Origin of the sequence: Azospirillum brasilense (assembly GCF_007827815.1) — a bacterium.
GTDB classification, from domain to species: domain Bacteria; phylum Pseudomonadota; class Alphaproteobacteria; order Azospirillales; family Azospirillaceae; genus Azospirillum; species Azospirillum brasilense_C.
Genome location: NZ_VITH01000015.1, coordinates 115,344 through 165,425 on the forward strand (window position 1 = coordinate 115,344; position 50,082 = coordinate 165,425).

Here is a 50,082-nt window from a genome sequence, read left to right on the forward strand (position 1 = left end):
GACCTGCATGTGCTGAACCACATGGCCAAGCAGGACGGGCGGCTGAAGGACGTGCGCGTCCTGCCCAAGCCGCTCGGCCTGATCCCCCGCTACATCGCCATGCCCAAGGCGCGCAAGGAGAAGGCGGAGCGGCTGCAGGCCGCCTTCGTCAAGCTGCGCGACAACGGCACGATCACCCGCATCCTCGACTCCTGGCTGGCGGAGTGAGGCGGACCGATGAGCAAGAGCAAGACAAGCAAGCGCGTCGCCCCCAGCCGGCCCGTCTCGGCCCTGCTTCCCCTGATCGGGCTGGCCGACCGTGAGATCCTGACCCGGCTGGTGGTGACCGGCTGCGTCGCCGCCACCGCCAACCTCATCAGCCTGATGAGCCTCAGCGCCGAGCTGAACGGCTGGATGCGCGGCGAGGTGCTGGACACGCCCTTCCTGATCTTCTGCCTGGCGCTGCTGGTCTCCTACGCCTTCAGCAAGCGCTTCGTCGGGCTGGTGCTGACCACCGGCTTCAGCGCGCTGGCCGGGGTGCGGCGGCGCTTCCTGCAGACCGTCACGCTCGGCAACCACGCCGACATCCTCGACATGCAGGCGCGGCGCTCCTTCGACTTCGGCAACCACCATCTGGAGCGCATCGCGGCGCTGCTGCCCAACCTGTCGATCGCCGCCAACATGATGCTGGTGGCGGTCGTGGCCTACCTCTACCTGTGGACGCTGACCACGGTGGGCGCCACGCTGCTCCTGGTGGCCGGCGCGATGATCGGCGGCTGGTACGTGCGCGAGGCGCAGCGGACCCGCGCCCTGCTGGGTCAAGCCAAGGAGTCCGAGGTGCGGATGCTCCAGGGCTTCTCCGAGATCGTCGGCGGCAACGCCGAGATCAAGCTGGGCAAGGCGCGGCGCGACGAGCTGGCCCAGGCGGTCGAGGCCGACGTCGCCCAATGGGAGGACCTGAAGCGGCGCCACGGCCGCAATCTGGGCGAGCTGTTCTCCTGGATCGCCACCATCGTCATCGGCTTCTCCGCGGTCTTCGTCTTCATCTTCCCGCGCATGGGCGCGCTGTCGGCGGCGGAGCTTCCGCTGGTGACCTCGGTCATCCTGTTCCTCGCCCGGCCGCTGTCGAAGTTCCTCAACGCCGTGCCCGACTACATCGCGGCGGAGGACGCGGCGAACCAGCTCACCACCCTGCTCGCCGCCATGCCGGCGGCGGAATACGCGCCGTCGAAGCTGGCCCGCGCGCCGCGCCGCTTCTCCGCCATCGAACTGCGCGGCGTGCGCTTCGCCTACCGCGCCGGGCTGCGGCCCGAGCCCTTCGTGATCGGTCCCATCGACATGACCATCCCGGCGGGCAGCGTCGTCGGCATCGTCGGCGCCAACGGGTCGGGCAAGTCCACCCTGCTGCGCGTCATCCCGCTGCTGTTCCGCCCGGACGAGGGGCAGGTGCTGCTCGACGGGCAGGCGGTGGAGGGCGACCGGCTGGAGAGCTACCGCGACCTGTTCTGCGCGGTGTTCCAGGACCACCATCTGTTCACCCGCCTGCCGCAGGGGCCGACCTTCGACGCGGAGCTGTTCCGCGAGATGCTGGCCTATCTGAAGATCGACCATCTGGTGCCGGAGACCGGCGACGGCCTGCTGAACCGCGACCTCTCCAAGGGCCAGCGCCGCCGCGTCGCTCTGGCCGTCGCGGTCGCGGAGGGGCGTCCGATCATCATCCTCGACGAATGGACGTCCGACCAGGACGCCGAGTTCCGCACCCGCTTCACCAACGAGATCATCGGCAAGCTGCGGGCGCTCGGCCGCACCGTGATCTTCGTGTCGCACGACGGCAACGCCTCGTCGGTCTGCGACGTCACCATTCACATGACAAACGGGCAGATGGACCTGCCGGCCGACAAGGCCGCGCCCCGCCCCGCCACGGCTTTGCTCCAGGAGACCGCGTGACATGGCTGACCAGGCCTTCACCTACGACGACGCCGACGCGACGCCGCAGCCGAAGTCGCGCCTGCGCGCGCTGCTCGGCAACTGGTACGAGGAGCACCGCCGGTCGCTGCTGTGCACGCTGCTGGTCGGTATTCTGATCTTCCTCTACTTCGCGCCGTCGATCGTCGTCTTCATCCCGGCCGGCCACGGCGGCGTGCTGTGGAAGCGTTTCCACCAGGGCACCCAGATGGCTCCGGCCCTGGCCGAGGGCGTGCACGTCATCTTCCCCTGGGACAAGATCGAGGTCTACGACCTGCGCCTGCAGGAGGACACCCGCTCCTACTCGGCCATCGCCAATGACGGCCTGAACGTCAGCATCGAGATCACGGTGCGCTACCGCCCCTACGCGGAGATGCTGGCCGCCCTGCACAAGAACGTCGGGCCGAACTATCTGGAAGTGCTGCTGGTGCCGGAGGTCGGGTCGGTCTCGCGCGAGATCGTGTCGCGCTTCAAGGCCGACGAACTTTACGCCCACCGCCGCCTGCGCGTTCAGACCGAGACTTTCGAGCAGGTCGCCGACCGCGTGATGTACGCCCAGATCATCGGGGCCGAGGACACGCCGAAGCCGGACGGGCGGACCAAGACCGGCTATCTGCTGATCCAGGACATCCTGATCCGCAACGTCTCGCTGCCCGAGGCGATCATGGTGTCGATCGAGCGCAAGATCCAGCAGGACCAGGCCGCCCAGGAATACCAGTTCCGCCTGCAGCGCGAGCTGTTCGAGAGCCAGCGCAAGCAGCTGGAAGGCCAGGGCATCCGCGCCTTCCAGGAGACGGTCCAGGCCAACCTGACCGAGAACTACCTGCGCTGGCGCGGCATTGAGGCGACGCTGGAGCTGGCCCATTCGCCCAACGCCAAGATCGTCGTCATCGGCAACGCCGCCAGCGGCGGGCTGCCGCTGATCCTCGACGCCGCTTCGGGCGGGGGCGCCACCCTCCCGATGCCCGGAACCCCCGCCCCCGGCGCGCCGCAGGCGGGGGCCGCGACGGTCACCATGCCGAGCGGCCTGCCGGTCCCGCCCGCCGCGCAGCTCCCCTCGCTGAGCGGCGAGGGCACCCCCGGACAGGTGCCGGTCGCCCAGATGCCCAGCCTGAACCAAGCGGGCGCCGAACCCGCGCCGGCCACGGCGGGCCACGCGCCGGCGGCGCCGGTCCCCGGCGTCAAGCCCCAGGCCGCAAGTGGCGCAGCGGGTGCTGCAAAGGACGGCAAGGCCGCGTCGGCCCCCATCCTGTCGACCATGTCGCCGTCCCGTCTGCTCGACCTCATTCAGCCCAAGTGAGCCGGCGATGGATCTCTGGCGCATCCTGAGACGCGACGCCCTGCGCAACATGCAGCCGCTGATGCTGCTGGCGGTGCTGGCGGCGGCCCTCAACCTCGCTCTGCTGACCTCGCTGAACAGCGCGCTGGTCATCATGGACGATCCGGAGGGGTTGCAGCGTCTGCTGTTCATCTTCCTGCTGTCCGCCTTCTCCTGGCGGTTCGCGCAGGGCTGGATGATGAGCGCGGCGTCCAAGCGGATGCAGGCGGCGCTGGCTGTCCTGCGCGTCGACCTGCTGCGCCGGGCGGTGGCCGCCGACCTGCCCGACGCCATGGCGGTCGGCTCCACCCGCCTCGCCCAGGTGGCCGGGCCGGAGCTGCAGCTTCTCGCCCAGGCGGTCCCGACCCTGGTCATCAGCTTCCAGTCGGTCGCGGCGATCGTCCTCTGCCTGCTCTACCTCGCCACCCTGTCGAACGCCGCGGTGCTGATCGTGCTGGGCTTCCTGACGGTCGGCGGCGTCCTGATCGCGCGCTCCGTCCTGCGGCTGGAGCGGTTGTCGGAGACGATCCATGAGGCCGAGGGCGCGCTGTCGGAACGGTCGGACCACATCCTGCAGACGCTGCGCGAGTGCAAGCTGAACCGCCGCCGCGCCGCCAACGCGCTGTCCGACGCCACCGCCTGCGCCGAGGCTTTGCGGACGGAGCGCCACCGCTTCGGCGCCGAGTACAGCCACTACTTCACGCTGAGCGAACTGACCTATTACGCGGCGCTGGCCGGGATCATCTTCCTGCTGCCGGCGGTGACCAGCACCGACATCGCGACCGTCGTGCTGGCCGGCCACGCCGCCGCCTTCATCGCCTATCCGGTCATCACCATCGTCGCCTCCTACCCCTCCTACATCAGCGCCGAGACCGCCGCCCGCTCCTATCTGGCGGTGGAGGCGGAGCTGAAGGCGCCCCCCCGCCCCGCCACACCCCGTCCGGCACAGCGCCGGGCCAAGGACGCGCCGCCGACCGGCTTCGCCGACTTCGCCACCCTCGCGCTCGACGGAGCGTCCTACCGCCACCCCGGGCGCGACGGCACCGGCTCCTTCACGGTCGGTCCCATCGACCTGTCGGTGCAGCGCGGCGACGTCGTCTTCGTCACCGGCCACAACGGCGCCGGCAAGAGCACGCTGATCCACCTGCTGCTCGGCCTCTACCCGGCGCAGCGCGGCAGCCTGACGGTGGACGGCGCGGTGGTGACGGCGGACACGCTGCGCTCCTACCGCGACCTGTTCTCCGTCGTCTTCTCCGACAACCACGTCACCCGCCAGCTCTACGGCGCTGTGTCGCTGGAGGACGGCTTCGCCGACGAGCTGCTCGACCTGCTGGAGATGTCCGACAAGGTGGCGGTCGAGGACCGCGCCTTCACGACGGTGGACCTGTCGCAAGGGCAGAAGAAGCGCCTCGCGCTGGCCGCCGCCCTGCTGGAGCGCAAGCCCGTGCTGGTGCTCGACGAATGGGCCGCCGACCAGTCCCCCTACTTCCGGCGGAAATTCTACCGCGAAATCATTCCCTGGATGAAGGCGCGCGGCATCACCGTGATCGCCGTGACCCACGACGACGCGTATTTCGACGCCGCCGACGTGCAGATCCAGGTGGAGCAGGGCGGTATCCGCCGGCTCGACACCCCCGCCCTTCCGGCCCCCGACCTGCTGCCCGCCTGATCCAGACCAGCGGATCGGGGCCAGCGGATCGGAGCCACCAACCGAACCCTCCCCTCCCCCAGACGCGAGACCGAGGCACACCATGATCCTTCTCACCGGCGGCACCGGCTTTCTCGGTGGTTCCTTCTACCTCGACGCCGTCAAGAACGGGACCGCGGCGGACTGCCTGCTGCTGATCCGCGGCGCCGACGAGGCCGCCTGCCGCGCCCGTCTCGCCACCAACCTGTCCCGCTGCGTCGACCGCGCCACGGCCCAGGCCTACGCCGATCTCTGCCAGATCATTCCGGGCGACCTGCAATCGCTGGCGACCAGCGCCGACCCGCGGCTGGACGCGGTGACCCACATCGTCCACGTCGCCGCCGACACCTCCTTCGACAGCCGCCATTCGGTCTGGCAGATCAACGTCGACGGCACGCTGGCGCTGGCCGCCCGCGCCCGCCGCATGAAGCACCTCCAGCGCTTCCTGCACATCGGCACCGCCTTCTGCTGCGGCGAGACGCCGTGGCTGGAGATGGTCGAGGAGGCCCCCGCCCCCGGCCACGACACGCCGCACATCGTCGAATACACCCGCAGCAAGGCGGCGGCGGAGCGCGCGCTCGCCGCCGGATTCCCCGACCTGCCCATCGTCGTCTGCCGCCCGTCCATCGTCGTCGGCCACACCGCCATGGGCGTCCGCCCGAGCGCCAGCATCTTCTGGTTCTTCCGGCTGGTCGACCGCACCGGCGTTCTGCCCTGCTCGCCGGACGGCTTCATCGACATCGTTCCGGTGGACTGGGCCTCGGCCCGGCTGCACGACCTGCTGCGCAAGCCCGACCTGAAGCACAACCTCTACCACATCTCCGCCGGCCTCGGCAGCCGCACCATGTGGAGCGACTTCCAGGCCGCCTTCGCCGCGCACGGCCATGAGGGCACCCGCCCCTACAGCTTCTTCGATCCGAAGGGTCCGGAAGGCTGGAAGCCCTTCGACCGCGCCTTCCGGCTGGCCTTCCCGCAGCGCGACATTCTGCACCGGACGATGATGGCGGGCGGGCGCAAGTACCACCGCTTCACCGCGCAGGACATCGCCTTCGACAACAGCCGCCTGCTCGCCGAGGGCTTCGCCCCGCCGCCGCGCTTCGCCGACTACATCGGCGTCTGCCTGACCAACCCCGGCACGACCATCGCCGAGCAGTTCGTCGACGACGCCGCCAGCTTCGAGTTCGACGAGTCGCTGGCGCCGGCCACCGCCGCCGCCTGACGTTACTCCTGGAGAAGGACGCCATGCCGCTCCTCATCGCCACCCGCCTCGCCTCCAGCCCGATCCACGGGCTGGGGCTCTTCGCCGAGGAGGCGGTCGCCGCCGGCACGCCGGTGTGGGCGTTCGACGCCCGCATCGACCGCCTGCTGGCGCCCGACGACGCCGTGCTGGCCGAGTTTCCGCAGGTCGCCCGGCTGATCGACTTCCACGGCTGCGTGATCGAGGGGGTCGGCGTCCTTCTGCCGGGGGACGACGCCCGGTTCCTCAACCACGCGGACGGTCCGTCCATCGGGCGGGCCGATCCCGGCGACTGGCGGCGCTTCGTCGCCCGCCGCGCCATCGCCGCCGGGGAGGAGATCACCTGCAACTATGAGGACATCTGCGCCGACGTGCGCGAGGCCGGGGCGGCGCTCTACCTGACCGGAGCCGGGGCCGGGGCCGGAGCAGGGGAATGACCACGCCCGCGGCACGTCCTCCCCTGCGAACCAGCTTCGTCGAGCCGACAGCTTTGACGCCGGAGCGCCGGGCGGCGATGTTCGCCCTGCTCAGCGTCTGGTTCGAAGGCTACGGCGAGGACTATTTCAACGAGGAGCTGGAAGACCTCGACCACTGCGTGCTGCAGGAGGATGCCGCGACCGGGGAACTGGTCGGCTTCGCCACCGTCTACCGGCAGGCGGTGGAGATCGGCGGCACCGCCGTCGGCGCCTTCCACACCGCCCATTGCATCCTGGAGCGCCGCTTCTGGGGGTCGAACGAACTGGTGCGCTCGATGGTCGCCGAGATGGTCGCCCGCGCCCGCGCCGACCGTTCGGGACGGCTGTGGTACTGGAGCTACAGCGCGGTCGGCTACCGCTCCTACCGCTACATGCCGATGCTGTTCGTCCGCCACACGCCGCATCCGGACCAGCCTCCGGACGACCTCGACCGGGCCTTCCGCGACCACATCGGGCGGGAATGCTTCGCCCACTACTACGACGCCGAAACCGGCACCGTGGACTGGCAGTGGCAGGGCTACGGCCTGACCGAGGAGGCCCGCGCCATCAGCGAGGCCAAGCTGGACAGCCCGGCCGTCGCCCAGTTCCGCCGCGTCAACCCGCGCTGGGCCGACAGCGTGGAGATCCTCTGCCTCGCTCGGCTGGAGGACGACAACCTCACCGCCTTCGGCCGCCGCTGGTTTTGTACTAACCCTCTCCCCAGAGGGGAGAGGGTGGCCCGAAGGGCCGGTGAGGGGGTTGCGCTTTTGCCGAACGGTCTGACACGCGCAACCCCCTCACCCTAACCCTCTCCCCAGAGGGGAGAGGGGATTTCAAAACATCACCCCGCAAGCCTCGACCCTGGAATGACGACGCCCATGAACGCCTTCTCCCTTCGCGCCGCCGCTCTCGCCGGCACCGCCTTCGCCGCCCTGACGTCGGCCCCGGCCCTGGCCGAGCCGAGCTTCGACCTGATCCTCGGCGGCGACGCCTATTTCCAGGGCGCCTACATCCGCCAGCAGCAGGACGAGGGCCTGCGCCCGCGCGAGTTCGCCAACCGCTACCGTCTGGTCGTCACCCCGACGGCCACCGCCGACAACGGCCTGACCTACGGCGCGCGGCTGCGCATCGTGGCGGGCAACGGTGATCCCACCGTCTCGACCCGCAACATCGAGAACGACCGCGCCTTCCTGTTCGCCAACGGCGCCTTCGGCACGATCCAGGCCGGCGTCATCAACGGCCTGTCGGACGAATACGGGATGATCGGCCCGAACGTCGAGGGCGTGGCCGGCAGCCCGGACAGCAACGGCATCCTGTTCCTGAACGGCTCCTCGACCTTCGGCGCCCTGCCGCTGGCCGCCACCAGCCTGCGCACGCTGATCGCCTACGACACCGGGACCAAGTTCGTCTACATCACGCCGAGCTTCGGCGGCCTGTCGGCGGCGGTGTCCTACATGCCGCGCAGCGGCGACTCCAACACGTCGGTCAACCGCCGCACCACCGACGCGCTGGGTGACCTGCTGTCCTTCCGCGACGTGGTCGAGGTCGGCGGCGCCTTCCAGACCGCGGTCGGCGATTTCAGCGTCGAGGGCAGCGCCTTCTACGCGACCGGCAAGGCGGTGCGCCAGACCGACGGCGTCGTCAGCCAGTCCTTCGAGGACCTGAACTCCGTCCATGTCGGGGCTAACGTCGGCTACGGCCCGGTGAAGGTCGGCGCCAGCTACGCCTACAGCGGCGACAGCGGCTACGCCGAGGGCCTCGCCCAGACGCGGGCGCAGCAGAACTGGATCTTCGGCGCGCAGTACAGCGCCGGGCCGCTGCTGTTCGCCGCCAACTACCTGCGGGCGCTGGGCAACGACAGCGCGACCATGTCCACGCCGAGCAAGGCGGACATCTGGCAGGGCGGCGTCACCTGGACCGTCGCCCCCGGCTTCACCGCCGGGCTGGAGTACGACTACGTGCAGTCCGCCCTGCAGGCGGCCCGCCCCGACGGCGGCGACCTGAAGGACCGCGCGCACATCGTGATGCTCGACACCCGTCTGGCCTTCTGAGCACGCTGACCGTTGCGGCCCCCGGAAAACTCCAGGGGCCGCAGCGTTATCGCGAGGTTGACCCCCGCTGAATTCGTTTGTTGGCACCACGGAGCGCGGTCTACCCTGGCCACCCGAACCAACGTCAAAAGGGTGCGCCGGTGTTCGCGTTCCATCTCGCCTTTCCCATCCGGGACATCGAGGAAACCCGCCGTTTCTACGTCGATGTCCTGGGCTGCCGCGAAGGGCGCTCCACCGAGCGGTGGATCGATTTCGACTTCTTCGGCAACCAGATCTCCGCCCACCGCTCGTCCGAGCCGCGCTCGACCGAGACCAGCATGGTCGACGGCAAGGCGGTGCCGCTGCATCATTTCGGGGCGGTGCTGCCGCGCCCGGAGTGGGACGCGCTGAGAGAGCGGCTGGAGGCCGCCGGGGCGACCTTCCTGCTGGAGCCGCAGATCCGCTACCCCGGCAAGCCGTCGGAACAGGGGACTTTCTTCATCCTCGACCCCTCGGGCAACGGGCTGGAGTTCAAGAGCTTCACCGACGACTCCGGCATGTTCGCCCAGGTCGAGGCGACCTGAATAAGAAAGGTCGAGGCGACCTGACGCGCCGAGGGACGGTCTACACCGGCGGCGCGGCGTCCGGGGCTGGCGGTGCGGCGCTCTCGACCGGCGGGGCCGGCGGCGCCGCCGGTACGTCGTCGCTGCCCTCGCTGCGGTCGCGGTAGAGGGCGGCGCGGGCGAGCAGCATCAGCGTGATCGGCGTGGTCACCACCATGAAGATCGCGATTAGAATTTCGTGCAGCACCAGCCGCGACTGCAGCACGGTGAAGCACAGCATCGAGGCCAGCAGCACGGAGCCGATGCCCATGGTGGTGCCCAGCGTCGGGGCGTGGACGCGCTCGTAGAAGCTGCGCAGACGCACGAACCCGATCGACCCGATCAGCGCCAGCGAGGCGCCGAGCAGGAGGAGAAGCGCCACCGGGATCGCCGCCCAGACCGGCAGGTCGGCCAGATGCGTCATTCGATCACCTCTCCGCGCATGAGGAACTTCGCCAGCGCCGCCGTCGCGACGAAGCCGAGCAGCGCGATGATCAGCGCCGCCTCGAAATAGAGCGTGCTGCCGGTGCGGATGCCGAAGGTCAGCAGCAGCATCGTGGCGTTGACGTAGAGCGTGTCGAGCCCGAGCACCCGGTCCTGCGCCCGCGGCCCGCGCAGCACGCGGTACGTCGCGCAGGCCATGGCGGCGACCAGCAGGATCTGCGCCAGGAAGATCGACCAGAGCAGCAGCGTGGCGGTCATTCGAAGATCTCCATCAGGCGCTTCTCGTACCGTCCCTTGATGGTGTCGATCCAGGTCTTCTCGTCGACCAGATCGAGGATGTGGAGAAGGATGCTGTTGTTCGCGGAGTTGTATTCCACCCAGATCGTCCCCGGCGTTCCGGTGATGATGCAGGCCAGAGTCGCCAGACCGTAGGGCGCCCGCATGTCGAGCGGGATGCGCAGGAAGCCGGACACCCGCTCCGTCTTGCGCGGGTTCAGGATGATCTTGGCGACCGCGAGGTTGGAGCGCGCGACGTCGGCCATCACCAGCCCGGCCAGCGCGAACGCGGCACGCGGCCGCTTCAGCCGTCCGCCCGGCGGGTCGAGGGCCCGGAAGCCCCAGAGCGCGACGGTCGCCAGGATGGTCCCCATCAGGATCGAGCCCAGCGCCACGCTCTCGGTCAGCAGCAGCCACATCGCCACGAGCGCGGCGGTCAGCAGCGGGTATGGCCACCAGCGCTTCATGGCGCGACTCCCTTGCCGGTTCCGGGCGCGGCGGTGGTCATCACCCCCTGGACGTAGCGTTCCGGCCCATGAAGGGAGCGGGCGGTGTCCTCCATGTAGCGCATCACCGGCCCGGCCTGGACGGTCAAAGCCACGCAGAGCGCCAGCAGCATCATGACCGGCGCGAGTTCGACGAGGCGCACGCGCGGCAGGTCGCCAGCGGGCGACGCCCAGAAGACGTCGATGCCGGTGCGGCTCATCGCGACCACCGTCGCCAGACCGGACAGGATCAGCGCCACCATCAGCGCCCAAGTGGTGAAGGGCAGTCCCTCCGCCCCCTGCGCCAGCATCGGCGCCAGGATGGCGAATTTGGCGAGGAAGCCGGACAGCGGCGGCAAGCCGGCGAGCAGCAGCGCGCAGGCCATGAAGGCGATGCCGAGGATCGCCATGATCGCCGGGATCGACACGCCGATGGCGTCGTCGTCGTCCGACTCCTCGTCCTCGCCCTCGCCGAAGGCCTCGCGGGTCACCGCCAGCACGTCGGCGCCGACCATGCGGCCGCGCTCGACCAGCTCGATCAGCAGGAACAGCCCGGCGATCGCCAGGACGGAACTGGTCATGTAGAACAGGGCGCCGCCGGTCACCGCCGCCTGCCCGGCGCCAATGGCGGCCAGCAGCGTGCCGGAGGAGACCAGCACGCTGGCCCCGGCCAGCCGCGCCAGATTCTGCGTCGCCAGCACCGCGATGGAGCCGAAGGCGATGGTCAGCACCCCGCCGATCAGCAGCCAGTGCCCGCCGAACCCAGCCGAGGTCCCGGCGCTGTCGCCGAAGACCAGAAGCCAGATCCGGATGATGGCGTAGATGCCGACCTTGCTGAGGATCGAGATGATCGCCGCCGACGGCGCGCCGACCGTGGTGTAGGTGTTCGGCAGCCAGAAGCCGAGCGGCCACATGCCGGCCTTGATCAGGAAGGCGACGCCGAGGATCGCCGCCCCGGCCTCCAGCAGCCCGCGGTCCTCCGGCGCCACCGCGGCGATGCGGACGGCCAGCTCCGCCATGTTCAGCGTGCCGGACACGCCGTAGATCATGCTCACCCCGATCAGGAAGAGCAGGGACGCCGCCAGATTGATGGCGATGTAATGCAGCCCGGCGCGGACACGGGCGAGGCCGGAGCCGTGCAACGCCAGCCCGTAGGAGGCGGCCAGCATGATCTCGAAGAAGACAAAGAGGTTGAACAGGTCGCCGGTCAGGAACGCGCCGTTCAGCCCCATCATCTGGAACTGGAACAGCGAATGGAAATGGGCGCCCGCCCGCTGCCAGCGCGCCAGCGCGAAGACCAGGGCGGACAGCCCCAGGATGCCGGTCAGCACCAGCATCATCGCCGACAGCCGGTCGAGCACCAGGACGATGCCGAACAGCGACGGCCAGTCGCCCAGCCGGTAGACGCGCACCGTGGCGTCCGCCCCGGTGGCGGTGTGGTCCGTCAGATAGAGCAGCAGCACAGCCAGCGCCAGCAGCACCGAGGCCGACACCACCCCGAGCGTGGCCTTCAGAGCCCGCCGCCGCTCGTCGATCAGCATCAGCAGCGCGCCGACCAGCAACGGGATGATGATCGGCGCGATCACCAGATGATTCATCCAAGCGCTCATTGGCCACCCGTTCACCGGGACTTCTCCTTACCGTCCACATGGTCGGTTCCCGTCAGGCCTCGCGCGGCGAGGAGCAGGACGAGGAACAGCGCCGTCGTCGCGAAGCTGATGACGATGGCCGTGAGGACCAGGGCCTGGGGCACCGGGTCGGCGTGGCTGGCGAGGCTGCCGGCCATGCCGCGCTCCAGCACCGGCGCCGCCCCCGTCCGCAGGCCGCCGGTCGAGAAAATGAAGAGGTTGACGGCGTAGGAGAGCAGCGACAGGCCGATGATGACCTGGAAGGTGCGGGGACGCAGCAGCAGCCAGACGCCGGAGCCCGTCAGCACCCCGATCCCGAGGGCGAGGATAAGTTCCATCAGTCGTCTCCGGTTGCGGCGGTCGGGGCGCCAGTCGGGGCAGCGGTCGCGACCGGAGCGGGCGCCGCGGGGGCGCTCGCCGCCGGAGCGCGGGGTGCGGCGGCGCGATGGCCGCGGACCGACTGGCGGGCCAGCGCGATCAGGGTCAGCATGGTCGCGCCGATGACCAGGGCGAACACGCCGATGTCGAACAGCAGCGCGCTCGCCGTCGGAATCTCGCCGATGAGCGGCAGGTGCGCGTAGGCGAAATAGGTGGTCAGGAAGGGCCGGCCGAACAGCAGGGCGCCCAGGCCCGTGCCGGCGGCCAGCAGAAGCCCGAGGCCCATCCAGCGCAGCGGCAGCACGCGCAGCCGTGCCTCCACCCACTGCGTGCCGCCCAGCATGTATTGCAGGATCATGGCGATCGAGCCCATCAGCCCCGCGGCGAAGCCGCCGCCGGGCAGGTCGTGGCCGCGCAGCAGCAGGAACAGCGCGACCATGCCGACCACCGGGAACAGCAGACGCGCGATCACCGACGGGATCAGCAGCCAATCGGCCACCGTGTCGCCCTCCCGCCGCTCCGGCCGGGCGATGTCGTAGGCGCTCTGGTCGCGCTGCTGCTCCGGCACGTCCACGCTGTCGGGGGCCGGGCGGAAGCGGCGCAGCAGCGCGTAGGCGGTCAGCGCCACCACCCCCAGCACGGCGATCTCGCCCAGCGTGTCGAAGCCGCGGAAGTCGACCAGGATCACGTTGACGACGTTGGTGCCGCCGCCCTCGGTGTAGGCGCGCTCCAGGAAATGCTGCGCCAGGATCTCCGGCGGGAAGCGGGTCATCACGCCGAAGGCCAGCCCGGCCATGCCGAGGCCGGCGGTGATGGCGATGGCGAGGTCGCGCAGGCGGCGCCCCGTCCGCATCACCTCCGACGTGCCAGTGCCGGGCAGCCGCTTGGGCAGCCAGCGCAGGCCGAGCAGCAGCAGGATCGTGGTGACGATCTCGACCAGCAGCTGGGTCAGCGCGAGGTCGGGGGCGGAGAACCAGACGAAGGTGACGCAGGTGACCAGACCGGTGCCGCCGAGCAGGATCAGCGCGGCGAGGCGGTGGAACTTGGCCTGCCACGCGGCGCCGAGCGCGCAGGCCGCACCGATCGCCCAGATCAGGGCGAGCACCGGATCGATGCCCTGCGGCACCAGATTGCCCGGACCGAGGCCGCGCCGGTAAACCGCCCAGCCCGCGGCCAGGATGGCGACGCAGACGACCAGCCGGAGCTGCGGCTGCAGCCGCCGGGTGCCGAGCAGCCCCTCCAGCGTCCGGGCGAGGCGCCAGGACAGGAAGACCATGCTGCGCTCGAACATGCGGCGGCCTTCCAGCCGGCTGATGAAGGGCGGGCCCTCGATGTTGCGGCGGAACAGCGGCTGCAGCAGGAAGTAGAGCGTCACGCCGGCCGCCAGGGCGAGCAGGCTCATCACCAGCGGCGTGTTGAAGCCGTGCCAAACCGCCAGGCTGTATTCCGGCGTCGCGGCGCCGAGCGCGGCGTGGGCCGCCATGTTCAGGTACGGCCCCACGGTGGCCGCGGGCAGCAGCCCGATGATGATGCAGGCCAGCGCCAGGATTTCGACCGGAAGGCGCATCCAGGCCGGTGGCTCGTGCGGCAGGTGCGGCAGGTCGACCGGGTCGGGGCCGAAGAAGGCGCCGTGGATGAAGCGCAGCGAATAGGCCACGGCGAAGGCGCTCGCCACCATCGCGGCGAAGGGCAGGATATCGAGCAGGAAGGTCACGGACCCCTGGGCCGTCAGCGTCTCGGCGAAGAACATCTCTTTCGAGATGAAGCCGTTCATCAGCGGCACGCCGGCCATGGCCGCCGCCGCCACCATCGCCAGCCGCGTCGTGAAGGGCATGAAGCGGTTCAGGCCGGACAGGCGCCGGAGGTCGCGGGTGCCCGTCTCATGGTCGATGATGCCGGCGGCCATGAACAGCGACGCCTTGAAGGCGGCGTGGTTGATGATGTGGAAGATCGCCGCGACCATGGCGAGTTCGCTGTTGAGGCCGAGCAGCAGCGTGATCAGCCCGAGATGGCTGATGGTCGAATAGGCCAGAAGTCCTTTCAAGTCGTTCTGGAAGATCGCCACATAGGCGCCGATCAGCAGGGTGGCCAGACCGGCGCTGCCGACGATCCAGAACCACGCGTCCGTCCCCGCCAGCACCGGCCACAGCCGGGCCATCAGGAAGACGCCGGCCTTCACCAGCGTCGCCGAATGCAGGTAGGCCGAAACGGGGGTGGGCGCCGCCATGGCGTGCGGCAGCCAGAAATGGAACGGGAACTGCGCGCTCTTGGTCAGCGCGCCCATCAGGATGAGGACCAGCGCCGGCAGGTAGAGCGCGTGCTCGCGGATCTTGTCGCCCGAGGCCAGGACGACGTCGAGGTTGTAGCTGCCAACGATGTGGCCGAGCAGCAGCACCCCCGCGAACAGGCACAGCCCGCCTGTCGCGGTGATGGTCAGCGCCATGCGCGCGCCGTCGCGCGCCGCCGCCGTGTGGTGCCAATAACCGATCAGCAGGAAGGAGAAGAGGCTGGTCAGTTCCCAGAAGAAGGCGATCTGGATCAGGTTGCCGGAGAGCACCACCCCCGTCATCGACCCCATGAAGGCCAGCAGGAACGCGAAGAAGCGGGGGACCGGATCGTCCGCCGACATGTAATAGCGCGCGTAGAGCACAACGAGCGCGCCGACCCCGAACACCAGCCCGGCGAACAGCCACGCGAAGCCGTCCATCCGCAGCGTGAGGTCGAGGCCGAGCGACGGCATCCAGGCCATCGAATGGCGGATCACCCCGCCCGCCGCCACCGTCGGATAGGCGGCCCACACCAGACCCAGCCCGATGATCGCGATCGCACCGGCCAGCCACGCCGCGGTGTTGCGCGCGTGCGTCGGCAGCATCCCGGCGACGATCGCGCCGACGAACGGAAGGCCGGTGGCGGCCAGGAGCAACAGGGCGTCGGACATGGTCTGTGACAATGGGGTCTCGGGCAATCGGAGGGGCCAAAATGCTGAGAACTGTCGGCTTTACGAATATAGGAAGGATGGGGGTCCCTCGCCGCGCCGGCCAGAAATCGCTCGGTCAGAAATCGTCGTCGTCAAGCTCCCGTTCGGCGTTGGGGGGAAGCGCCTGCCGGACGAGCTGCACCACCGTGTCGGGCGTCTCCGCCTGACGCAGCTTGCGCAGGGATTGCGGGTCGCGCAGGGCCTTGCAGATCTCGCCCATGACGGGGAGCAGGCCCTTGCGGGTCGCGGTCGGCCAGAGGACGAGGAAGAACAGGTCCACCGGCTCGTCGTCGCGGGCCTCGAAATCGATGGGTTTGCGGAGCCGGGCGAACAGCACCAGCGGGTTTTCGGCCCCGCGCAGCTCCGTGTGGGGAAGCGCCACGCCCTTGCCCAGCGCCGTGGAGCCGATGTGCTCCCGCGCCTGCAGGGCCTTGAGGATCTCCTCCTTGGGGGCTCCGATGCGGCTGGACGCCTCGGTGGCAAGAAGGTCGAGCAGGGTTTCCTTGTTGGCCGGCCCTGCATCGAGAATGACGTTGTGTGCGGACAAGAGGTCCGAGATGTTCATTCCTGTCTCCATGGGTGGCAAACCTTCCGTCTCCTGTCCCGACCGTCCGCGGTCCGTGCCGGGATGGCCGTGAACCAACAGACTTCCAATCAAATTCGGCACGCCTTGTCCACAATGGCAACACGCACAGCGCCAATCGTCGCCGGGACCGGTGGCCGCCCCACCCCACGGACACGCAACCCCAGCAGGGCCTGCGCCACGCAACGAAACTCGTTCCTCTCCCGCCCCCGCCGCAGGTTCCACACCCATTTTGGGAATGGAATCGCGCCCCGCAAGTGGCGGGGTGGCCATCCATCTACGTCTTGGCCGCGGCTGTAATCCCACAATCCGTGCTGCGGGGGCGAAAAAAGCGGGCGGGCGGGACGGAACGCGGCGCCTGGAGGGCTGATCCGGGAAAGACACGGAAGCCTGAAAATTATCAAGGGCTTGCGCCCATGCGAGACGCCCCGCCCTTTCCCGCGCCATGGGGAAAGGGCGGGGTGGTGCGTCCCGTCCTTACGCGAGCATCCGCACCGGCTCGCCGGCGTGCCAGGCGAGGATGTCGTCCAGCGCGTCGCGGTAGAAGACCTCGTAGTTCTCGCGGGTGACATAGCCCAGATGCGGCGTCAGCACCGTGTTCGGCGCCTCCAGCCAGGGACTGTCCGCCGCAAGCGGCTCCACGGGGAAGACGTCCAAGCCGGCGCCCGCGATGCGGTGCTCGTGCAGGGCCGCCAGCAGGGCGTCCCCGTCCACCAGACCGGCACGCGACGTGTTCACGAAGAAGGCCGAGGGCTTCATCGCGTCGATGTCGTCCACCCCGACCACGCCGCGCGTCCGCTCGCTCAGCACCAGATGGACGCTGACGATGTCGGAGGTGGCGAACAGGTCGCGCTTGTCCAGCCGGGAAACGCCGGCCGCCGCGGCCCGCTCGTCGGTCAGGTTGGGACTCCAGGCCGCGACCTCCATCCCGAAGGCCTGTCCGACCCGCGCCACCTGGGTGCCCAGCTTGCCCAGCCCGACGAGGCCGAGGCGCTTGCCGGCCAGCCCCTGCGTCAGGCCGGCCTGCCAACGCCCGGCGCGCAGGCCGCGCTCCTCCTGCGGGATGCGCTTGACCAGCGCCAGGATCAGGCCCCAGGTCAGCTCCGCCGTCGGGGTGCCGACCATGCCGGTGCCGCAGACGGTGATGCCGCGGGCCTTGCAGGCCTCCAGGTCGATGGCGTTGTTGCGCCCGCCCGTGGTGACGAGAAGCCGCAGGTTCGGCAGCGCGTCGATCAGCGACGCGGGGAACGGCGTGCGCTCCCGCATGATGACCAGGACGCTGTAGGGGGAGAGCGTGCCCGCCAGTTCCGCCGCCGGGATCGGCCGTTCGAAGACCGTCAGCGCGCTGCCGTTGGGCAGGCGATGCCACTCCGCCAGATCGCGCGCGACGTTCTGGTAGTCGTCGAGGATGGCGATCTTCATCACGGCTTCGCGAAATAGGGCGCCAGATTGGCCCGGATGCGCTCCACCGCCGGCGTGACCTCCGTCGGAACCTGGAAGGTCTGGCCGGTGATCGTCTCGAAGGCCTCGATGTAGATGCGGGCGGCCTCCAGCACGACCTCCGCCGGGATTTCCGGGATGGCGTCCTTGTAGGGGTCGCAGCGCTGGGTCACCCAGCTGCGCACGAAGTCCTTGTCGAAGCTCTCCGGACGCTGCCCGGCCTCGTACCGCTCGGGATAGCTGGCGGCGAACCAGTAGCGGCTGCTGTCCGGCGTGTGGATCTCGTCGGCCAGAATGATGTTGCCGGCCTCGTCGAAGCCGAACTCGTACTTGGTGTCGACCAGGATCAGGCCACGCGCGGCCGCGATCTCGCGCCCGCGGGCAAACAGGGTCAGCGCCTTCGCCGTCACCTCGTCCCACTGGACCTGGGTCAGCAGCCCGCGCTCCACGATCTGGGCGGCGGTCAGCTCCTCGTCATGGCCGGCGTCGAAGGCCTTGGTGGTCGGGGTGATGATCGTTTCCGGCAGCTTCTGGTTCTCGCGCAGCCCGTCGGGGAAGACATGGCCGTACATCGCGCGCCGGCCCTTCTTGTACATCGTCCACAGCGAGGTGCCGGTGGTGCCGGCCAGATAGTCGCGGACCACGATCTCCACCGGCATGATGGTCAGCCGCTTGGCGACCACGACGTTGGGGTCCGGGTATTCCAGGACATGGTTCGGGCAGAGGTCCTTGGTCGCCTCGAACCAATAGCGGGCGATCTGGGTCAGCACCTGCCCCTTGAAGGGGATGGCGGTCAGGATGATGTCGAAGGCCGACAGCCGGTCGGTGGCGATGATGACGCGCCGCCCATCGGGAAGGTCGTAATTCTCGCGCACCTTGCCCCGGTAGTGGTTGGGCAGCTCGGGAATGGCGGCGTCCTTGACGACGTTGGACAGATGCGGAGCAAGCTGAGCGGTATCGACCATGATTCCAGATCCGGCAAAAGGGAGGCGCATGATAGCGCAATCGCCGCGCGGGGCCAGCGCGGTTATAGTCCCGAATCCGGGGAATGGGGACATCCGATGTGGGGAACGGGAGAAATTCAACTCTGTTATGCCGACCTGCGCGGGCTGGCGCACCGGCTGGAGGCGTTCCGCGCCCTGCTCTCTCCCGACGAGGCGGCGCGGGCCGCCCGTTTCGCGACGGAGGAGCTGCGCGCGCGCTGCGTTCTGCGGCGCGGGCTGCTGCGCCATCGGCTCGGCCAAGTGCTGGAGCGCGACCCGGCCGCCCTGTCCTTCGCCTACGGTCCGATGGGCAAGCCCTTTCTCCCCGGCGGCCCGGCCTTCAACCTCGCCGACTGCAAGGATCACGTTCTGATCGCCATCGCCCCTGGCGCAACGGTGGAGCTGGGCGTGGACGTCGAACGGCTGCGGTCCGTGCCGGACGCCGAGGGAATCGCCGAGCGATTCTTCGCGCCGGAGGAGCGGGCCGCCTTCGCCGCCCTGCCCGAGGCGCTGCGGGACGAAGCGTTCCTCAACGGCTGGACCCGCAAGGAGGCCTTCATCAAGGCGACCGGCCAGGGGCTGTCCACGCCGCTCGACCGCTTCGCGGTGGAGTTGGTGCCGGGCCGCCCCGCCCGGCTGCTCGGCCTGGACGGCGCGCTGGAGGCCGGGACCGCTGCGGACTGGTCGCTGTTCGACCTGCGCCCGGCGCCGGGGCTGGTCGGCGCGCTGGCGGTGCGCGGCGACGGCTGGCGCCCCGTGTTCCGCCCGCTGGACGACGCGTTCAGCGCTTGACGATTTCCCAGGCGATGCGCGCCGGCTCCTCGCCCAGCTCCGCTGAGCCGATGACGATCTCGCCGCGCGGCGGCAGCGGCAGCGGTTCACCGGCCTTCAGCCGCCGCGGCTCGGCCACCCCCGGAACGGCGATCTGGGTGCCGTTGCGGCTGAGATCCTCCACCACGAAGACGCCGTCCTGCCGCGACACCGCCGCGTGCCGGCGCGAGGCCGAGGCAATGTCGAGGACGAACTGGCACTGGGACGACCGCCCGATGACGAGCTGGGTCCCGTCCTCCGGGATCGCCCGGGTCTGGCCGCGCCAGAACAGCACCAGCCGCTCCGCCGCCACCTTCGCGACGTCGATCAGGACCGTCTCCTCGGTCGCCCGCGTCACGACGTCTCCAACAGGAGAGGCCAGCAAGGGGATGCTGAGCGACCGTTCGGCGTCCGGAATTGCCGCGATCTTGGCGATCAGCCCCTCGGCCAGCGCGCGCGGGATGCCGGCGGCGCGCAGGCGGCGGCCCAGGCCGCCGCGCACGTCGTCGGTGCTGACGCCGGGGGCGACCAGCTCGCGGGCCGAGGTGATGCTTTCGAACTCGGTGGCGACCTGCCGAATCAGGACGCTGAGCTTGTTGCGCCCGAAGGGACTGGTGGCGAGGTCGAGCAGATAGCCGATGCGCTGGGCCGGCGCCGGCAGGCGGGTGGCCAGACGCTGCACCGCCGTGTCGAAGGACGCGTCCTGCCCGCCGTGGCTCCACACCGTCTTGGCGCGCCGGGTCAATGCCTCGGCCATGCCGGCGCCACCCAGGAAGCCGTCGAAGTTGGTCAGCCGGTCGACGATCATGCCGAAGGCCTTGCCCTCGGCCGCGGTGCCGGTGCGGGTCAGCGGGGTCAGGCCGGCCAGACCGCCCTGGACGCGGCGCAGCAGCGCCTTGCGCGTCTCGTCGAAGCCGCCACCGCCCAGCGCGTTGGACAGGGCCAGCAGCTCGTCGGTGTGGGGAAGCCGGTCGTCGAGGTCGCCGTGCATCGCCGCGATCAGGCTTTGCAGCGCCGCGCCGAGGTCGGGCGCGTAGCCGATCAGCGCGCGCACCGGCTCCCGCCCGTCCACCGTCTCCGCCAGCATCTGGTCGAGCAGGCGGCGGTTCGCCTCCTCCTCCCCGTCCTCGCGGTGGAAGCGCAGCAGCGCCTTGACCTTGCCGGGCCAGTCGCGGCAGGGCTCCAGCACCGCGGCGAAGGCGTGGGTGACCAGCCGGTCGCGCTCCTCCGGCGGGCGCTCTCCCGCCGCCGCCAGCAGGCCGCCCACCCCGCCGCGGGCCAGCGCCGCGTCGAAGGGCGCCAGCGTGTCCGACGCCTGCGCCATCTCCTTCAGCCGGGTGAACATCCGCATGAGCTGGTCATGGCGGTCGAACGGCTTCACGCCCAGCAGCGGCGCCTGAAGGGCGGCGAGCCGGCTGACCGCCGGATTGAACAGCAGGGCCTCCCGCTCGAAATAACGCAGCGGGTAGTAGCGGTGGAGCTGCTCGGCCGGGATCACCGCCTGATCGTCCCAATAACCGCGCAGCAGGCGCAGCAGCAGCATCCGGCTCTCGTAGGAAAAGAGCTGGAGCGCGTCGGTGCAGAGAGTGGCGGGCCCGACGTCGGTCTCGTCGATGGTGGAGATGGTGGTCGGCTTGCCGCCGCCGGAGCTGGACTTCTGGAAGATGACCTCTTCCTTGCCGGCCTGATTCACTTTGGAAATCCGGACAACCGGAAATTTCGCAAGACGAAGCAGATAGGCGGCGCGTTCCCGCGCCGCGGCCTCGTCGGCAAAGACGCCGTCGATGTTGGGTTTGCCGCCCTGCTCGACGACCACTTCGAACGTGACGCTTCGTCGCCGTGACATCATGGGTCTTGCAACTCATTCCCAAAGGCGTGGCGTCTTTTCCTGACCGTCATCGTACGGGAAGCGGATTGTCTGCGCAGCAAGATTCCGGGCCCGGCCCATGCCTGAATCGGGCCCGGCCCACGATTGACGCGGATGCGGACCGCAGCCTTGCGTTAGACTGTCCGCCATGCGGATTCCGACCTTCTCCATCCTGCTCCTGCTGGCCTGCGTCACCGCGGTGTCGGCCTGCGCGTCCCCCTATTCCGCCACCGGTCCGGACGACCGGGCGGCGATCGCCCGCAACGGCTTTTCCGCCGATGACGTCGGCTACGTGCTGTTCGATCCGGACAGCGGCGCCGTCCTGGCGGAGCGGCAGCCGGCCAAGCCCTTCGCCCCGGCCTCGGTCGCCAAGCTGCCGGCGATGGCCGCCGCCCTGGCGGTGCTGGGGCCGGACCACCGGTTTGAGACCACGCTGCACATCACTGGGCGGCTGGGAAACGGCGTGCTGGACGGCGACCTGATCCTCAAGGGCGGCGGCGACCCGTCGCTGTCCAGCGAAGGGCTGGCGGAACTGCTGCGCGATCTCGGCGCGCTGGGCGTCACGCGGGTGACCGGACGCTTCCTCTACGACACCTCCGCCCTGCCGGAGATGGCGGAGATCGACGCCGGGCAACCCTGGACCGCCGGCTACAACACCGGGGTCGGGGCGCTGTCGCTGAACTTCAACCGCTTCCGCTTCGACTGGGCGCGCCCCGCCGCCGCCGGCCAGCCGGTGCGGGTCAGCGCCTGGTCGGTGTCCGACGCCGGGCGCGTGCCGCTGGACAGCGTGACGGTGCAGGTGGGCGCCGGAGTGGGCGCCGCCTTCACCCCGCTCACCGCCACGGATGGGGCAGCGGCCAATGGGGAGCCTGGGGGCGAGCGCTGGCGATTCGCCCCTCAGCCGGGCATGGCGGCCAGCCTGTGGCTTCCGGTCACCCGGCCCGGTCTGGCGGCAGCCCACGTCTTCCGCCGGCTGGCCGCGGAGGCGGGGATCGCCCTGCCCGCCCCCGCTCCCGGCACCGTGCCGCCGACCGCCACGCTGGCCGCCCTGCACCGCAGCGAGCCGCTGGAGACCCTGGCCCGGCAGGTCCTGCGCTACTCCAACAACCTGTCGGCGGAGCTGATCGGGCTGGCCGCCGCCCGGCGGCTGGACCCGGCGGTGCGGACGCTGCCGGAATCGGCGGCGGTGCTGACCGCGCCGGCCATGCTGGCGGCCCCGCGCACCGACTGGACGGGGCTGCGGCTGCTCAACCATTCGGGGCTCAGCGCCGCGTCGCGGATCACCCCGGCCCAGACCATGGCGCTGATCCAGGGCGCCGGCCCGGCGGTGCTCACCCTTCTGCCCGGCGAGGACGAGGGCAAGGTCCTGCCCCCCGGCGTGCGCGCCAAGTCGGGCACGCTGGCCTACGCCAAGGCGCTGGCCGGCACGCTGACCACCGCAAGCGGGCGCATCCTCGGCTTCGCCTTCTTCGTCACCGACGAGGAACGCCGCGCCGCCATGGACCGGACGATGGACCGCCGCATCGCCGAAATCCCCCCGGAGGCCCGCGCCTGGCTGGCCCGCTCCCGCAAGCTCCAGGCCGACTTGCTGGAGTTGTGGATCGCCGGTTTGTGAGGGTTTTGGGTTGCAAACGCCCGCAACCGTGACGCTTGGCGAAGGGCGACGGTCGGTTGTACACTGCGACCGAATGTCCCACTGAGGTTCTGGATGCCGATCACCCCGCGCGCACGCCGACTCCAGCAGGGTTCCGAGACACCGGACATCGCGGCCAACCGCTACCACGACCGGCAATTGGGCGCGGAGGTGGTCAACATCGTGGTCGGCGGCTGCGTGGTCAGCGACGACCCGAACGTCGTCATCACCACCACGCTGGGCTCCTGCATCGCCGCCTGCCTGTTCGACCCCGTCGCGGCGATCGGCGGGATGAACCACTTCCTGCTGCCCGACCACAACGGCGACCGGCTGTCCATTTCCTCGCGCTACGGCAGTGCCGCCATGGAACAGCTCATCAACCGGCTGCTGGCCGCAACGGGGCGGCGCGACCGGCTGCGCGCCAAGATCTTCGGCGGGGCCAGCGTGAACGGAGCGCCGCGCAGCGCCGGCATCGGCCAGCGCAACGTCGAGTTCGTCATGGAGTATCTGGCGGCCGAAGGCATCCCGACGATGAGTTGGGACGTCGGCGGCACCGCGGCCCGCGCGGTGCGCTTCTACCCCACCTCCGGCCGCACCCAGCGCCGCCTGATCGGGGAGGAGACGGTGCGCGACATCGCGCGCTCCGAGACCTCCTTCATGGACCGGCTGCGCAAGACCGGGATCGATGGCGACGTGGAACTGTTCTGATCCCCATGCTCCATGGATTGTCCCGCCTGCTGCCCGCCATCGCGGACCAGAATCTCGACGAGGCCGCCGTCTACCGGCGGGAGTCGCTGTACGAGCGCCCGCGCTACGAAGGCGCCCGCGGCCTGATCCCCGCCGCCGGCCCGCTGCTCTGCCCGCTCTGCGGGCGGGAGGCGGCGCGCTTCCTGCCCTTCGGGCTGGGCGGGCGGCGCAACGCCCGCTGCCCGGACTGCGGGTCGCTGGAGCGCCACCGCTTCCTGTGGAGCTTCCTGGCGGAGCGGACCGACGTGCTGCGCCGCTCCCTGCGTATCCTGCACACCGCGCCGGAGCCCTGCCTGGAGCCGCTGCTGCGGGCGCGGCACGGCCGGCGCTACGTCACGCTGGACCGCTTCAACCCGGCCGCCGACGTGCAGGCCGACCTGACCGACCTGCCCTTCCCAAATGGTCGATTCGACCTCGTGCTGTCCAGCCACGTGCTGGAGCATGTCCCCGACGACCGCGCCGCGCTGCGCGAGATTGCCCGCGTCCTGACGCCCTCCGGCCGCGCCGTCCTGCTGTTCCCCTACGACCCCAAGGGGCCGACGCGGGAGGACCCGGCGATGGACACCCCGGCCAAGCGGCTGGCCGCCTTCGGCCATCCCTATCACTACCGGATTTATGGTACGGATACCCCCCAGCGCATGGCCGAGTCCGGGCTGGACGCCACGCTCGTCTCCTCCACGGCGATGCTGAGCGCGCACCGGCGGCGGCGGCGGCGCATCAACCGCAACCACCTGTTCCTGGCGCGCCCGCGCGCCGGAGCGGGCCGGGCGTCCGGGGAGGGGTCATGAGCAGCCGCAGCTTCCGCATCGCCACCTTCAACCTGGAAAGCCTGGACGACACCGGCGACCTCTCCTTCGAGGAGCGCGCCGCCGTGCTGCGTCCGCAGCTGGAGCGGCTGGACGCCGACATTCTGTGCCTTCAGGAGGTCAACGGCCAGCGCGACGCGAAGGGGGAACCGCGCACCCTGCGCGCTCTGAACCGGCTGCTGGAGGGCGGCCCCTACGCCGATTTCCACCGGACCTCCGGCGGCGAGGGGACCAAGCTGGCCGACCGCCACAACCTCGTGCTGGTCAGCCGCTGGCCGATCCTGGCGGCGCGGCAGTACCGGCACGATCTGGTGCCCTCCCCGCAGGTCCGCATGGTCACCGCCGACCCGGCCCAGCCCGGCGGCGACGCCGTGGCCTGGGACCGCCCGGTGCTGCATGGCGAGATCGGGCTGCCCGGCGGGCGGCGGCTGCACGTCTTCAACCTGCATCTGCGCGCGCCGATCGCCGCGCCGGTGCCGGGGCAGAAGAAGAACGCCTCCACCTGGAAGAGCGTCGGCGGCTGGGCGGAGGGTTTCTATCTGGCCTCGATCAAGCGGGCCGGGCAGGCGCTGGAGGCCCGGCTAGCGGTGGAGCGGGTGTTCGACGCCGACCCGCAGGCGCTGATCCTGGTCGCCGGCGACCTCAACGCCGAGATCGAGCAGACCCCCGTCCGCATCATCCGCGCCGACCTGGACGAGACCGGCAACGGCCATCTCGCCGGGCGGTCGCTGGTGCCGCTGGAGCGCTCCGTGCCCGAGGAGCGGCGCTTCACCGTGCTGCACGGCGGCGACGCGGTGATGCTCGACCATCTGCTGGTGTCGCGCGCCCTGCTGGGCTGGTTCCGCTCCGCCGAAATCCACAACGAGGCGCTGGGCGACGAGTTGGTCGCCCACGCCACGGTCAGCCATTCCCCGGAAAGCTATCACGCGCCGCTGGTCGCCCGCTTCGAGCTGCCGGATCAGACTGTGACGGAGACGATGGCGCCCGGCGAACCGGCGCCGTAAGCCCCCGCGGCACGGGGAGCGGCGGAAACGGCGGCGGGAATGGTGCCCGCCGTTGCGCTTGCCGCGGCGGGTGGCGTTTCGCCGGACGGAATGCCGGTCCGCAGGGCGGCGCCGAATCCCGGTCCGGCGTTCCGCCCCGCACCGCCCGACGGCGCGGGACCCTTGCCGGCGCCACGGTCTTCCGCCGCGTCGGTCGCGCCGCCCAGGCGGCTGGCAGTGCGGCGGTATTCCTCCACCACCTGCTGCGCCGGAATCTGGTTCTGGGTCTCGCCCGACGAGCGGTCGCGGAAATAGATGACGGCCAGCCGGGCGTCCTGGTCGTAGCGCAGGACCGGGCTGATGTAGCCGCCCGCCACCACCACCGGATCGGACGGGGACCCAGCCGTGGGTTGGGTCGCGGCGTTGGGCGGGGTTTGGGAGGTCGGTGCCGTGGCGTCGGCCACGGACTGCGGCGTCGGAACCGCCGATGCCGGAGTCGGCCGGTTCGCCTGGATGCCGGAAACGTTTCGGATGTCCATGGCTGGCCGCCTTTCCCCTGCGGACCCGGAGCCGGACGAGCCGGGCGGGCCCCGATGGACGACGCGCGATCAGACCGTGATGTTGAGGTTCTGTCCGCGGGTCGGGGTGGTGTTGCCGCCCGACGACAGGGCCTGCTGGCTCTGCTGCGCCTGCTGGTCCTGGGCCTGGACCTGCTGACGGCGATCCTCTTCGGCCTTCTGGGCCTGCTGGTTCGCGTCGGTTCCCCGGGTTTGCTGCAGGGCCGCCGGCCCGCTGCTTAACGGTGTCGTGAAGGGCTGCTGTTGGAAGCCCCCTATGCCGCTGACGCCCATGACACGCACTCCTCGCTGTCCGCACTCCCAAGATGGTAGAGTAGGCAAAAATTGCCGCGCGTTCAAGTGGGACTCACGGCCTATTCCTCGCAAGACACGCGCAAGTCGCCGCAGCGCTCGCTTTGCGCGTGGACTCGCCGTGAGCCGCGTCTTTTATTTGCGCAAATGCGGAAGCGGACAGGTCAGGCCGGTTCCGGTTCCAGGAAAGCGCCCTCGCGAATCGCGAAGTCGAAGCGCCCGCCGTCGAGCGCCGTCACGTCGTAGGTCAGCGACCGGTCGATGCTGTTGTCGGCGTTGAAGGTCAGCACCCGCGGCCGCAGCGTCGCCAGTTCCGTCGGCTGGCAGTACCAGGAGGCGGCGATGATCACCTCGTCCCCCGGCTGGCAGCTCCGCGCCGCCGAGCCGTTCAGCACGCAGCAGCGCGAACCGCGCTCGCCGTAGATCACGTAGGTGCTGATCCGCGCGCCGGAGTTCTTGTTCCAGATCTCCACGAATTCCAGCGGATAGATCCCGACCGCTTCGCAATGTTCCGGATCGAGCGTGATCGATCCCTGGTAGTTCAGGTTGGCGTCGGTGACACGCAGGCAATGCAGCTTCGCTCGAACAACCTTGATCATGGAGCCCCTCCGGTCGTGTGGCCGCGGGCCGGACGGTGGCGGCCGGGGGATGTTTGTAACCGCAACTGCGAAAACAGCAAGCGTTCCGGCAGCCATGGTATGACCGGCGTCATACCGCTACCTTGGGCTGAGGCTTTTGCCTTTGGTGGTATTTCCATCCCAGGTGCGATGCGGCATGTTCTGCGCCGGTTTCAAGCCCCCCGGCGCCGCCCAATAATTAAGGGTCCTGGGTCCGGCCGCGTGTTTCGGACCCGACAACTGACGTAGGAAGGTGTGCGCCCGCGATGGCTGCGACGGCATCCGCGACACGGTATGTGATCTTTTCCGTCTCCGGCAGGGCCCTGGCCTTGCCGGCGGAGTCCGTGCGCCGGTTCCTGCCGCTGCCCCGGCTCGACCGCCCGCCCGCGGCGCCCGCCGTGGTCGCCGGCCTGTTCCGCTACCAGGGCCGCGCCGTCCCGGTCCTGCGCCTCGACCTGCTGTTCGGCTTCGAGGCCGCGCCGCCGGAGCTGTACGCGCCGCTGTTCCTGATCGACTGGGACGGCCGCCCGCTGGCGCTGCTGGCCGACCGGGTGTTCAACATCCTGCCCGTCTCCGACACGGAGCGGACGGCGGCCGACCCCGGCCTGTCCTTCAACGGCTGCGCCGTGGCAACCATCCCCCACGGCGGCCCCCATGATGGCGGGACAGCCACGGTGATCGATCCGGCCCGTCTGCTGACCGAGGCGGAGGGCCGGCTGCTCGCCGCCTTCCAGGCCATGGCCGACGAGCGTCTGGCCCGGCTCGGCGCCCCCGATTCCGAGACCGGCGGGGAGGCCCGATGAACCGCATCGACGCCATCCTGCGCGATCCCGTCTTTCCCCGGATCAAGGCCGCCGTCATCGGGGCGACCGGGCTCGCCTACTACGCCGACAAGGACGCCGCCCTGGCGGAGCGCATCAACCGCCGCCTGTCGGACAAGCCGACCCTCGGCCTCGGCGCCTATCTGGCGCAGCTCGCCGGGGAGGGGCCGACCGGGCCGGAGTATCAGGCGCTCATCAACGAACTGACGGTCGGCGAAACCTTCTTCTTCCGCTACGCCGAGCAGTTCGAGGCGCTGTGCGCCGTCGCCATTCCCGAATGCCTGCGCCGCAACCGGGAGAGCCGCCTGCTGCGCATCTGGAGCGCCGGCTGCTCGATCGGGCCGGAGGCCTACACGCTGGAAATCCTGCTGAAGCGGCATTTCGCCGACCAGCTCCGCGACTGGCAGGTCAGCATCGTCGGCACCGACCTGAACGCCAGCTTCATCGACACGGCGCGGCGCGGCGTCTACGGAAACTGGGCGGTGCGCGGGCTCGACCCGGCGGTCCTGGCGGAATGCTTCGACCGGCAGGGCGACCTGTGGGCGGTCAAGCCGCGCTTCCGCGAATGGACGAGCTTCTCCGTCTTCAACCTCGTGGAGGGGCCGCTGCCCAACTACCCGCGGGGTCTGGGCGCTCTTGACGTCGTGCTGTGCCGCAACGTCATGATCTATTTCGACGAGCCGACGCGCACCCGGCTGCTGGAGAACCTGCACGAGGTGCTGGTGCCCAACGGCTGGCTGGTGGTCGGCCATGCCGAGACGGGGCAGCAGGTGAACAGCCTGTTCACCCCCGTGCCGGTGCCGGGCGCCACCATCTACCGCAAGCCGCGCCCCGGCTGCGCCCCTGCGACGGCCCTTCCAGCGGTTCCTGCGGCGGCGCTGCCCGCCTTCACGCCCGCCACGCTCGCCGAGCCGAAACCCGCGGACACGAAGCCTGCGGAAACAAAGTCTGCCGAGACGAAGCCCGCGAAGAAGCGGAGCACGGCGACGGACCCCGCGGCGCGGTTGCGCGCCACCGCGGCGAAGCCGACTCCCTCCCCCCTTCCCACCCCGCAGCCGACGCCCTCCCCTGCCGGCAACCCTCCCGTGGCCGACGGCGACCGGGCGGCGGCGCTGGACGCCTGCATCGCGCTGGCCGAGCGCAACCGCCTTGACCCGGTGGTCCACTACCGGCTGGGGCTGCTGGAGGAGGAGTTGGGCGTCGGCGACCCGATCGCCGCCTTCAAGCGGGCGCTGTATCTGGATTCCGATTTCGCGCTGGCCGACTACCATCTGGCGCTGGCCTACTGGCGGCGCGGCAAGCTCGCCCCGGCGCAGCGCCATTTCCGCAACGCCCGCGCCACCGTCGCCGCCCACGACGCGACGGAGCTGGTGGCCGAGGGCGGCGGCCTGACCGTGGCCGAGCTGCGCAGCATGATCGACCTCTGGTTCTCGGGTGAGGAGCCGTGATGGACGACCGGACCGGAGCCGGAGAGGCGGCCGATGTGAAAGACGGCATCGACTGGGACGCCGTCCGCGCGCGCTTGGCTCGCCAGAGCCGGGATACGGAGCAGGCCGCGGCGCCGGGCGGCGCCTGGGCCGACGCTCTGCTGCGCCGCCGCGCCGAGGATCTGGCGCGCGTCCCCTCCGCCGACGAGGCTGACGCCGCGGCGGAGGCCGAAGCCCCGGTCTCCCTGCTGGTCGGGCGGGGAGCGGACGGATCGTATGGGCTGGACCTGCGCCATCTGTCCCGCATCGTGCCGCTGCCGCGGGTCGCGCGCGTGCCCCACGCGCCGCCGGAGCTTCTGGGGCTGATCGCCATCGACGGGCGCGTGATGCGCCTGTTCGACGTGGACCGGCTGTGCGGGCGCAACGCCGTTCCCGCGGGCGGCGGCTTCGCCGTCGTGCTGCGCGGCGGCGAGCGGCCGGTGGCGTTGCGCCTGCGCACCGTGGACACGGTGACGGAGCTGGAAAGCAGCCTGAAGGCCCCGCCCGAGGCCGGGCCCTTCGTGACCGCCATCACCCGGAGCCGCGTCGCCGTGCTGGACGTGCCGGCGATCCTGGAGACGCTGAGGAGCATGAAAGAAGAATGAAACTGAAGGTCAAGCACAAGCTGATGCTCAGCTTCGGGGTCGTCTGCCTGCTGACCGGGCTGCTGGCGGCGTTCCAGATGATGCGGTTCGCGGACGGCATGAAGGTCATGATGGGCATCGCCACCTACGACATCCAGGTGTCGGAGGCGGTGCGCGAGATCGAGGTGACCGAGAGCAACCTGCGCAGCTTCCGCGAGGCGGCGACCCACGCCGCCGCGCTGGCCCAGGTCCAGGGCGGCCTGCCGGACATCACGCAACTGCGCCAGCGCTACCGCGACGGCTCGATGGTGATGTTCGATCAGGTCGCCAAACTGAAGCGGATCGCCGGCGAGCGGGCCGAGGAAGGCACCACAGAGGACCGCCGCCGCATCTGGGGCGAGCTGGTCAGCCAGATCAACAGCTTCGACCAGTATTCGCACCGCATGCTCGACGAGGCCAACACGCTGATGGAGCGGGTCGCCGCCGGAGCCGAACCGGGGGCGCTGGCGCAGCTCACCCGGGTGGAGGAGATGCGGGTGGCCATGGCGGGCCAGCTCGCCAGCCTGCACAGCGACATCAGCCGCCTGTCGGAGGCCGGGCGCCAGAACGTCCGCTCGCTTTACGACGACGCGGTGCGTTCCTCGATCCTGGCGCTGGTCATCGTGGTGGCCCTGGCCGTCGCCATCGCCATCCTGATCGGCAGCTCGGTCACCAAGCGGCTCGGCACCGCCATCGGCTACGTCACCCAGGTGGGCAAGGGCGACCTGACCAAGACGGTGGTCGTGCCCGGCGACGACGAGCTGGCCGAACTCGGCACCCACCTCAACGAGATGACCGGCAACCTGCGCAGCATGGCCAAAACCACCCGCGCCACGGCCGAGAGCATGCACGCCGCGACCGCGCAGATCCGCGCCTCGACCCAGCAGCAGGCGGCCAGCGTCGCCCAGCAGCTCGCGGCCGTCGAGGAGACGACGGCGACGCTCAGCGAGATCACCGAATCCGGCGCGCAGATCAACCGCCGCGCCCAGGACGTGGCGCAGAACGCCCAGGTCGCCGCCTCCAACTCCGAGACCGGCCTGAAGGCGGTGGAGGACACCAACCAGGCGATGGACGCCATCCGCGAGCAGGCGGAGGCCGTCGCCGAGAACATCGTCATCCTGTCGGAGCGCACCCAGGCGATCGGCGAGATCATCCTGACCGTCAACGACATCGCCGAGCGCTGCCACCTGTTGGCGCTGAACGCCGCCATCGAGGCCGCCGCCGCCGGCGAGCACGGCCGGACCTTCGCCGTGGTGGCGAGCGAGATCAAGAGCCTCGCCGACCAGTCGAAGGAGGCCACCGCCCAGGTCCGTTCCAACCTCAGCGAGATCCAGCACGGCATCAACGCCTCGGTCATGCTGACGGAGGAGGCGGTGAAGCGCGTCGGCGCCGGGAAGCGCCAGACCGACGCCACCCAGTCGACGATCCGCGACCTTGCCGAGAGCGTGCAGGAGAGCGTGCTCGCCTTCCAGCAGATCGTCGCCGGGACCAACCAGCAGCAGATCGGCCTGGAGCAGGTGATCCAGGCGCTTCAGAACATCCGCGAGGCGAGCAGCCAGACCGCCGCCGGCACCCGCCAGCTCGAAGGAGCCGCCACCAACCTCAACGATCTCGGCCAGGGTCTGGTCGAGGCCGTGCGGAACTACCGCGTGTGATCATGGCGACGGCACGCGGCGGCATGGGCCGCGACGGGGGCACGGACAAGGACGGACGGAAGGTGCGGGCGGCATGAACGACATCCGCACGCGCCTGCTCGCCGCCTTCGACCTGGAGCACAAGGAGCACCTCGCGGCCATCCGCGAGGCCCTGCGCGCGGTCGAGAAGGACCCGGCGCACCACCCCGATCTGGTGGAGATCCACCGCCGCGCCCACAGCCTGAAGGGTGCGGCCCGCGCCGTCGACCTGCCGGAGGTCGAGCGGCTGTCCCACTGGCTGGAGGCCGCCTTCATCGCCATCCAGCGCGGCACGGTGCCCTTCGACGCGACGGCGCGCGACGTGGTGCGCCGCGCGCTGGACGCCATCGAGGACGTGGTGGCCTGGGCGACCCGCGGCGGCGGTGAGGTGGACATCGCCGAGGTGCTGGCCGAGCTGACCCGCATGGGTGGCGAAGGCGGCGGACCGGAACCGGTCCAGCGCCGCCCCGCCGCCGCGGAGGCGGGCGTCGCTCCTCCGGCCGCCAAGCCGCGCCCGGCCCGCTCCGTCGATGCCGGCGAAAGCGCGGCCCTGGTCCGCATCCGCAGCGCCGGGCTGGAGCGGCTGTTCACCGCCGCCGCCGGCCTCCTGCCGGAGATCGAGAACCAGTCCGCCCTGGTCGCCGAGCTGCGCGAGCTGCGCGGCGAATGGCGCGCCCTGGAACGGAGCTGGCACGCCATGCGGCCCCGCCTGCTCCGCGGTTCCCAGGATGTTTCGGGGTCCGGAACCACCTCCTTCGCGGGCGACGAGACGGCCTTGCGCCTGTCCTCCTTCGAGCGGCGCTTCCGCGCGCTCGGCGCCTCGCTGGACGCGGCGCACCGCGCCCATGACCGGCATCTCTGGTCGCTGCGCCGTTGGGGCAGCGGCTTCCAGGACGAGGTGCGGCAGCTCCGCATGCTGCCGGCGGAGTCGCAGTTCAGCAACCTCGGCCGGATGATCCGGGACATCAGCCGCGCCCAGGGCAAGGAGGTCGAGGCGGACATCCGCGGGCTGGAGACCCAGGCCGACCGGGTGGTCCTGCAACGGCTGAAGGACCCCATTCTGCACATCGCGCGCAACGCCGTCAGCCACGGCGTCGAAACCCCGCAGGAGCGGGTGGTCGCGGGCAAGCGCGCCGCGGCGACCGTCCGCTTCGAAGCCTCGGTGGTCGGCCGCCGCCTCGTGCTGCGGGTCGAGGACGACGGGCGCGGCCCGAACCGCGAGGCCATTGCCCGCCACGCCGTCGAGCGCGGCCTGCTGGGCGCCGACGAGGCGGAGACGGCGCCGGAGGAACGGCTGCTCGACCTGATCTTCGAGCCGGGCTTCTCCACCGCCCCCACCGCGAACGAATACGCCGGGCGCGGCATGGGCCTCGCCATCGTGCGGCGCGAGGTCACCCGGCTCCAGGGCTCGGTGACGCTGGCCGCGCGCGAGGGCTGCGGGACCGTCGTCACGGTGGAGGTGCCGCTCAGCCTGCTCAGCCAGCGGCTGGTCTTCGTGGCGGTCCAGGACGACATCCTGGCGATTCCCAGCAACGACGTGGCGCGTGTGCTGCGCGTCCCGGCGGACACGCTGTTCACCGACCTCGCCGCCCCGACCATCCGGCTGGACGAGGAGGACGTTCCGGTGACGCCGCTGTCCGCCTTGCTCGGCTACGACGGCGCCATGCCGCAGGGCAACGGGGCGCCCCTGGCGCTGGTCGTTCTGCGCGCCGCCGGGCGGCGGGTCGCGCTGGTCGTCGACGCGCTGTTGGCCACCCGCGACTCGGTGGTCACCCCGGCGGAGGAGGTGGGAATCGACGCCGCCCGCTTCCTCGGCACCGTGCTGATGGACGACGGATCGCCGGCCCTGGTGCTGAATCCCGCCGCCCTGTCGCCGCGCCCCGGCATGTCTCTGCCGCCGCTGGTCCGTCCGCTGGACGAGTCGGCGCGGCGGCGGCCGCACATTTTGGTTGTGGACGACTCCATCACCACGCGAACCCTGGAAAAGAGTATCCTGGAGGCCCATGGTTACCGGGTCACGCTGTGCGTGGATGGACGCGAGGCGGTCGAAACGCTCGGCGAGCTGGAGGATGTGAACCTGATCATCAGCGACGTGGAGATGCCGAGGATGGACGGGTTCGCCCTGCTCCAGGCCGTCAAGGGCAACCCCATGACCTCCGATCTGCCGGTGATCCTGGTCACCTCGCGCGCCAGCGACGAGGACCGCGAGCGCGGGCTGGACCTCGGCGCCGACGCCTACATCGTCAAGACCCGTTTCGACCAGAACGAGCTTCTGGCCGGCATCCGGCGGCTGCTGTGAGCGGCGCCCGCAAGATCCGCGTGCTGGTGGTCGAGGACTCGCCGGTCGTCCAGCAGTTGCTCGCCCACGTCATCGGCGAGGACCCGCGGCTGGAGCTGGCCGGCATCGCCGCGTCCGGCGAGCAGGCGCTGCGCATGGTCGACTCGCTGCGGCCGGACGTGGTGTCGCTGGACATCCGCCTGCCGGGCATCGACGGCTTCGCCGTGACGCAGCGGCTGATGCGCGACCATCCCGTGCCCATCGTCGTCGTCGCCTCCGACGTGCGCGACCTGGACATCCCCATGCGGGCGCTCCAGGCCGGGGCGCTGGCGGTGGTGGAGAAGCCGGGCAGCATGGCCCGCGCCGATTATCAGACCGTCGCCCGGCATCTCTGCACCCAGCTCACCATCATGAGCCAGGTGAAGGTGATCCGGCAGCGCGGGCGTCCGCGCAACGGCGATGAGGAGTCCCCCGGCAACGGTGGCCGCGGCAAGGGTGCCGCCGCCGCCCCGCCGCCGCCCTTGCCACCGTCCGTGGTGAAACGGCAGTTCCGCGCGCTGGGGATCACCGCCTCGACGGGCGGGCCGGCGGCGCTGGTGAAGCTGCTGCGCGGGCTGCCGACCAGCTTCCCCCTGCCCGTCTTCGTGGTGCAGCACATCGGCGCGCCCTTCGTGGCCGGCTTCGCCTCCTGGCTGGGGTCGGTCACGCCGCTGCCGGTGGCGCTGGCCTCCGACGGGCCGCACCGGCCCGGCCACGTCTACGTCGCCCCCGGCGAGCATCATCTGACCGCCGAGCCCGGCGGGATGCGGCTGGTCCAGGGTGATCCGGTCTGCGGACAGAGGCCGTCCGGGGACGTGCTGTTCTCCTCCCTGGCCTCGGCCTTCGGCGCCGCCGCCATCGGCGTGCTGCTGACCGGCATGGGGGAGGACGGGGCGCGCGGCCTCACCGACATGCGCCGGACGGGCGCCTACACCATCGCGGAGCACGCCTCCACCGCGGTCATCCACAGCATGCCGGGGACCGCGGTCCGGCTGGGAGGCGTAACCGAGGAGCTGCCCATCGACAAGATGGCGGCCCGTTTGCTGGAACTGGTTTCGACGGGAGTGGAGCCCTCATGAGTGGACCCCGGGCGCTGATCGTCATCGCCTCGCAAACGCAGGGACTTCTCCTGAAGCTGATGCTGGAGGAGCAGGGCATCGAGGCGAGCTGCGTCGAAACGGTGGAGCCCGCGCTCGCCGAGCTGGCGCGCCGTCCCTTCGACCTGCTGGTGGTCGAGGCCGACGGGGAGGCCGCGCGCACGCTCGCGGAGCTGCGGCGGCGCTGCCCGGCCCCGGCCATGCTGCTCGGTTCGGCGGAACGGGCGGCGGAGACCGGCGCCGCCGCCGACGTGCAGTGGGCGGACCCCGCCGATTCCCAGGGCGTGGTGCAGCAGGCCATGGCGCTGCTCGACCGGCGCAACGCGCCGCCGACCGTGTCCGACATCCTGCGGCGGGCGCGCATCCTGGTGGTGGACGACAGCGCGACCTACCGGGAGTTCCTGCGCGCCGAACTTGAGGAGGACGGCTGCCACGTCGTCGCCGCGCGCAACGCCGACGAGGCGGTGGCGGCGCTGGAGGACGGCGGGCTGGACTGCGTGATCCTCGACCTCGTGATGCCCGGCACCAGCGGCACCCAGCTCTGCGAGCGGTTCGACCGCTTCCGGCGGCGCCGCGGCCTGTTCTTCCAGATCGTCATCCTGACCAGCCAGGAGGGCGACGACCGCCTGACCGCCAGCCTGACCGCCGGCGCGGACGACTTCGTCGGCAAGTCGCAGCCGATGGACATCCTGAAGATCCGCCTGATGGCCCTGCTCCGCCGCAAATACATGGTGGAGGACCACCTTGCCCGCCTTTCCCCACCAATGCCTTCCGCATAGGCGCCTATAGGGCTTTCAGGCGCTTTCATCCCCAGAGCACCAAAGGTTAAGGTGCTTCACCTTCAGCTCCAGCGGTTAGAGAGACCGACGTGACGCCTCGGCACAGCAACAGGACCAGCATCGACGCCGCGCCCGCGGAGACGGAGTGCGTCGCGAACGCGCTGCGCGTCTGCCGCGCCGCCGCTCTGCCGGCCTTCGTGCTGAGCGGACCACCGCACGCCGCCACCCTCTTCGCCAACGACGCGCTGTGCGCGCTGCTCGGCAAGGAGCCGATGGCGGGCGGGCAGCCGGCCCCGGCCTGGTTTGGACCGGTCTGGCCGGCGGTGCTGGGCGCCGTCGATCCGCTGTTCTCCGACGACACCGAGGAACCGGTCGGCATCGAGCTTCTGCCCGTGGGCGACGCCGACCCCGCCGCGTTCGAGGGCGTGCCGCTGACCGAGGACGGGCGGACGGTCGCCGTGCTGGCCCTGGCCAGGCAGGCGGCGCCCGACGACCGCGTCGTCGCCCGGATGGAACGGGCGATGCGCTCGGAGATCGAGCGGACGACCGCCGCGCGTTCCCGCTTCCTGGCCTCGGCCAGCCACGACCTGCGCCAGCCCTTCCAGGCGATGCGCCTGTTCCTCGACGCGCTGTGCAGCCAGATCAGCGACGAGAAGGCGCTGAGCACGGCGGAGATGCTGGGCAACGCCATGACGGCGGGCGAGCGGCTGCTGAACGCTCTGCTCGACATCTCCACGCTGGACGCCGGCACGGTGACCCCGGACCCGCAGCCGGTCGCCCTGGACGAGCTTCTGGGCCAGCTCGTCCAGGAGTTCCGGCCGCAGAGCGAGGAGAAGGGCCTGCGCCTGCGCGCCCGCCTGTGCCCCGGCACGGTGGAAACCGACCCGGTTCTGTTCGGGCGGGTGATGCGCAACCTGCTGACCAACGCCATCCGCTACACCCGGCATGGCGGGCTGCTGCTCGCCATGCGGCGGCGCGGCAACCACTGGCGCATCGATGTCTGGGACACCGGCTTCGGCATCCCCGAAGAGCAGTTGACCGCGATCTTCGACGAGTTCCACCAGCTCCAGAACCCCAACCGCGATCCCAACCGCGGGCTGGGCCTCGGCCTCGCCATCGTGCGCCGGCTGGCGGAGCTTCTCGGCCTGCAGGTCGAGGTGCGGTCGCGCATTGGACGCGGCACGGTCTTCTCCGTGTCGCTGGAGGCGGCGACCCCGCCGGCCGAACCGCCCTGCGGCCACCCCGCTCCCCCGCCCTCCGCCGCCAGCGCTCCGCCGCTGACCGGGATGACCGTTCTGGCCGTGGACGACGAGGCCATGGTGCTGACCGGCCTGCAGATGATCCTGGAAAGCTGGGGCTGCACCGTCGCCGCCGCGAGCGACATGCGGGAGGTCTTCGCGGTGCTGGACGGCTTGCCCGACGCGCCGTCGGTCATCCTGACCGACCTGCGGCTGCCCGGAAAGGTGTCCGGCTTCGACGTGATCGACCGGGTGCGCCGCCTCTACGGCCGCGAGATCCCCGCCGTGGTGCTGAGCGGCGAGACGGCCCAGAGCGCCCTGCTGGAAGGCCAGCGCCGCGGCTGCTCGTTCCTGCACAAACCCCTCCACCCCGGCGACCTGCGGCAGGTCCTGGAACGGCTGCGCGGGGGCGGGGACAAGGGTGGGGAAAAGGGCGAGGGAGCGTAAAGCCGACCGCCCCCCGCGACGTCCGTCGCGGAGCCGCTCACACCCAGCGGTCGCCGTGGCTGTAGACGACCAGCCGGTCGCCGCGGGCGAAGCCGGCCAGCGACACGCCGCAGCTTTCCGCCATGCGCACCGCCAGGCCGGTGGGGGCGGAGATGGCGACCAACCCGCTGATGCCCAGCCGGGCGGCCTTCTGGACCAGTTCGTAGCTGGCGCGGCTGGAGGTCAGGACGAAGCCGCCCCGCCGGTCCACGCCCGTGCGCACCAGCCAGCCGATCAGCTTGTCCAGCGCGTTGTGGCGGCCGACATCCTCGCGCACCGCCAGGATCTCCCCTGCCGCGTCGACCCAGGCGACGCCGTGGGCCGCCCCGGTGGCGCGGTGCAGGGTCTGCCGGTCGGCGAAGCGGGCCAGCGCCCGCTCCACCGCGCCGACCGACAGCCGCCCGCCCGAGGGGACGGGCTGGCCGGACCGGGCGATGGCCTGGAGGCTTTCCACCCCGCAGACGCCGCAACCCGACCGCCCGGCGATGCTCCGCCGCTTGCCCTTGAGCGCCAGGAAGCGCTCCATCGGGATCTCCATACGGACCTCGATCCCGTCGCAGCCCTCCACCACCCGCAGGCTTTCCAGCTCCTCCGCGTCGGCGATGATCCCCTCCGTCAGGGAGAAGCCGAGGCCGAACTCCTCCAGGTCGTCGGGGGTCGCCAGCATCACCGCATGGACGATGCCGTTGTAGGCGATTGCGACGGGCACCTCCTCCACCACCGCGTCGTCGCAGAGCTGTGCGGCGTCCGGACCCAGCCGCAGGACGGTCATGCGGTGGGTGGTGGACGGCGCGGCGACGTCGGTGGCGAAGCTCATGGCGGTATCCTTCTTAGGAATTCCCCTCTCCCCTCCGGGGAGAGGGCTATAAAGCGCTCTCAAACGATCAATGCCCGGTTTCCTTGCCGGTCACCTGACGGAACCAGCGCGGATGGTGCTTGCGCGCCCAGGCGTGGGTGACCACACCCTCGACCATGGCGCGGATCGTGCCCTGCACCCACAGCGCGGCGTAGACATGGACGATGATGCTGGCGATCAGCACCAGCGCGCTGGCGGCGTGGACCAGAAGCGCCACGCGGATGATCGGGATCGGGAAATAGCCCGCGAAATAGGGCCGCCACGCGATCACCCCCGACACCAGCAGCAGGATCATGCACAGCACCATGACCCAGAACATGCCCTTCTGGCCGCCGTTGTAGCGGCCGATGTCGCCGACCTCGTTGCCCTTCATCACCTCCCTCACCGACATCATCCACTTCACATCCTCCTTGTTGATGAGGTTGTGGTGGGCGTAGCGGAAGAACTGGCGGGCGAAGGCCAGGAACATCACCACCCCGACGAAGGGATGGACGATGCGGGCGAGCTGCGGCGTGCCGAACACGCCGGTCAGCCAGAAGAAGGCCGGGTAGAAGAAGGCCAGCCCGGAGATGGCCAGCAGCACGAAGCAGACCGCCACGATCCAGTGGTTGATGCGCTCCGCGGCGCAGTAGCGTTGGATCAGCTTTTCCGACGTCTTCACAGCGCGTTCTCCCGTTCCTTATGCTTGGTGCCCTGGGCGGGCGGGGCCGGCGGCGTGCCGTGGTCCGCCTCGTCCTCGTCTTCGGCGCGATTCGGGCCGACCGTGATGTAATGGAAGAAGCCGAACAGGCCGGCGGCGGCGACGCCCAGCGTCGCCAGCGGCTTCAGCATGCCCTTCCACACCCCGACGACGGCGCTGATCGACGGGTTGTCCGGCAGGCCGGAGTAGAGCGTCGGCTTGTCGGCGTGGTGCAGCACATACATGACGTGGGTGCCGCCCACCCCGGCGGGGTCGTAGAGGCCCGCCTGGTCGTAGCCGCGCGACTGGAGGTCGGTGATGCGGGTCTGGGCAACCTCGATCATGTCCTCCTTGCTGCCGAACTGGATGGCCCCGGTCGGGCAGGTCTTGACGCAGGCCGGCTCCTGCCCCACCGCGACGCGGTCGGAGCAGAGGTTGCACTTGTAGGCCTTGCTGTCGGCCGGGCTGAGGCGCGGCACGTTGAACGGGCAGCCGGAGATGCAATAGCCGCAGCCGATGCAGTTCTCCTGGTGGAAGTCCACGATGCCGTTCTTGAACTGCACGATGGCGCCCGGCGACGGGCAAGCCTTCAGGCAGCCGGGGTCGGCGCAGTGCATGCAGCCGTCCTTGCGGATCAGCCACTCCAGCTTGCCCTTCTCCTCCACCTCGTTGAAGCGCATGACCGTCCAGGCCTGCGAGGACAGGTCGGTCGGGTTGTCGTAGACGCCGACGCAGGTGCCGACCTCGGCACGCAGCTCGTTCCATTCCGAGCAGGCGACCTGGCAGGCCTTGCAGCCGATGCAGACCGTGGTGTCGATCAGCTTCGCCACCTCCTGCGGGTTGCGCGCCTGCGGGGTCGGCGTCGGGGTGGCGGACCGGCGCAGGATATCGAGGGATTGCAGTGCCATGACTTACGCCACTCCGATCTTCTCGACGTTCACGAGGAACGCCTTGTATTCCGGGGTCTGGGTGTTGCAGTCGCCGACGGCGGGCGGCAGCGTGTTGGACAGGAAGCCCTTCTTGGCCACCGTCTCCCAGCCCCAGTGCAGGGGGATGCCGATCTGGTGGACGGTGCGGCCCGCCACCTTCAGCGCCTTGATGCGCTTGGTCACCACCGCCTTGGCCTTGATGTGGCCGCGCTTGGAGGAGACCTGGACCCAGTCGCCGGCCTGGATGCCCTTCTCCGCCGCCAGCGTCTCGCCGATCTCCACGAACTGCTCCGGCTGGGCGATGGCGTTCAGCCGCACGCTCTTGGTCCAGAACTGGAAATGCTCGGTCAGGCGGTAGGTGGTGCCGACGTAGGGGAACTGGTCATGGGTGCCCAGCCGCTCGCGGTCGGCCTTGAAGATGCGGACCGCCGGGCTGCTGACCACCTTCGGGTGCAGCGGGTTGGTGCCGAGCGGGCTTTCCATCGGCTCGTAATGCTCGGGGAAGGGGCCGTCCACCAGCTTGTCGGTGCAGAACAGCCGCCCGACGCCCTCCGGGTTCATGATGAAGGGGTTCATCCCGTCGGCCGGCGGCGAGTCCACCTTGAAGTCCGGCACGTCGGCGCCCGCCCAGGCGGTGCCGTTCCACGCGATCAGAGTGCGCTTGGGGTCCCAGGGCTTGCCCGACGGGTCGCAGGAGGCGCGGTTGTAGATGATGCGGCGGTTGGCCGGCCACGCCCAGGCCCAGCCCGGCGTGTTGCCCAGGCCGGCGTCGGTGTTGTCGCGCCGGGCCATCTGGTTGCCCGCCTGCGTCCAGCAGCCGGCGAAGATCCAGCAGGCGCTCATCGTCGTGCCGTCGTCGCGCAGCAGGGCGAAGTTGGGAAGCTGCTCCCCCTTGCGGGCCAGGAACTTCGTCGGGTCCTTGGGGTCGGGGATGTCGGCCAGCGCGCGGCCGTTCATCTCCTTCGCCAGCTCCTCCGGCGTCGGCTCCAGCGGGTTCTTGTAGGGCCAGGAGAGGTTGAGGATCGGCTCGGGCGCGGTGCCGCCCTCCTTGGCGTAGAGGGTGCGGACGGCCATGAACAGCTCGGCCAGGATCTCCTGGTCGGTCTTTGCCTCGCCCGGCGGGTTGGCGCCCTTCCAGTGCCACTGCAGCCAGCGCGAGGAGTTGACGATGGCGCCGTCTTCCTCGGCGAAGCAGGTTGAGGGCAGGCGGAACACCTCGGTCTTGATCGACGCGGTGTCGACCTCGTTGACCTCGCCGTGGTTCTGCCAGAAGGAGGCGGTCTCCGTGGCGATCGGGTCGATCACCACCATGTATTTCAGCTTGCCGAAATCCGCCGCCGTCTTGCGCGCGTCGGGGAAGGAGGTCAGCGGGTTGAAGCCCTGGACGATGAAGCCGTTGACCTTGCCGTTGTGCATCAGGTCCATGACCTGCAGCACGTCGTACATCTTGTCCCACTTGGGCAGCCAGTCGTAGCCCCAGTTGTTCTCCGCCGTCGCCTTGTCGCCCCAGAACCACTTCAGCAGGCTGACGAAGAATTTCGGCGTGTTGGCCCAGAAGTTGAGCTGGCCCGGCGCCTGCGCCTTCGGCGCGGTCTTGGCGATGTAGTCGGCGAAGGTCGGGTGCGCCTTCTCCGACGGCAGGGTCAGATAGCCCGGCAGGTTGGTGGACAGCAGGCCGAGGTCGGACAGGCCCTGGATGTTGGAGTGGCCGCGGAGCGCGTTCACGCCGCCGCCCGGCATGCCGATGTTGCCGAGCAGGAGCTGGATCATCGCCATGGTGCGGATGTTCTGGGCGCCCACCGTGTGCTGCGTCCAGCCCAGCGCGTAGAGGATCGTGCCGACCCGGTCGCGCACCGCCGTGGAGCCGAGATGTTGGCAGACGCGCAGGAAGCCGTCCTTCGGCGTGCCGGTCAGGTCCTCGACCAACTCCGGCGTGTAGCGCGCGTAGTGGGCCTTCATCAGGTTCCACACGCAGCGCGGATGCTGCAGCGTCGGGTCGGTCTTCGCCGTGTTCCCGTCCGCTTCGAACTCGTAGTTCCAGCTGGAGCGGTCGTACTGGCCCTTGGCCGCGTCGTAGCCGCTGAACAGCCCGTCCTCGAACGCGAAGCCTTCCTTCACGATGTAGGCGGCGTTGGTGTAGGCGCGGACATACTCCCACTGGATCTTGTCGTTGGCGACCAGCCAGTTGATGACGCCGCCCAGGAACACGATGTCGGAGCCGGCGCGGATCGGCAGATACTCGTCGGCCACCGCGGCGGAGCGGTTGTAGCGCGGGTCGACGACGACGATCCGCGCGCCGCGCTTCTTCGCCTCGACCGCCCACTTGAAGCCGACCGGGTGCGCCTCGGCCGGGTTGCCGCCCATGATCAGGATGAAGTCGGCGTTGGAGATGTCCACCCAGCTGTTGGTCATCGCCCCGCGCCCGAAGGTCGAGGCCAGCGCCGACACGGTCGGGCCGTGGCAGACGCGGGCCTGCGCGTCGGTGCCGACGATGCCCAGCGAGCGCATGACCTTCTGCGTCAGGATGCCCGTCTCGTTGGAGGAGGCCGACGCGGTCAGCATGGCGGTGGACAGCCAGCGGTTCACCGTCACGCCGTCGGCGGTCTTGGTGACGAAGTTGGCGTCGCGGTCGTCCTTGATGTGGCGGGCAATGCGCTCGATCGCCTCATGCCAGGAGATGCGCTTCCAGCTGTTCGACCCGGCCTCGCGGACCTCCGGGTATTTCAGGCGGTTCGGGCTGTGGATGAAGTCCAGCAGGCCGGCGCCCTTGGGGCAGAGCGAGCCGCGGCTGACCGGATGGTCGGGGTCGCCCTCGATGTGGATGATCTCGGCCTTGGCGTTCTTGGCGCCGTCGCCCAGGCTGTACATCAGCAGGCCGCAGCCGACCGAGCAGTAGGGGCAGGTGTTGCGGATCTCCTTGGCGCGGGCGAGGCGGAACTGGCGCACCTCGGCCAGCGCCTCGGTCGGCAGGAAGCCCAGAACCCCCATGCTGGAGGCGGCGAGTCCGCCCGCCGTGACCTTCAAGAACTGCCGCCGTGATACCTGCATGGGTGTGATGGGCATGAAACCTCCCTGATGTCGGCCCTGGTGTCAGGATGTGCCGGCCCGGCGCTTGAGCGCCTGGAGCCGGTGGCGCCGCGCCGTCCGGGGTGACCCGGCCGGAGTGGCGCATCCCCCAAAGGGCAGATTCCGTGCCAGCCGGTGCCTATGGCGGAATGCGGGGACTTTGCTGGGGCGGACGGACGGAACGGCCATGCCCGCACCGCGCCGAGGGACATTTTGTCCAGCCGGCGATGGACAAAATGTCCCTAACGTTTGTGTGGAGGACAATCTGTCGAGGGTGGGGGCAGCTAAAATCCCTCTCCCCTCCGGGGAGAGGGTCAGGGTGAGGGGGTTGCGCTTCTGCCGGACGTGCCGCCATGCGCAACCCCCTCACCGACCCTTCGGGCCACCCTCTCCCCGGAGGGGAGAGGGCTATTGGTCCCTCCTGGCACCGTTCTTGCGCTGTGCTATCCCTTCCGACTGTTCGTGATCCGTGACCGGGAAAGCCACCATGACCGCCTCCTCCTCCGACGCCCCGATTTCCGAAGCGACGATGTCCGAGGCGACTGCCGCCGCCATGGCCGCCGCCGGTCTGGTGCCGGGCCAGTCGCCGGCCCCGCTGCGCCTGCCCGACGCGGCGATCTTCACCCGGCGGGCGGCGCGCCTGCGCGCGCTGGCGGAGGGGCACGCCATGGGCGACTGGCTGCGCTTCGTCGCCACGCTGGCCGATGCCCAGGCGGCGGTGGTCGCCACCCCCGCCACCCTGCCGCCGGAGGAGCAGTGGGCCGCCGACCTGCGCGCCCTGGCCGCCAAGCTCGACGCCCTGCCCGGCGGCGCGCACGACGCCCTGACCGCGCTGGCCGCGTCCGACGCCGACACCCTGGAGGCGCTGGCCGGGCGCTGGGCCGGCGACGCGCTGGAGGACGGCGACCTCGCCGCAGCACCCTTCCTGGCCGCGGCCTTCCAGACCGCCTGGACGCGCCACGCCGCGGCGCTCGACCCGGCGTCGGTCACCGCCCACGCCACCGCCGCCGCCTGCCCGGTCTGCGGCGGCGCGCCGGTCGCCGGCGTGCTGCAGGTCGGCATGGAAAGCGGCGGCCTGCGCTATCTCCATTGCGGGCTCTGCCACACCGCCTGGCACCATGTGCGCTCGTCCTGCGTGGCCTGCGGCGACGGCAAGGACGTGTCCCAGCGCTTCGTCGAGGGGGCGGACGGCACGGAGGCCAACAACGCGGTGCGCGCGGAGACCTGCGACGCCTGCCACAGCTATCTGAAGCTGCTGTTCCTGGAGAAGGCGCCGGGCCTCGACCCGGTGGCCGACGACCTCGCCACCCTGGCGCTCGACCTGCTGCTGGGCGAGGAGGAGTACCGCCGCATCGGCGTCAACCCGTTCCTGGCGGTTGCCGGGTAAAGAGACGCCGGATAAAGGGGAATCAGCCCCCCGCGGTGATCCGCTGGGCGGCGAAGAAGGGCGCGGTCGGCTGGTCGGAATAGACGGCCTGCCGCCGCAGCCACAGGGTGAAGCGGGTGCCGCGCCCCGGAACGCTCTCCACCGTGATCCGCCCGCCGTAGCGCTGGACGATGGCGTAGCTGATCGACAGGCCGAGCCCCGTCCCGGTCTGCTTCTTGGTGGTGAAGAAGGGGTCGAAGATGCGGGCCAGATCGCCCGCCGCGATGCCGTGGCCGGTGTCCTCGACCCCCACCAGCACCCCCTCGAACGGCTCCGCCCCCGGCAGACGCTCGTCCGGGCCGATGTCGCGGCTGTCCAGCGTCAGGCTCCCGCCCTCCGGCATCGCCTGCATGGCGTTGACGATCAGGTTGATCAGGACCTGCTGAAGCTCGCCGCGGTTCATCTCCACCGGCCCGCCCGCCTGGGCCTTCAGCGTCACCACGACCCGCGCCCGGTTCAGGTTGTGCCGGGTCAGCACCAGACAGTCGGACAGCACGCCGTTCACGTCGGTCGGCTCGGCGTAGCCGGCGAAGTCGCCGGGCCGGGCGAATTGCAGCAGCTTGGTCACGATGGCGTGGATGCGCCGGGTCTGCTCGTCGATCAGCCGGACCTCCTGGCGCACCGGCTCGATCCCATCGCCCAGCACCTCGCGCAGCAGATCGAGGTTGCCCTGGATCACCGCGACCGGATTGTTGATCTCGTGCGCCACCCCGGCGGTCAGCTCGCCGATGGCGGTCAGCTTCTCGTTCATCACCAGCTGCTGCTGGGCGCGGCGCAGGGTGGCGTTGGCCTCCTCAAGCGCGGCCGTGCGCAGCGCCACCTTGCGGTCCAGCTCCTCGGCGGAGCGCTGAAGCTCCCACCGCCGCGCCGCCACCGAATCCAGCAGATGGTCGAAGGCGCGGGCCAGCCGTCCCAGCTCGTCCCGGCTGGCGGTGGGGCCGATGCGCGCGGAATCCTCGCCCCCCTCGATGCGGGCGATGACGCCGGCCATGCGCTCCAGCGGGCGGAAGATGGCCCGCGCGCCGCGCAGGCCGACCAGCGTCCCCAGCCCCGACACCAGCAGGAACAGCAGGAACAGCCCGGCCAGCGCCTTGTACAGCGTGTCGCGCAGCGGCGATTCCAAGAACCCGACATAGAGCATGCCGATCCGCCGCCCGGCGGTGTCGCTCAGCGGCTGATAGCCCGACACATAGGTGTCGTTGACCACGAAGGCCGAGCCCAGCCACGGCTCGCCACGGTCGAGCACCTTGTCCGCCACCGCCTGCGACGCGCGGGTACCCAGCGCCCGCTGCCCTTCGAACAGCCGGACGTTGGTGGCGATGCGGGTGTCGCCCAGGAACAGCGTGGCGGTGCCCTGGCTGCCCAGCGGCAGCGAGGCGTCCTGATAGACGATGGTGTTCAGCCGGTCGACGATGCCCTGGTTGCCGTTCAGCAGCACCCCGCCCTCCAGCACCCCGAGCAGCCGGCCGTCCGGCCCGTCGAAGGGAATGGCGACCTGGATCATCAGCCCGCGGTCCTCGGCCCCTTGATTTTCGACATTGCGCGGATCGGGCCGGGCGGCGCGGGTCGGCACCAGCGGCGTGTGGGCGGCCCGGCGCAGCGCCGGGTTCAGCGCCTCCAGCTCCGCCGGGGCGAAGACCTCCAGCCCGTGCTGCGCGTAGCCGTGCAGCGCCTCGCGCACCACCGACCAGCCGCTGCGGTCCGCCGGGACGGCGAAGGACCCGCCCGCCCGCACCATGCCCCCGGCGTCGAGCAGCAGCAGATAGTCCAGCCCGTGCTCCTCCGCCTCCTCGTCGAGCAGCCGGCGCAGGTCGGCGGGCGTCCCGCGCTCCAGAACCAGGGCCAGCCGGTGCGATGTGGCAACCCCCTCCAGCCCGTTGCGCAGCGACATCTGCACCCGGTCGAAGAACTGCCGCGCCGTCCCCAGGTCGGAGCTGACCTTGTTGACCAGAAGCTGGTCGTAGCCCTGCGTCCCCCAGGCCCAGACGATCATCAGCAGAACCGGCGCGCCGACCAGCAGCGGCGCCAGCACCAGAGCCAGCAGCTTCAGCCGCACCGACTCCGCGTAGGCCGTCGCCAGCCTCTTCAGCATGTTGGGCCGGGGTGGCTTGGGGCGGGCCCCCTGGGACGGGGGCGTCACACCCCCCATTCCACGCATTTCCGGTCCAGCGTCTTGCGCGACACCCCCAGCAGGTCGGCGGCGCGCGCCTTGCTGCCGTCGCAGCGCGCCAGAACGGTCAGGATGTGGCGCTTCTCCACCTCGGCCAACGGCAGCACGTCATTGTCGCCATCCATGCGGACGTGGCGGACCGGACAGGGCGCGCAGGGCGGGTTGCCGGCCACCGCGGCGGCGCACAGGCTGGGGTCCGCGGCCAAGCCCGCTTCCACCGCCGCGGCGTTGGCGGTGTCCAGATCGTCGAGCGGGAATTCGCCGAGCAGCAGCGACCGCTCCACGAAGTTGCGCAGCTCGCGCACGTTGCCGGGCCAGGAATGGCACATCAGCGCCTTTGTGACCTCCGGCGTCAGGGTCAGCGGCGGCACGGCCAGCCGCGCCGGCAGGAAGCGCATGAACAGCGCGGCCAGCTCCGGCACGTCCACCGCGCGCTGGCGCAGCGGCGGAATGGTCAGGGTCATCACCTCCAGCCGGTAAAACAGGTCCGGGCGGAAGCGCCCCGCCGCGGCCTCCGCCTTCAAGTCGCGGTTGGTGGCGGTGACCACGCGGACGTCCACCGGCACCTCCTGCTCGCTGCCGACCGGGCGGATGCGCCGCTCCTCCAGAACGCGCAGCAGCTTGGATTGCAGGGTCAGCGACAGCTCGCCGATCTCGTCCAGGAACAGCGTGCCGCCGTGGGCGTAGTAGAACAGCCCCTTGCGCGCGTCCTTGGCCCCGGTGAAGGCGCCGCGGGCGTGGCCGAACAGCTCCGCCTCGATCAGGTCGGCGGAGATCGCCGCACAATTCACCGCCACGAAGGGCCGGTCGGCGCGCGGCGACAGGTCGTGCAGCGCGCGGGCGACCAGCTCCTTGCCCACGCCGGACTCGCCCTGGATCAGCACGGTGGACGGGGTCGGCGCCACCCGCTGCACCAGCGAGCGCAGCCGCATCATGGCATCCGACCGCCCGACGATCTCGTCGCGCCCGTTGTCCTTCTTCGACAACTGCCGGCGCAGCACGTAGTTCTCGCGGGTCAGCCGGGTGCGCTCGACGCAGCGGTCGATGGAGTTCAGGATCTGCTCGACCCGGAAGGGCTTCAGCACGAAATCCGCGGCGCCGGAGCGCAGGGCGTCGATGGCCGTGTCCATGTCGGCGAAGGCGGTGACCAGGATCACCTCGCCGGCAAAGCCGCCGGCCATCAGCTCTTTCAGCCAGTCCAGCCCGGAGCGGCCCGGCAGGGCGACGTCGAGGATGATCACCTCGGCGTGGATGCGCTCCAGCTTCTGGGCGCCCTCCTCGGCGCTGCCCGCCACCTCGACCCGCCAGCCACGCCGCTCCAGCGCGCGCGACAGGAAGCTGCAGATGCCCTCCTCGTCGTCCACCACGAGGATGGAGGGCTTCGCCTGATCCTCCATTCGGCCCCCTTCCGGCACGCTGCGGTCGGACGGGATGGAGACTGGCGCGGTCATGGTCATCACTGTGCACTCGGCGGCGGAAAGCCCTGCATTCTAGGAGACCGCAACCAAGCCGGGCCAGTGATTTCCGAAATCCGGAATAGTCCCAGCGTCCCGCTTGGACAACCGCGCCGCACCGTGCGACGCTCTCCCGCTCATCGCACAGACCGGGAGCCGACCGTGACGGACACCAGCGGATCATTCGTCCATGCCGGACCGCGCCTCGCCGGCGCCGGCGTCAGCGACGCCGAGTGGCGAGCCCGTATCGATCTCGCCGCCGCCTACCGTCTGGTCGCCGAACGCGGCTGGGATGACCTGATCTACACCCACATCTCGCTGGCCGTGCCGGGCGAGCCGGGGCGCTTCCTCATCAACCCCTTCGGCCTGACCTTCGACGAGGTGACCGCGTCCAACCTCGTCAAGATCGACATCCACGGCGCCATCATCGGCGACAGCCCCCACCCGGTGAACGCCACCGGCTTCGTCATCCATGGCGCCGTCCATGCAGCGCGCGAGGACGCGCGCTGCGTCATGCACCTTCACAACGAGGCGGCGGTGGCGGTGTCGATGCTGAAGGACGGGCTCCTCCCGCTGTCCCAGCACGCCCTGCGCTTTTACCGCGACCTCGCCTACCATCGGTACGAGGGGCTGGCCCTGACCGACAGCGAGAAGGTCCGCCTCGTCGCCAATCTCGGCACCCGCCGGGCGATGCTTCTCCACAACCACGGCAGTCTGGTGACCGGGCGCACGGTTGCGGAGGCGTTCTGCCTGATGGACATGCTGGACAAGGCGTGCCGGATGCAGCTCGCCGCGCAGGCGGCCGGCGCGGAACTGGTGTCGCCGCCGCCGGAGCTGTGCGACAAGACCTACCGGCAGCTCACCGCCGACCCTGAGCCGGAAGGCGAATTGGAATGGCCGGCGCTGCTGCGACGCCTGGACCGACGCTGCCCGGACTACAGAAACTGAGCTTACCGGACCGCGGTCCGCAACAGAGGGGATGGAATTACGATGCCGCTGATCAACGTTCAGCTTTTCGAAGGGCGCACGCCGGAGCAGAAGCGTGCCTACGCCAAGGCGCTCACCGACGCCTCGGTCGCGGTGCTCGGCTGCAGCCCGGAGGCGGTCGATGTCATCTTCCACGACGTAAAGAAGAGCGATTGGGCCAGCGGCGGCAAGCTGTGGTCCGATCCCGAGTGACATTCGCTTCCCGGACGCCCACGGGAGGCACTGCCTACCCCGTGGGCATCCGGGCAGAAATCAGGCAGCCTTTTCCCTGACCCGCGCTCACACCGCTCCCACCGTCTTTCCGGTCAGGCGGTAGACCGCCGTGGCGACCGCCCGATCCTCGCTGTCGCCGACCTCCAGGCGCCGGTCGATGTAGTTGCCGAGAAATTCGACCAGCGCGTCGCGGGCGACCGACTGCACCCAGTGTCCATGCCCGCCGAACGCCTGCAGTGTCCAGAACTCCGCGGCCATCAGCGCCGAGCGGACGGTCTTCGACGAGCCGTCCCAATGGGACCACAAGACATCGATGGCGCTCTGAGCGACCGTAATCACCAAACCGGCATTGATTCCGCGTGACGCCATCGTAGTCTCCCTCTCAGCTTGCCGAGCGGACGCTCGTGAACAATGGCTCGTTCAGCAAAAGCAATGCCAGGGAGACAAAAACAAAAAGCCGTACCTCGTTCGGATGTGATTCGCCGGAAATCCAGACCAGACACGGGAGGAGTGGCCATGAACGCACAAGAAGAACAACGGGCGCGCGACGCGTTGAAATGCATCGACCGCGATCTCGACGCGCTCGACGTCCAGATCGCCGCGTTGCAGGCGCGGCAACGATCCGGGACCTCCCTCGACCAATACATCCGCGTCCGCGACGCCCTGCTGACCGAAGCCCAGATAATCCTGACCCAGCTCGATCACCGTCCCGGCAACCAATCCCCTCCCCCTTGATCCCCTCCCCTGCGCAGCGGGGGAGGGGATCAAGGGGGCCCGCAGCGATACCTCTCGCAGAACAGGCACGACGAAAAGCTGGCGCTTTCCGTTTGGAAAGCGCCGGCTTTGTCGTTCATGAAGCCGATTGTCAAGCGTGATTGAAACCGTGTCCGTCCGTGTCCGTTTTGGTATGGCGTGTGCCGTGGTGACCTGGCGGCGACCTACTCTCCCACGTCTTAAGACGCAGTACCATCGGCGCTGAGGCGTTTCACGGCCGAGTTCGGAA

General features: G+C 70.2%; 45 protein-coding genes, 1 rRNA gene and 1 pseudogene (1 of these 47 cut by a window edge). 26 read left to right on the forward strand and 21 right to left on the reverse strand.

Features of this window, described 5'->3' with window-relative positions; all coding sequences use genetic code 11:
• From FBZ83_RS25515 to FBZ83_RS25555, 9 genes are all read left to right on the forward strand, one after another.
• Window positions 1–207 carry the final stretch of a substrate-binding periplasmic protein gene (locus FBZ83_RS25515; protein WP_145689503.1) on the forward strand. 555 nt of this gene lie to the left of the window's left edge, so only the last 207 of its 762 coding nucleotides appear in the window; the start codon falls outside the window, past its left edge; the stop codon is at window positions 205–207.
• Window positions 208–216: 9 nt separating this feature from the next.
• Entirely contained in the window at window positions 217–1,926 is a 1,710-nt protein-coding gene (locus tag FBZ83_RS25520) for an ATP-binding cassette domain-containing protein (RefSeq protein ID WP_145689505.1), read from the forward strand.
• A 1-nt stretch (window position 1,927) separates the two neighbouring features.
• Window positions 1,928–3,244, forward strand: a complete 1,317-nt coding sequence (locus FBZ83_RS25525; RefSeq protein WP_145689507.1) for a prohibitin family protein — start codon at window positions 1,928–1,930, stop codon at window positions 3,242–3,244.
• 7 nt (window positions 3,245–3,251) lie between these two features.
• Window positions 3,252–4,931: an ATP-binding cassette domain-containing protein gene (locus FBZ83_RS25530; protein ID WP_145689509.1), complete on the forward strand. Its 1,680-nt coding sequence runs from the start codon at window positions 3,252–3,254 to the stop codon at window positions 4,929–4,931.
• Window positions 4,932–5,013: 82 nt separating this feature from the next.
• Entirely contained in the window at window positions 5,014–6,168 is a 1,155-nt protein-coding gene (locus FBZ83_RS25535; RefSeq protein ID WP_145689510.1) for an SDR family oxidoreductase, read from the forward strand.
• A 23-nt stretch (window positions 6,169–6,191) separates the two neighbouring features.
• On the forward strand, window positions 6,192–6,623 hold the full coding sequence (locus FBZ83_RS25540) for an SET domain-containing protein (RefSeq protein WP_145689512.1): 432 nt from the start codon (window positions 6,192–6,194) through the stop codon (window positions 6,621–6,623).
• Window positions 6,620–7,447 carry a hypothetical protein gene (locus FBZ83_RS25545; protein ID WP_145689514.1) on the forward strand — a complete coding sequence of 276 codons (828 nt, stop codon included), beginning with the start codon at window positions 6,620–6,622 and terminating at the stop codon, window positions 7,445–7,447. The genes FBZ83_RS25540 and FBZ83_RS25545 overlap by 4 nt, the downstream gene beginning before the upstream one ends.
• Before the next feature lie 60 nt (window positions 7,448–7,507).
• Window positions 7,508–8,692, forward strand: a complete 1,185-nt coding sequence (locus FBZ83_RS25550; RefSeq protein WP_247888468.1) for a porin — start codon at window positions 7,508–7,510, stop codon at window positions 8,690–8,692.
• A 140-nt stretch (window positions 8,693–8,832) separates the two neighbouring features.
• The gene (locus FBZ83_RS25555) at window positions 8,833–9,255 is read left to right on the forward strand and encodes a VOC family protein (RefSeq protein ID WP_114857714.1); all 423 of its coding nucleotides are present in this window, start codon (window positions 8,833–8,835) and stop codon (window positions 9,253–9,255) included.
• 40 nt (window positions 9,256–9,295) lie between these two features.
• Here the strand turns inward: FBZ83_RS25555 and mnhG are convergent, their stop codons facing one another.
• From mnhG to FBZ83_RS25600, 9 genes are all read right to left on the reverse strand, one after another.
• On the reverse strand, window positions 9,296–9,697 hold the full coding sequence (gene mnhG / locus FBZ83_RS25560) for a monovalent cation/H(+) antiporter subunit G (RefSeq protein WP_145689516.1): 402 nt from the start codon (window positions 9,695–9,697) through the stop codon (window positions 9,296–9,298).
• A complete protein-coding gene (locus FBZ83_RS25565; protein ID WP_145626980.1) occupies window positions 9,694–9,975 on the reverse strand; it encodes a K+/H+ antiporter subunit F in 282 nt (93 codons plus the stop codon). The genes mnhG and FBZ83_RS25565 overlap by 4 nt, the downstream gene beginning before the upstream one ends.
• Window positions 9,972–10,460 (reverse strand): Na+/H+ antiporter subunit E, encoded by a 489-nt coding sequence (locus tag FBZ83_RS25570; protein WP_114857712.1) that lies wholly within the window; start codon window positions 10,458–10,460, stop codon window positions 9,972–9,974. Before FBZ83_RS25570 ends, FBZ83_RS25565 begins: the two co-directional genes overlap by 4 nt.
• Window positions 10,457–12,076 carry a monovalent cation/H+ antiporter subunit D gene (locus FBZ83_RS25575; RefSeq protein WP_145689518.1) on the reverse strand — a complete coding sequence of 540 codons (1,620 nt, stop codon included), beginning with the start codon at window positions 12,074–12,076 and terminating at the stop codon, window positions 10,457–10,459. The genes FBZ83_RS25570 and FBZ83_RS25575 overlap by 4 nt, the downstream gene beginning before the upstream one ends.
• A 23-nt stretch (window positions 12,077–12,099) precedes the next feature.
• Window positions 12,100–12,444 carry a Na+/H+ antiporter subunit C gene (locus FBZ83_RS25580; RefSeq protein ID WP_145689519.1) on the reverse strand — a complete coding sequence of 115 codons (345 nt, stop codon included), beginning with the start codon at window positions 12,442–12,444 and terminating at the stop codon, window positions 12,100–12,102.
• A complete protein-coding gene (locus FBZ83_RS25585; protein WP_145689521.1) occupies window positions 12,444–15,422 on the reverse strand; it encodes a monovalent cation/H+ antiporter subunit A in 2,979 nt (992 codons plus the stop codon). Before FBZ83_RS25585 ends, FBZ83_RS25580 begins: the two co-directional genes overlap by 1 nt.
• A 115-nt stretch (window positions 15,423–15,537) precedes the next feature.
• Complete coding sequence (locus FBZ83_RS25590; RefSeq protein WP_145689523.1) at window positions 15,538–16,026, reverse strand: PTS sugar transporter subunit IIA; 489 nt, start codon at window positions 16,024–16,026, stop codon at window positions 15,538–15,540.
• A gap of 495 nt (window positions 16,027–16,521) precedes the next feature.
• Window positions 16,522–17,466 (reverse strand): D-2-hydroxyacid dehydrogenase family protein, encoded by a 945-nt coding sequence (locus FBZ83_RS25595; RefSeq protein ID WP_145689525.1) that lies wholly within the window; start codon window positions 17,464–17,466, stop codon window positions 16,522–16,524.
• A complete protein-coding gene (locus tag FBZ83_RS25600; protein WP_145689527.1) occupies window positions 17,466–18,449 on the reverse strand; it encodes a phosphoribosylaminoimidazolesuccinocarboxamide synthase in 984 nt (327 codons plus the stop codon). The genes FBZ83_RS25595 and FBZ83_RS25600 overlap by 1 nt, the downstream gene beginning before the upstream one ends.
• A gap of 96 nt (window positions 18,450–18,545) precedes the next feature.
• On the opposite strand from FBZ83_RS25600, the gene FBZ83_RS25605 reads away from it, so the two are divergent.
• Window positions 18,546–19,259: a 4'-phosphopantetheinyl transferase family protein gene (locus tag FBZ83_RS25605; protein ID WP_145689528.1), complete on the forward strand. Its 714-nt coding sequence runs from the start codon at window positions 18,546–18,548 to the stop codon at window positions 19,257–19,259.
• On the opposite strand, the gene FBZ83_RS25610 is transcribed toward FBZ83_RS25605, so the two are convergent.
• Window positions 19,249–21,123, reverse strand: coding sequence for an FHA domain-containing protein (locus tag FBZ83_RS25610; RefSeq protein ID WP_247888469.1), 1,875 nt, complete (start codon window positions 21,121–21,123; stop codon window positions 19,249–19,251). The genes FBZ83_RS25605 and FBZ83_RS25610 overlap by 11 nt on opposite strands.
• Window positions 21,124–21,292: 169 nt before the next feature.
• On the opposite strand from FBZ83_RS25610, the gene dacB reads away from it, so the two are divergent.
• From dacB to FBZ83_RS25630, 4 genes are all read left to right on the forward strand, one after another.
• Window positions 21,293–22,759 (forward strand): D-alanyl-D-alanine carboxypeptidase/D-alanyl-D-alanine endopeptidase, encoded by a 1,467-nt coding sequence (gene dacB, locus FBZ83_RS25615; RefSeq protein ID WP_145689532.1) that lies wholly within the window; start codon window positions 21,293–21,295, stop codon window positions 22,757–22,759.
• Between the two features lie 93 nt (window positions 22,760–22,852).
• Complete coding sequence (locus tag FBZ83_RS25620; protein ID WP_145689534.1) at window positions 22,853–23,485, forward strand: chemotaxis protein; 633 nt, start codon at window positions 22,853–22,855, stop codon at window positions 23,483–23,485.
• Between the two features lie 5 nt (window positions 23,486–23,490).
• Entirely contained in the window at window positions 23,491–24,312 is an 822-nt protein-coding gene (locus FBZ83_RS25625) for a class I SAM-dependent methyltransferase (protein WP_145689536.1), read from the forward strand.
• Window positions 24,309–25,334: an endonuclease/exonuclease/phosphatase family protein gene (locus tag FBZ83_RS25630; RefSeq protein WP_145689538.1), complete on the forward strand. Its 1,026-nt coding sequence runs from the start codon at window positions 24,309–24,311 to the stop codon at window positions 25,332–25,334. The genes FBZ83_RS25625 and FBZ83_RS25630 overlap by 4 nt, the downstream gene beginning before the upstream one ends.
• Here the strand turns inward: FBZ83_RS25630 and FBZ83_RS25635 are convergent.
• The 3 genes and pseudogenes from FBZ83_RS25635 to panD form a co-directional block, all read right to left on the reverse strand.
• Window positions 25,289–25,852 carry a hypothetical protein gene (locus FBZ83_RS25635; RefSeq protein WP_145689540.1) on the reverse strand — a complete coding sequence of 188 codons (564 nt, stop codon included), beginning with the start codon at window positions 25,850–25,852 and terminating at the stop codon, window positions 25,289–25,291. The genes FBZ83_RS25630 and FBZ83_RS25635 overlap by 46 nt on opposite strands.
• 69 nt (window positions 25,853–25,921) lie before the next feature.
• A complete protein-coding gene (locus FBZ83_RS25640; RefSeq protein WP_145689542.1) occupies window positions 25,922–26,164 on the reverse strand; it encodes a hypothetical protein in 243 nt (80 codons plus the stop codon).
• A 218-nt stretch (window positions 26,165–26,382) separates the two neighbouring features.
• Window positions 26,383–26,781, reverse strand: a pseudogene (gene panD, locus FBZ83_RS25645) (aspartate 1-decarboxylase); the annotation flags it as partial.
• Window positions 26,782–27,065: 284 nt separating this feature from the next.
• Here panD and FBZ83_RS25650 point away from each other — a divergent pair.
• The 8 genes from FBZ83_RS25650 (at window position 27,066) to FBZ83_RS25685 (ending at window position 37,260) form a co-directional block, all read left to right on the forward strand.
• Window positions 27,066–27,602, forward strand: coding sequence for a chemotaxis protein CheW (locus FBZ83_RS25650; RefSeq protein WP_145689543.1), 537 nt, complete (start codon window positions 27,066–27,068; stop codon window positions 27,600–27,602).
• Window positions 27,599–29,068, forward strand: a complete 1,470-nt coding sequence (locus FBZ83_RS25655) for a CheR family methyltransferase (RefSeq protein WP_145689545.1) — start codon at window positions 27,599–27,601, stop codon at window positions 29,066–29,068. The genes FBZ83_RS25650 and FBZ83_RS25655 overlap by 4 nt, the downstream gene beginning before the upstream one ends.
• The gene (locus FBZ83_RS25660) at window positions 29,068–29,691 is read left to right on the forward strand and encodes a chemotaxis protein CheW (protein WP_145689547.1); all 624 of its coding nucleotides are present in this window, start codon (window positions 29,068–29,070) and stop codon (window positions 29,689–29,691) included. Before FBZ83_RS25655 ends, FBZ83_RS25660 begins: the two co-directional genes overlap by 1 nt.
• On the forward strand, window positions 29,688–31,364 hold the full coding sequence (locus FBZ83_RS25665; RefSeq protein ID WP_145689549.1) for a methyl-accepting chemotaxis protein: 1,677 nt from the start codon (window positions 29,688–29,690) through the stop codon (window positions 31,362–31,364). The genes FBZ83_RS25660 and FBZ83_RS25665 overlap by 4 nt, the downstream gene beginning before the upstream one ends.
• A gap of 73 nt (window positions 31,365–31,437) precedes the next feature.
• A complete protein-coding gene (locus FBZ83_RS25670) occupies window positions 31,438–33,681 on the forward strand; it encodes a hybrid sensor histidine kinase/response regulator (RefSeq protein ID WP_145689551.1) in 2,244 nt (747 codons plus the stop codon).
• On the forward strand, window positions 33,678–34,778 hold the full coding sequence (locus FBZ83_RS25675) for a chemotaxis protein CheB (protein ID WP_145689553.1): 1,101 nt from the start codon (window positions 33,678–33,680) through the stop codon (window positions 34,776–34,778). The genes FBZ83_RS25670 and FBZ83_RS25675 overlap by 4 nt, the downstream gene beginning before the upstream one ends.
• Entirely contained in the window at window positions 34,775–35,575 is an 801-nt protein-coding gene (locus tag FBZ83_RS25680; protein WP_145689555.1) for a response regulator, read from the forward strand. The genes FBZ83_RS25675 and FBZ83_RS25680 overlap by 4 nt, the downstream gene beginning before the upstream one ends.
• Before the next feature lie 89 nt (window positions 35,576–35,664).
• Window positions 35,665–37,260: a hybrid sensor histidine kinase/response regulator gene (locus FBZ83_RS25685; protein WP_145689557.1), complete on the forward strand. Its 1,596-nt coding sequence runs from the start codon at window positions 35,665–35,667 to the stop codon at window positions 37,258–37,260.
• 37 nt (window positions 37,261–37,297) lie between these two features.
• Here the strand turns inward: FBZ83_RS25685 and fdhD are convergent, their stop codons facing one another.
• From fdhD to fdnG, 4 genes are all read right to left on the reverse strand, one after another.
• Complete coding sequence (gene fdhD / locus FBZ83_RS25690; protein WP_145689558.1) at window positions 37,298–38,116, reverse strand: formate dehydrogenase accessory sulfurtransferase FdhD; 819 nt, start codon at window positions 38,114–38,116, stop codon at window positions 37,298–37,300.
• Window positions 38,117–38,183: 67 nt separating this feature from the next.
• On the reverse strand, window positions 38,184–38,816 hold the full coding sequence (locus FBZ83_RS25695; protein ID WP_145689560.1) for a formate dehydrogenase subunit gamma: 633 nt from the start codon (window positions 38,814–38,816) through the stop codon (window positions 38,184–38,186).
• Entirely contained in the window at window positions 38,813–39,742 is a 930-nt protein-coding gene (gene fdxH, locus FBZ83_RS25700) for a formate dehydrogenase subunit beta (protein ID WP_145689562.1), read from the reverse strand. The genes FBZ83_RS25695 and fdxH overlap by 4 nt, the downstream gene beginning before the upstream one ends.
• A gap of 3 nt (window positions 39,743–39,745) precedes the next feature.
• Window positions 39,746–42,811, reverse strand: a complete 3,066-nt coding sequence (gene fdnG, locus FBZ83_RS25705; RefSeq protein ID WP_145689591.1) for a formate dehydrogenase-N subunit alpha — start codon at window positions 42,809–42,811, stop codon at window positions 39,746–39,748.
• A gap of 505 nt (window positions 42,812–43,316) precedes the next feature.
• Here fdnG and fdhE point away from each other — a divergent pair.
• Window positions 43,317–44,216: a formate dehydrogenase accessory protein FdhE gene (gene fdhE, locus FBZ83_RS25710; RefSeq protein WP_145689563.1), complete on the forward strand. Its 900-nt coding sequence runs from the start codon at window positions 43,317–43,319 to the stop codon at window positions 44,214–44,216.
• A gap of 22 nt (window positions 44,217–44,238) precedes the next feature.
• On the opposite strand, the gene FBZ83_RS25715 is transcribed toward fdhE, so the two are convergent.
• Both FBZ83_RS25715 and FBZ83_RS25720 read right to left on the reverse strand, forming a co-directional pair.
• On the reverse strand, window positions 44,239–46,395 hold the full coding sequence (locus FBZ83_RS25715; RefSeq protein ID WP_247888471.1) for a cache domain-containing protein: 2,157 nt from the start codon (window positions 46,393–46,395) through the stop codon (window positions 44,239–44,241).
• A complete protein-coding gene (locus FBZ83_RS25720; protein WP_145689565.1) occupies window positions 46,392–47,882 on the reverse strand; it encodes a sigma-54-dependent transcriptional regulator in 1,491 nt (496 codons plus the stop codon). Before FBZ83_RS25720 ends, FBZ83_RS25715 begins: the two co-directional genes overlap by 4 nt.
• Before the next feature lie 159 nt (window positions 47,883–48,041).
• Here FBZ83_RS25720 and FBZ83_RS25725 point away from each other — a divergent pair, with 159 nt between their 5' ends.
• Both FBZ83_RS25725 and FBZ83_RS25730 read left to right on the forward strand, forming a co-directional pair.
• Window positions 48,042–48,827 (forward strand): class II aldolase/adducin family protein, encoded by a 786-nt coding sequence (locus FBZ83_RS25725; RefSeq protein ID WP_145689567.1) that lies wholly within the window; start codon window positions 48,042–48,044, stop codon window positions 48,825–48,827.
• Window positions 48,828–48,869: 42 nt separating this feature from the next.
• The gene (locus FBZ83_RS25730; protein ID WP_145626958.1) at window positions 48,870–49,058 is read left to right on the forward strand and encodes a 4-oxalocrotonate tautomerase; all 189 of its coding nucleotides are present in this window, start codon (window positions 48,870–48,872) and stop codon (window positions 49,056–49,058) included.
• An 87-nt stretch (window positions 49,059–49,145) separates the two neighbouring features.
• Here the strand turns inward: FBZ83_RS25730 and FBZ83_RS25735 are convergent, their stop codons facing one another.
• Complete coding sequence (locus FBZ83_RS25735; RefSeq protein WP_145689568.1) at window positions 49,146–49,448, reverse strand: hypothetical protein; 303 nt, start codon at window positions 49,446–49,448, stop codon at window positions 49,146–49,148.
• Between the two features lie 147 nt (window positions 49,449–49,595).
• Here FBZ83_RS25735 and FBZ83_RS25740 point away from each other — a divergent pair, with 147 nt between their 5' ends.
• Complete coding sequence (locus FBZ83_RS25740; RefSeq protein ID WP_145689570.1) at window positions 49,596–49,814, forward strand: hypothetical protein; 219 nt, start codon at window positions 49,596–49,598, stop codon at window positions 49,812–49,814.
• A gap of 190 nt (window positions 49,815–50,004) precedes the next feature.
• Here the strand turns inward: FBZ83_RS25740 and rrf are convergent.
• A 5S ribosomal RNA gene (gene rrf / locus FBZ83_RS32565) occupies window positions 50,005–50,082 on the reverse strand; the annotation flags it as partial.

Coding starts and splice junctions, on each gene's coding strand:
- FBZ83_RS25585 (WP_145689521.1), bottom strand. CDS start 15,422: ATGTCCGACGCCCTGTTGCTCCTGGCCGCCACCGGCCTTCCGTTCGTC.
- FBZ83_RS25635 (WP_145689540.1), bottom strand. CDS start 25,852: ATGGACATCCGAAACGTTTCCGGCATCCAGGCGAACCGGCCGACTCCG.
- FBZ83_RS25580 (WP_145689519.1), bottom strand. CDS start 12,444: ATGGAACTTATCCTCGCCCTCGGGATCGGGGTGCTGACGGGCTCCGGC.
- FBZ83_RS25650 (WP_145689543.1), top strand. CDS start 27,066: ATGGCTGCGACGGCATCCGCGACACGGTATGTGATCTTTTCCGTCTCC.
- FBZ83_RS25570 (WP_114857712.1), bottom strand. CDS start 10,460: ATGAAGCGCTGGTGGCCATACCCGCTGCTGACCGCCGCGCTCGTGGCG.
- fdxH (WP_145689562.1), bottom strand. CDS start 39,742: ATGGCACTGCAATCCCTCGATATCCTGCGCCGGTCCGCCACCCCGACG.
- fdhE (WP_145689563.1), top strand. CDS start 43,317: ATGACCGCCTCCTCCTCCGACGCCCCGATTTCCGAAGCGACGATGTCC.
- FBZ83_RS25540 (WP_145689512.1), top strand. CDS start 6,192: ATGCCGCTCCTCATCGCCACCCGCCTCGCCTCCAGCCCGATCCACGGG.
- FBZ83_RS25655 (WP_145689545.1), top strand. CDS start 27,599: ATGAACCGCATCGACGCCATCCTGCGCGATCCCGTCTTTCCCCGGATC.
- FBZ83_RS25665 (WP_145689549.1), top strand. CDS start 29,688: ATGAAACTGAAGGTCAAGCACAAGCTGATGCTCAGCTTCGGGGTCGTC.
- FBZ83_RS25565 (WP_145626980.1), bottom strand. CDS start 9,975: ATGACCGCCACGCTGCTGCTCTGGTCGATCTTCCTGGCGCAGATCCTG.
- FBZ83_RS25550 (WP_247888468.1), top strand. CDS start 7,508: ATGACGACGCCCATGAACGCCTTCTCCCTTCGCGCCGCCGCTCTCGCC.
- FBZ83_RS25620 (WP_145689534.1), top strand. CDS start 22,853: ATGCCGATCACCCCGCGCGCACGCCGACTCCAGCAGGGTTCCGAGACA.
- FBZ83_RS25595 (WP_145689525.1), bottom strand. CDS start 17,466: ATGAAGATCGCCATCCTCGACGACTACCAGAACGTCGCGCGCGATCTG.
- FBZ83_RS25730 (WP_145626958.1), top strand. CDS start 48,870: ATGCCGCTGATCAACGTTCAGCTTTTCGAAGGGCGCACGCCGGAGCAG.
- FBZ83_RS25605 (WP_145689528.1), top strand. CDS start 18,546: ATGTGGGGAACGGGAGAAATTCAACTCTGTTATGCCGACCTGCGCGGG.
- FBZ83_RS25735 (WP_145689568.1), bottom strand. CDS start 49,448: ATGGCGTCACGCGGAATCAATGCCGGTTTGGTGATTACGGTCGCTCAG.
- FBZ83_RS25680 (WP_145689555.1), top strand. CDS start 34,775: ATGAGTGGACCCCGGGCGCTGATCGTCATCGCCTCGCAAACGCAGGGA.
- FBZ83_RS25520 (WP_145689505.1), top strand. CDS start 217: ATGAGCAAGAGCAAGACAAGCAAGCGCGTCGCCCCCAGCCGGCCCGTC.
- FBZ83_RS25625 (WP_145689536.1), top strand. CDS start 23,491: ATGCTCCATGGATTGTCCCGCCTGCTGCCCGCCATCGCGGACCAGAAT.
- FBZ83_RS25740 (WP_145689570.1), top strand. CDS start 49,596: ATGAACGCACAAGAAGAACAACGGGCGCGCGACGCGTTGAAATGCATC.
- FBZ83_RS25545 (WP_145689514.1), top strand. CDS start 6,620: ATGACCACGCCCGCGGCACGTCCTCCCCTGCGAACCAGCTTCGTCGAG.
- FBZ83_RS25640 (WP_145689542.1), bottom strand. CDS start 26,164: ATGGGCGTCAGCGGCATAGGGGGCTTCCAACAGCAGCCCTTCACGACA.
- FBZ83_RS25525 (WP_145689507.1), top strand. CDS start 1,928: ATGGCTGACCAGGCCTTCACCTACGACGACGCCGACGCGACGCCGCAG.
- fdnG (WP_145689591.1), bottom strand. CDS start 42,811: ATGCAGGTATCACGGCGGCAGTTCTTGAAGGTCACGGCGGGCGGACTC.
- FBZ83_RS25670 (WP_145689551.1), top strand. CDS start 31,438: ATGAACGACATCCGCACGCGCCTGCTCGCCGCCTTCGACCTGGAGCAC.
- fdhD (WP_145689558.1), bottom strand. CDS start 38,116: ATGAGCTTCGCCACCGACGTCGCCGCGCCGTCCACCACCCACCGCATG.
- FBZ83_RS25590 (WP_145689523.1), bottom strand. CDS start 16,026: ATGAACATCTCGGACCTCTTGTCCGCACACAACGTCATTCTCGATGCA.
- FBZ83_RS25600 (WP_145689527.1), bottom strand. CDS start 18,449: ATGGTCGATACCGCTCAGCTTGCTCCGCATCTGTCCAACGTCGTCAAG.
- dacB (WP_145689532.1), top strand. CDS start 21,293: ATGCGGATTCCGACCTTCTCCATCCTGCTCCTGCTGGCCTGCGTCACC.
- FBZ83_RS25720 (WP_145689565.1), bottom strand. CDS start 47,882: ATGACCATGACCGCGCCAGTCTCCATCCCGTCCGACCGCAGCGTGCCG.
- FBZ83_RS25610 (WP_247888469.1), bottom strand. CDS start 21,123: ATGTCACGGCGACGAAGCGTCACGTTCGAAGTGGTCGTCGAGCAGGGC.
- FBZ83_RS25575 (WP_145689518.1), bottom strand. CDS start 12,076: ATGAATCATCTGGTGATCGCGCCGATCATCATCCCGTTGCTGGTCGGC.
- mnhG (WP_145689516.1), bottom strand. CDS start 9,697: ATGACGCATCTGGCCGACCTGCCGGTCTGGGCGGCGATCCCGGTGGCG.
- FBZ83_RS25530 (WP_145689509.1), top strand. CDS start 3,252: ATGGATCTCTGGCGCATCCTGAGACGCGACGCCCTGCGCAACATGCAG.
- FBZ83_RS25660 (WP_145689547.1), top strand. CDS start 29,068: ATGGACGACCGGACCGGAGCCGGAGAGGCGGCCGATGTGAAAGACGGC.
- FBZ83_RS25535 (WP_145689510.1), top strand. CDS start 5,014: ATGATCCTTCTCACCGGCGGCACCGGCTTTCTCGGTGGTTCCTTCTAC.
- FBZ83_RS25630 (WP_145689538.1), top strand. CDS start 24,309: ATGAGCAGCCGCAGCTTCCGCATCGCCACCTTCAACCTGGAAAGCCTG.